The 57,671-nt window shown below is 28.1% G+C and carries 45 protein-coding genes (1 of these 45 running past the window's edge); 21 read left to right on the top strand and 24 right to left on the bottom strand.

Annotation, left to right across the window (positions count from 1 at the left end):
• From XO12_RS06210 to XO12_RS06150, 13 genes are all read right to left on the bottom strand, one after another.
• Positions 1-34 carry the start of a flagellar protein FlaG gene (locus XO12_RS06210; protein WP_052913155.1) on the bottom strand. 344 nt of this gene lie to the left of the window's left edge, so only the first 34 of its 378 coding nucleotides appear in the window; the start codon lies at positions 32-34; the stop codon falls past the left edge of the window.
• 75 nt (positions 35-109) lie between these two features.
• Positions 110-949 (bottom strand): PHP domain-containing protein, encoded by an 840-nt coding sequence (locus XO12_RS06205; RefSeq protein ID WP_047265424.1) that lies wholly within the window; start codon positions 947-949, stop codon positions 110-112.
• Positions 950-951: 2 nt separating this feature from the next.
• A complete protein-coding gene (locus tag XO12_RS06200) occupies positions 952-4,941 on the bottom strand; it encodes a diguanylate cyclase (RefSeq protein ID WP_047265423.1) in 3,990 nt (1,329 codons plus the stop codon).
• A gap of 201 nt (positions 4,942-5,142) precedes the next feature.
• Positions 5,143-7,311 (bottom strand): sodium-translocating pyrophosphatase, encoded by a 2,169-nt coding sequence (locus XO12_RS06195; RefSeq protein ID WP_047265422.1) that lies wholly within the window; start codon positions 7,309-7,311, stop codon positions 5,143-5,145.
• A gap of 60 nt (positions 7,312-7,371) precedes the next feature.
• Entirely contained in the window at positions 7,372-8,463 is a 1,092-nt protein-coding gene (locus XO12_RS06190) for an HD family hydrolase (protein ID WP_047265421.1), read from the bottom strand.
• A 4-nt stretch (positions 8,464-8,467) separates the two neighbouring features.
• Positions 8,468-9,430 carry a DNA polymerase III subunit delta gene (locus XO12_RS06185; RefSeq protein WP_047265420.1) on the bottom strand — a complete coding sequence of 321 codons (963 nt, stop codon included), beginning with the start codon at positions 9,428-9,430 and terminating at the stop codon, positions 8,468-8,470.
• Complete coding sequence (locus XO12_RS06180) at positions 9,405-11,105, bottom strand: penicillin-binding transpeptidase domain-containing protein (protein ID WP_175419912.1); 1,701 nt, start codon at positions 11,103-11,105, stop codon at positions 9,405-9,407. The genes XO12_RS06185 and XO12_RS06180 overlap by 26 nt, the downstream gene beginning before the upstream one ends.
• A gap of 4 nt (positions 11,106-11,109) precedes the next feature.
• Positions 11,110-11,385 (bottom strand): hypothetical protein, encoded by a 276-nt coding sequence (locus XO12_RS06175; protein WP_047265418.1) that lies wholly within the window; start codon positions 11,383-11,385, stop codon positions 11,110-11,112.
• 14 nt (positions 11,386-11,399) lie between these two features.
• Entirely contained in the window at positions 11,400-12,287 is an 888-nt protein-coding gene (gene rsmH, locus XO12_RS06170) for a 16S rRNA (cytosine(1402)-N(4))-methyltransferase RsmH (protein WP_175419911.1), read from the bottom strand.
• A gap of 127 nt (positions 12,288-12,414) precedes the next feature.
• Complete coding sequence (locus XO12_RS06165) at positions 12,415-14,259, bottom strand: ABC transporter ATP-binding protein (RefSeq protein WP_047265416.1); 1,845 nt, start codon at positions 14,257-14,259, stop codon at positions 12,415-12,417.
• Complete coding sequence (locus XO12_RS06160) at positions 14,256-16,433, bottom strand: ABC transporter ATP-binding protein (RefSeq protein WP_175419910.1); 2,178 nt, start codon at positions 16,431-16,433, stop codon at positions 14,256-14,258. The genes XO12_RS06165 and XO12_RS06160 overlap by 4 nt, the downstream gene beginning before the upstream one ends.
• A gap of 4 nt (positions 16,434-16,437) precedes the next feature.
• Positions 16,438-16,863 carry a MarR family winged helix-turn-helix transcriptional regulator gene (locus XO12_RS06155; protein WP_047265414.1) on the bottom strand — a complete coding sequence of 142 codons (426 nt, stop codon included), beginning with the start codon at positions 16,861-16,863 and terminating at the stop codon, positions 16,438-16,440.
• A gap of 96 nt (positions 16,864-16,959) precedes the next feature.
• Entirely contained in the window at positions 16,960-17,598 is a 639-nt protein-coding gene (locus XO12_RS06150) for a lactate utilization protein (RefSeq protein WP_156166122.1), read from the bottom strand.
• Positions 17,599-17,823: 225 nt separating this feature from the next.
• Here XO12_RS06150 and alr point away from each other — a divergent pair, with 225 nt between their 5' ends.
• Genes alr through XO12_RS06130 form a run of 4 tightly spaced genes read left to right on the top strand, consistent with a single transcriptional unit; the run spans position 17,824 to position 23,098 of the window.
• Positions 17,824-18,930 (top strand): alanine racemase, encoded by a 1,107-nt coding sequence (gene alr, locus XO12_RS06145; protein WP_047265412.1) that lies wholly within the window; start codon positions 17,824-17,826, stop codon positions 18,928-18,930.
• Between the two features lies 1 nt (position 18,931).
• The gene (locus tag XO12_RS06140; protein WP_052913153.1) at positions 18,932-19,969 is read left to right on the top strand and encodes a 3'-5' exoribonuclease YhaM family protein; all 1,038 of its coding nucleotides are present in this window, start codon (positions 18,932-18,934) and stop codon (positions 19,967-19,969) included.
• A complete protein-coding gene (gene topA / locus XO12_RS06135) occupies positions 19,969-22,212 on the top strand; it encodes a type I DNA topoisomerase (protein WP_175419909.1) in 2,244 nt (747 codons plus the stop codon). Before XO12_RS06140 ends, topA begins: the two co-directional genes overlap by 1 nt.
• The gene (locus XO12_RS06130; RefSeq protein ID WP_047265410.1) at positions 22,202-23,098 is read left to right on the top strand and encodes a D-alanine--D-alanine ligase; all 897 of its coding nucleotides are present in this window, start codon (positions 22,202-22,204) and stop codon (positions 23,096-23,098) included. The genes topA and XO12_RS06130 overlap by 11 nt, the downstream gene beginning before the upstream one ends.
• Before the next feature lie 10 nt (positions 23,099-23,108).
• On the opposite strand, the gene XO12_RS06125 is transcribed toward XO12_RS06130, so the two are convergent.
• Positions 23,109-24,578: a GGDEF domain-containing protein gene (locus XO12_RS06125; RefSeq protein WP_175419908.1), complete on the bottom strand. Its 1,470-nt coding sequence runs from the start codon at positions 24,576-24,578 to the stop codon at positions 23,109-23,111.
• Positions 24,579-24,673: 95 nt separating this feature from the next.
• Between XO12_RS06125 and XO12_RS06120 the strand changes: the two genes are divergently transcribed.
• Genes XO12_RS06120 through prfB form a run of 3 tightly spaced genes read left to right on the top strand, consistent with a single transcriptional unit; the run spans position 24,674 to position 29,596 of the window.
• Positions 24,674-26,026 carry a hypothetical protein gene (locus XO12_RS06120; RefSeq protein ID WP_047265409.1) on the top strand — a complete coding sequence of 451 codons (1,353 nt, stop codon included), beginning with the start codon at positions 24,674-24,676 and terminating at the stop codon, positions 26,024-26,026.
• A gap of 8 nt (positions 26,027-26,034) precedes the next feature.
• Positions 26,035-28,485 carry a preprotein translocase subunit SecA gene (secA, locus tag XO12_RS06115; protein WP_047265408.1) on the top strand — a complete coding sequence of 817 codons (2,451 nt, stop codon included), beginning with the start codon at positions 26,035-26,037 and terminating at the stop codon, positions 28,483-28,485.
• Positions 28,486-28,489: 4 nt separating this feature from the next.
• Positions 28,490-29,596 carry a peptide chain release factor 2 gene (gene prfB, locus XO12_RS06110; RefSeq protein ID WP_175419907.1) on the top strand — a complete coding sequence of 369 codons (1,107 nt, stop codon included), beginning with the start codon at positions 28,490-28,492 and terminating at the stop codon, positions 29,594-29,596.
• A gap of 51 nt (positions 29,597-29,647) precedes the next feature.
• On the opposite strand, the gene XO12_RS06105 is transcribed toward prfB, so the two are convergent.
• The 5 genes from XO12_RS06105 to XO12_RS06085 are packed head-to-tail and all read right to left on the bottom strand — an operon-like array spanning position 29,648 to position 33,078.
• Positions 29,648-29,953, bottom strand: a complete 306-nt coding sequence (locus XO12_RS06105; protein ID WP_175419906.1) for a nucleotidyltransferase domain-containing protein — start codon at positions 29,951-29,953, stop codon at positions 29,648-29,650.
• Positions 29,953-30,369, bottom strand: coding sequence for a nucleotidyltransferase substrate binding protein (locus XO12_RS06100; protein WP_175419922.1), 417 nt, complete (start codon positions 30,367-30,369; stop codon positions 29,953-29,955). Before XO12_RS06100 ends, XO12_RS06105 begins: the two co-directional genes overlap by 1 nt.
• A gap of 17 nt (positions 30,370-30,386) precedes the next feature.
• A complete protein-coding gene (locus XO12_RS06095) occupies positions 30,387-31,730 on the bottom strand; it encodes a hypothetical protein (protein WP_175419905.1) in 1,344 nt (447 codons plus the stop codon).
• On the bottom strand, positions 31,727-32,734 hold the full coding sequence (locus tag XO12_RS06090) for a bifunctional 5,10-methylenetetrahydrofolate dehydrogenase/5,10-methenyltetrahydrofolate cyclohydrolase (RefSeq protein ID WP_175419904.1): 1,008 nt from the start codon (positions 32,732-32,734) through the stop codon (positions 31,727-31,729). Before XO12_RS06090 ends, XO12_RS06095 begins: the two co-directional genes overlap by 4 nt.
• Positions 32,735-32,766: 32 nt before the next feature.
• The gene (locus tag XO12_RS06085; protein WP_047265810.1) at positions 32,767-33,078 is read right to left on the bottom strand and encodes a DUF1292 domain-containing protein; all 312 of its coding nucleotides are present in this window, start codon (positions 33,076-33,078) and stop codon (positions 32,767-32,769) included.
• A gap of 139 nt (positions 33,079-33,217) precedes the next feature.
• Here XO12_RS06085 and smc point away from each other — a divergent pair, with 139 nt between their 5' ends.
• The 10 genes from smc to XO12_RS06035 all read left to right on the top strand — a co-directional run bounded on the left by smc (position 33,218) and on the right by XO12_RS06035 (position 47,282).
• Positions 33,218-36,763: a chromosome segregation protein SMC gene (gene smc, locus XO12_RS06080; protein WP_175419903.1), complete on the top strand. Its 3,546-nt coding sequence runs from the start codon at positions 33,218-33,220 to the stop codon at positions 36,761-36,763.
• Positions 36,764-37,069: 306 nt separating this feature from the next.
• The gene (locus XO12_RS06075; protein WP_175419902.1) at positions 37,070-37,936 is read left to right on the top strand and encodes a xanthine dehydrogenase family protein subunit M; all 867 of its coding nucleotides are present in this window, start codon (positions 37,070-37,072) and stop codon (positions 37,934-37,936) included.
• Entirely contained in the window at positions 37,936-38,406 is a 471-nt protein-coding gene (locus tag XO12_RS06070; protein ID WP_175419901.1) for a (2Fe-2S)-binding protein, read from the top strand. The genes XO12_RS06075 and XO12_RS06070 overlap by 1 nt, the downstream gene beginning before the upstream one ends.
• Positions 38,406-40,748, top strand: coding sequence for a xanthine dehydrogenase family protein molybdopterin-binding subunit (locus tag XO12_RS06065; protein ID WP_175419900.1), 2,343 nt, complete (start codon positions 38,406-38,408; stop codon positions 40,746-40,748). Before XO12_RS06070 ends, XO12_RS06065 begins: the two co-directional genes overlap by 1 nt.
• Positions 40,749-40,793: 45 nt before the next feature.
• Positions 40,794-42,095, top strand: a complete 1,302-nt coding sequence (locus XO12_RS06060; protein WP_175419899.1) for a uracil-xanthine permease family protein — start codon at positions 40,794-40,796, stop codon at positions 42,093-42,095.
• Positions 42,096-42,103: 8 nt separating this feature from the next.
• Entirely contained in the window at positions 42,104-42,775 is a 672-nt protein-coding gene (locus XO12_RS06055) for a DUF2877 domain-containing protein (protein WP_175419898.1), read from the top strand.
• 2 nt (positions 42,776-42,777) lie between these two features.
• A complete protein-coding gene (gene fdrA, locus XO12_RS06050) occupies positions 42,778-44,319 on the top strand; it encodes an acyl-CoA synthetase FdrA (protein ID WP_175419897.1) in 1,542 nt (513 codons plus the stop codon).
• Positions 44,316-45,719 carry a DUF1116 domain-containing protein gene (locus tag XO12_RS06045; protein WP_175419896.1) on the top strand — a complete coding sequence of 468 codons (1,404 nt, stop codon included), beginning with the start codon at positions 44,316-44,318 and terminating at the stop codon, positions 45,717-45,719. Before fdrA ends, XO12_RS06045 begins: the two co-directional genes overlap by 4 nt.
• Positions 45,720-45,731: 12 nt before the next feature.
• Positions 45,732-46,523, top strand: coding sequence for a cyclase family protein (locus tag XO12_RS06040; RefSeq protein ID WP_175419895.1), 792 nt, complete (start codon positions 45,732-45,734; stop codon positions 46,521-46,523).
• Between the two features lie 36 nt (positions 46,524-46,559).
• Complete coding sequence (locus tag XO12_RS06035; protein ID WP_175419894.1) at positions 46,560-47,282, top strand: N-acetyltransferase; 723 nt, start codon at positions 46,560-46,562, stop codon at positions 47,280-47,282.
• 107 nt (positions 47,283-47,389) lie between these two features.
• Here the strand turns inward: XO12_RS06035 and XO12_RS06030 are convergent, their stop codons facing one another.
• Positions 47,390-48,109 carry a hypothetical protein gene (locus XO12_RS06030; protein WP_175419893.1) on the bottom strand — a complete coding sequence of 240 codons (720 nt, stop codon included), beginning with the start codon at positions 48,107-48,109 and terminating at the stop codon, positions 47,390-47,392.
• Between the two features lie 62 nt (positions 48,110-48,171).
• Between XO12_RS06030 and XO12_RS06025 the strand changes: the two genes are divergently transcribed.
• Both XO12_RS06025 and XO12_RS06020 read left to right on the top strand, forming a co-directional pair.
• Positions 48,172-49,059 carry an RluA family pseudouridine synthase gene (locus XO12_RS06025; protein ID WP_175419892.1) on the top strand — a complete coding sequence of 296 codons (888 nt, stop codon included), beginning with the start codon at positions 48,172-48,174 and terminating at the stop codon, positions 49,057-49,059.
• A gap of 22 nt (positions 49,060-49,081) precedes the next feature.
• Positions 49,082-50,365, top strand: coding sequence for a DUF5693 family protein (locus XO12_RS06020; protein ID WP_175419891.1), 1,284 nt, complete (start codon positions 49,082-49,084; stop codon positions 50,363-50,365).
• An 88-nt stretch (positions 50,366-50,453) separates the two neighbouring features.
• On the opposite strand, the gene XO12_RS06015 is transcribed toward XO12_RS06020, so the two are convergent.
• On the bottom strand, positions 50,454-51,902 hold the full coding sequence (locus XO12_RS06015; RefSeq protein WP_175419890.1) for an aminoacyl-histidine dipeptidase: 1,449 nt from the start codon (positions 51,900-51,902) through the stop codon (positions 50,454-50,456).
• A gap of 294 nt (positions 51,903-52,196) precedes the next feature.
• On the opposite strand from XO12_RS06015, the gene XO12_RS06010 reads away from it, so the two are divergent.
• The gene (locus XO12_RS06010; protein ID WP_175419889.1) at positions 52,197-52,961 is read left to right on the top strand and encodes an exodeoxyribonuclease III; all 765 of its coding nucleotides are present in this window, start codon (positions 52,197-52,199) and stop codon (positions 52,959-52,961) included.
• 35 nt (positions 52,962-52,996) lie between these two features.
• Here the strand turns inward: XO12_RS06010 and XO12_RS06005 are convergent, their stop codons facing one another.
• Positions 52,997-54,868 carry a ferredoxin gene (locus tag XO12_RS06005; protein WP_175419888.1) on the bottom strand — a complete coding sequence of 624 codons (1,872 nt, stop codon included), beginning with the start codon at positions 54,866-54,868 and terminating at the stop codon, positions 52,997-52,999.
• Between the two features lie 286 nt (positions 54,869-55,154).
• Complete coding sequence (locus XO12_RS06000; protein WP_175419887.1) at positions 55,155-56,528, bottom strand: glycoside hydrolase family 13 protein; 1,374 nt, start codon at positions 56,526-56,528, stop codon at positions 55,155-55,157.
• A gap of 117 nt (positions 56,529-56,645) precedes the next feature.
• On the opposite strand from XO12_RS06000, the gene XO12_RS05995 reads away from it, so the two are divergent.
• On the top strand, positions 56,646-57,080 hold the full coding sequence (locus XO12_RS05995; RefSeq protein ID WP_175419886.1) for a GNAT family N-acetyltransferase: 435 nt from the start codon (positions 56,646-56,648) through the stop codon (positions 57,078-57,080).
• Here XO12_RS05995 and istB read toward each other — a convergent pair.
• On the bottom strand, positions 57,070-57,671 hold a 602-nt coding region (gene istB, locus XO12_RS05990), incomplete at its 5' end, for an IS21-like element helper ATPase IstB (RefSeq protein ID WP_217683655.1). The genes XO12_RS05995 and istB overlap by 11 nt on opposite strands.

Genomic DNA, 57,671 nt, shown 5'->3' with positions numbered 1-57,671 from the left:
AAAAATCACTGTTTATTCTATTCATTTCTCCCATAATTACACCCCCATAGGAATCCTTTCCTGATTATAAATTTCCTAATTATATTATCGGATATAATGAAAGAAAAGTTTAGCTTTTTTTATAATAATTTGTAACAAAATAATTAATAGTATCCTGTATAACAAAATTTTCAATATAAAGCCCTAATGAAACAAAGGGTTTATTTGAGCCATGAAAATCACTTCCTGCCGTAACTAATAAACCATTTTTTCTGGCCAATTCAATTAAAAAGTTTGTATAATGAGGATCACTTGAGTAATGAAAACATTCAATTCCGTCGAGTCCATAATCTTTTAATTCAATGATTAGAGATTCTAATTGAATGTTTGATAATCTTAATTTTTTTGGATGTGCAAGCACAGCAAAACCACCAGCTTTTTTAATGGCTTTAATGGTCTTTTTGGGTGAAAATTTAAATCTTTCAATATAACATTTCTTTCCTCTGGTTAAATATGTTTCTATAATTTGACTCACAGAGGTTCCATATCCCTTTTTTAAAAGAATTCTAGCAATATGAGGTCTCCCAATTGTATATAGCGATACACCTTCAAGATCTTCGATATCAATTCTAAAACCTTCTTTTTTTAATAATTCTATCATTAATCTGTTTCTTTCAATTCTTTTATTATAAATTGTTTTAAGTATTGAGTTTAAATAATCGTCATTTATATCTATATTATATCCGAGTATATCCATTAATGTTGGGAATTCAGCATTTATTTCAACGCCAGGTATATATTTTAAATTAGTTTTTTTTGCAAAATAAATAGCTTCTTTTTGTCCTTCAATTGTATCATGATCTGTAATGGAAAATATTTTTATTCCAAGATTACTTGCTTTTTTTATAAGCTGTTTTGGAGATAGTGTTCCATCTGAAAATGTGCTATGACAATGTAAATCAATTAGCATAATTAGACTCCTCTCATAACCTCTACTCTATTTTTGCCGCTATTTTTTGCTTTATATAAAGCGTCATCAGCATTTTTTATTATATTTTTTAATTTAGGTTCTTTAATAGTAGTGGTAATTGATGAAACCCCTATACTACATGTGATGTTTAGTTTGGTTTTTTCTAATAAATCAGTATTTATATCTTTTATAAGTCTTTTTGCAATCAATTCAGCATCATTAATATTGGTATTTGGTAAAATAATTAAAAATTCTTCTCCACCGTATCGGCAAACCATATCAAATTCTCTTAAATTTTTCTTTAAAGAATTTACCAATTCGGTTAATACCTCATCACCTTTTTGATGTCCATATTTGTCATTGATTTTTTTAAAATCATCTATATCAATTAAAATAACCGAAAAATCAAATTTATATCTCTCATATAGTCCATATAATTCTTTTAATTTATTTTCCATATATCTTCTTGTATATGCAGAAGTTAAAGGATCAACGATGCTGTGTTCGTAATGAGTAATCTTATCTAGAATTGAATATAGAACATCTTCAATGATGATTATATTATCCAGTATATCAGCAGCTTCTTTCTGAGAAAGTTCAATATTTGTATTTGATAGATAAATATGATATTTGTAATCTTTATAATCTGAAATATATGATAATCTTAAAGGTTTTGTGTTAAATTGATCTTTTTTTAATTCGTTTTCACTTTTAAAATTAAAGTTATATTCCACTTCATAATCATTGGTTATTATACGTATTAATATTTCATTTATAGGATATTTGTCTCTTAAATATTCTCCTATTTTATCGACCAGATATTTTGGAGAATCCGACTTTAATAAATCTATAATCAAATTGTTTATTTTTTCATATGAATGAATCTTTGAAATTAAATTATTATAATGATACCTTTCTATTTTAGAGTTCAAAGAATAGATTTCTTCATAAGTAAATGTTGGAATTTTAAAATGGTTGATTAAATAGGAATTAATCTCTTCAAATTTGTTTTTCATCATTAAATCATCATAAATTTTTTGAGCTTTTCTTAAATATTTTAATGATTTGAATTTTTCATTTTTTACGTTGTAAAATAATCCTAACCCTTCATATAACATGGCTAGAGACAGTTTTTTATCCTTGAATTCTGTGATTAAGTCTAATACCCATTTTTCAAATTCGCTGTTAAATGAATAACGGGCTAATTTTTTAGCAGTTATACTAACCATTTCTTCTTTTAAATATATTAAAGGATTATTTTTGAAAAATAGCCATGAATTATAAATGAGATTTTCATTTTTTTCGAACATAAGGTTGTATAAATTTTGAAAAAATTCATTTTTAGAAATTATGTCTTTATATTTTTTATTGCTTAACAATGTCTTATTTTTATCAAAAAAGGCTTTTAAAACAAAAATATTATTTTTTATATGTTTTAAGCTTGTTGATAAGAATTTTTTATTTTTTATATAGTTTTCTATTTTTCTCATATTGCTATTCAGGTTTGAATAATCTTTAGCATATAGAAAATAATAATTTTTTATATCATTAGCTAAAATATAACTGTTATAATCTTTATTTATTTTTGAATAATTTTCTGCGCGGTTTATCAATTCAAAAAATTCTTTTATATCTCCTTTATACAATTTATTATTTGCAATATTAATAAGGATTCTATTGTATGTATGATAATCCCCTATTTCCTTGGATATTTCCAGAACCTTTTTATTATAATATTCTGATAAATTTGAATTTAGACCTTCATACAATATAGCTATATTTACATATACTATTTGTGTTAATCGTTTATAATTTGTTTCTAAAGATATTGTCAAAGCTTCATTATAATATTTTAAAGATAATTCAGGCAAATCAGTTTCAGTCTTTATTCCGAGCATATTTAAAATCATACCTTTAATTGTTTTAAATCCTGGTAAATGTGTATATTGTGAAAAAATTTCTTCAAATTTAAGGTAATAATTATAAAAATCTTCTTTTTCAAGAGATGAAAAATTTAAATTTAAATAAAAATATATGAAAAGAGATTTTTTGTAATCAGATGTTTTTTTATCGTTTATCCATTGAAGAAGAAGTTCGCTTAATTTTTTTTCATCAGAGAATTTTAAAAATAAATAGGCAATATAATTATAAATTTTACTTTTGCTGATTTTTTCAATATATTGTTTCATGTCTTCGCTATATTCATTAAAAAAATATTTTTTAGAAAGATATATAGCAATTGCAGAAAAAGGAATATTTTCTGTCATGTTTTTTATTTCATTAAATCCATAATCTATAAAACTTAAATTTTGCCATTTAAATAAAGATTTTTTCATTTCTTTTATAATTAAAGCAATAGCACTTTTTACTTTATTTGCGTTTTTTAAATGAAATATCTTTTTTTTGAGCAATGTGTTTTTTTTAGATAAGTATATATGTATTTTTTCTTTTTCATTTTGTTCTAAAGTTTCATGAAATAAATTTTGATATATTAAATTAAAAAATCTATATTCATCATTTTCTTTTAATAATATATCTTTTTCAAGAGCATATAATATTGATTTATCAAAAGACATGTGGAAAAAATTTTCCAGATGTTCAATATCTTTTTGATTGAATCTAAATCCTAAAGTTGATAAAATTTTTAAATCTTTTTTTATATTTTTTGGTATTTTGGAAACTTTTTCTATTGCCAGATCTATTATTTCTTTATTTTTAATTTTTTCTGGATAAAATATGTATTCACCATTTTTAAATTCAATTATTTTAAGGGTATATAAATCTTTAACTATCTGAAAAATATTTCCTGGATATCCATCAGAAAGTTTATATATAATATCAATTATTTCCGGATATTTATTTAAAAAATCTGTTGACAGGATTATTTTTAATAATATTCTGGTTTTTTTTCTATCAAAAGGCTTTAATTCGATATATTCAGTATTTTCAAATTTTACTTTTGGTGGAATATGTGATAACAATATAAAAGAAAATGGAAAATCAAAACTTTTATTTATTAATTCTTCGATAAAATTTTTAAATTTAATGTCAATATCCTGGTAGTCATCCACTATTATTATTAATTTGAAGTTTTTTTCTTTCTGCTTAAAGTTTTCTATAAGATTTAAAAAGTAAAAAATATTCATATTTTCAGGTATTTTTAATCCAGGAAATATATCTTTTATATTTCGAGCATTGATAACAGTGTAATTTAATTCCTTAAATTTGAAATTCATAAATTTAATTAAACGAGTTTTTCCAATTCGTTGATTTCCGTAAATAAATATATGTTTTTTTCCCAGAGCTCTCAAAATTTTTCTTCTCTCAAGTTCTCTATCTATAAAATGGGGTATTTTTATTCTTTCAAATTGTTTTTTATGTTTAAAGAAATTCAATAATAATGTATATAAATCATGAACACATTCAAAGGGTTCTTTTTCTATTACATCTAAAAATTTTTCAATTTTTGTATTTTTAACATTCATTAAATTATACAATTTTTTTGCTAAAATTTTTAATACATCTATAACACCATTTTCATCGTTCTTTTCATTGATGATAATCTTTGGACTTTCTTTAGGGATAAAAATAGAAGGTATTAAAGTAATATTATCTGTTTCATCGATATAAATATCCTCAATATAAATATATGGAATGATAAAGTTCATTGAATGTGTCAGTCTATCGACGATATCATAAATTCTGTATAAAACATTATAATAAATTTCCTCACTTATTTTTATTTCAGTAATAGGAACTTCATTCCAATATTCTGTATAAATATAGTATTTTTCATTATTATACTCAATTTTTTCCGGTAAAATCAAGCCGAATTCATTTAAAGATTCTAAAGCTTTTGATACATTTAAATATGAATCATAATTAAATAGAAGCCTTTCCGTGATTCTTACACGGAAAGTTTTGTTATTTATTATTTTCAAATAATCCTTTCCAAATAATGTTTCTCTCAAGAAAACATTAAAATTTTCCAATATAATCGCTCCCAATAGATAGCACACCTGCGGTGTGCTATATGCAAAGAATTTATTTTAACAAAAATCAAAAACTTTTAAATAATTACTTTGTAATTATTTAACCTGCAGGGTTACACGCTGCCGCGGGTATAGGTTTAAATATTTTTTATTATAAAAAATCAAAAACTTTTAAATAATTACTTTGTAATTATTTAACCTTTAGAATAAATGATATATTTTAAATATGGAAACTGTGATTAATGAAGTAACGGCCATTATTTTTATCAAAATATCAAGAGAAGGTCCTACGGTATCTTTTAAAGGATCTCCTACAGTATCTCCTACAATTGAAGCGTTATGAGCATCCGTACCTTTCCCTTCACCTTCTAAATTTCCATTTTCAATATATTTTTTTGCATTATCCCAGGCTCCACCTGAATTTGCAGTGAAAATTGCAAGCATAACACCACTAAAAGTTGTTCCTGCCAATAATCCACCTACAAAATCTGTTCCAAAAATGAATCCAGATATTAAAGGTGTTAAAACTGCAATTAAAGCTGGAACTTTCATTTCTTTTAATGCACCATCACTACTTATTTTAATACATCTATTATAATCTGGTTTATTTTTTCCCTCCATTAATCCTGGAATTTCCCTAAATTGTCTTCGGATTTCTTCAACCATTTTTTCTGCGGCAGTTACCACAGCATCAATTAAATATGCACTGAAAAAATATGGTAAAGCTGCACCGAACAATGCTCCAGCTATTGTTTTTGGACTTAAAAGATTTATATTTAAAAAACTTTTTAAATCAATCTGCATGGAAGGATTTATTTGTGAATAAACAAAGGATGCAAATAATGATAAAGCTGCGAATGCTGCTGAGCCAATGGCAAAACCTTTACCAATTGCAGCAGTTGTATTTCCAACAGAATCAAGCATGTCAGTAATTTTTCTTACTTCAGGATCCAATTTTGCCATTTCACTTATACCACCAGCATTATCTGCAACCGGTCCATACGAATCAACAGAAACCGTTGCAGCAACAAACGAAAGCATTCCCATTGCTGCCATAGCTACACCGTATAAACCGGAAAAATAATCTGCAATTAAGATTCCAAACATTAACATAAAAACAGGATATAAAACACTTTTCATTCCCAACGCCATACCTTTTGATATTACAATAGCAGGTCCGCCTTTGGCAAATTTTGCTAATTCTTTTGTAGGCTTATATTTATCACTCGTATAATACTCAGCTAATAAACCTATTATAATACCGGAAAAAATGCCAACTATTGCAGATAACCATGGAGAATAAACACCAAATCTGAAATTCATTAATTTTAATTCGTCTTGAGGTAAATCTTTTAAATAATAGACGCTTAAAAAAAAGGTTAAAATTATAGTAATTGCCGCAGAGGAAAATAGCGAAATATTAAGTTCCTTATGCGGATTATCAGAACTCTTTTTAAATATTACATATAATATTCCTATCATCGCCCCAATCAATCCTAATATTGTGAAAAAAACAGGATAAGTTGATAATTTATACGTTGTAATATATGAAATTTCTTTAATATCTTTTGATATTAAAAAACTAGCGTACAATACTAAAACAACAGAAGAGATAATTGCTCCAATATAGCTTTCCAGTAAATCAGCTCCTAATCCTGCAATATCTCCCACGTTATCTCCCACATTATCAGCTATTGTTGCGGGATTTCTTGGATCATCTTCTGGTAAATTTAATTCTGTTTTTCCTACTAAATCAGCTCCCATGTCAGCAGCTTTGGTATAAATCCCACCACCGACTCTATCAAACATTGCAATGATGGAACAGCCAAGAGCATATCCTGAAACAGTCATAGCGAATGGGATATAACTTATTCCTAACCAATTTCTTATTACAACTATATTTTCCTTATTTAATTGTCCACGCCAGATACCAAATATTATATAAACCAATATTAACCCCAATAATGCAAATCCAGCAACAGACAATCCCATTACGCTACCACCCTGAAAAGCAACTTTTAGTGTTTTTCCTATATTTTTAGTAGTTCTTGCAGTGTTTGAAACCCTTACATTGGCATATGTAGCCATTTTCATACCGATATATCCAGCACTTCCGCTCATTAATGCACCAAGAATAAAAGCAATGCCAACATTTATGTCTGTTACAATCATAAGAAGAATAGAGATAAACACTACATATATACCAATAGTTTTATATTCATGATTTACAAATGTTTTTGCACCCTCTCTGATAGCCAAAGCGACCTCTTTCATTTTATCTGTACCTTCATCCAGTTTTAAAACCGAATAATAATTAAACATAGCAAAGCCTAAAGCGATTAACGGTATGATGATTATGTAATATAACATAATACCCCCCCTTTTTTGATGAAATGCGTATAATTTATATTAAAAAATTTTATAGGGGCTTTAGTTAAAAAAAGTCAATTTTTCAATTTCATCAATTAATTCATATATAAAATCAAAATTAAATTGCTTTAATTCCTTTTTCATATTAAAAAAGGCTTCCCGAAATAATATTTGCGAATTTCCGGATTTTATTTCAATGGCACATTCAAGCATGGCATTAAAAAGATCAGAAGCTCTAACATATCGTCCATATTCATTATCAAAAGGATTTATCATGTACTTTTTAAATTGTTCAAATATTGCTATAGTATCCTCATCTTTTTTTAACCATTCTTCTATCATCTCTTCTTCTATTGTTGATATAATATTTTCAAGACCTTTTACCTTTTTTTTAGTTGGAGTTATGACATCGCCAGTAAATGCTTCTGGAAAATCGTGCAAAATACTTGCAATAATTATTTCATCTAATAATTTATCATTATTCCTATTATTCAAATAATAAAATATAATTGCGGTAGATACCACCATGAAAGTATGAGATGAAACAGAGCTTTTTACATTTCTGTGGTTTTTATTCCATCTATACATGGTAGTTAATCGTGTTGAGGTTTTCAATACATAATTTAATATACTTTCCAATTCATTTATATGTTCCAAATTTAATCTCAATTTCCTCAAATTCTTTTCAGTTTCCTGCTTTGGACCTTCAAAATATTCTGGAAATATTCTACTGTTAATTTCCATTTCTTTTAATGAAACCATTAAATCAATGAATTGAGTATATTTTTTGAATTTTATGTCATAATCAGATTCGAAAAATTGAACAATTTTGTTTTCTTTCAATTCATCATAACTTTTTTTCAGAACCATTTTCCACATATTTTCATCTTTTTCTAATATCCTTTTTTTGGTATCTAATGAAACATCAGATAGAATAATTTTTGGGAGTTCTTTAAATATTTTTGCTTTAATATTAGAAGAAATAGACAAATTATATCCCTTTTTATTTAAATACTCAAGGGATATTAAGTTTAAAATTAAACTGTGAAAAACATTATCCGCTTCTGTAAATCGCAGCAATGCTGGTCTATTATTCCAGCGATAAATAGTAAATAAATTTGTTAATTCATATATACTTTTACCCAGACTCATATTATCACCCACAAATATAATATATTAAATCCAACAATATTAAATCGCCCTTTTCACCAGTTTTAGCCATACGATCATATTCTTCAAGTTTTATAATAATATTCATAATATCTTTTTTTTTGTAAAAAAGAGTATGATTGGCATAAAATATCTTTTCATTTTTGAATTTTACACCCAAAAATTTTTTCACGCGCATTTTTGAAACGTTTGTTAATTGAGAAACTTTTTGCACTTCTGGCCAATTAAACTTTTTCTTTAGTTCTACATTAATTATAACACGATATAGGTCAAAAAAGTATTTAAACAAATAACCTAATAAAGAAATAATATTAAAATCTGGAGAAGATAAAAAATCTTTCGCCATTTTTAATACTTCTTCTTTTCTTTTGGAAGATAACAAATATGAAAATTCTTCAAAATTAATATTTATATGTGTAGTGCCGATTTCTTTTATATCATTTAATGTTATAACTTCATCAGAATATATGGCAGCTTTCTTTAATTCTTCGAATAAATAATTGTCATCATTGCCATATGTTTCTAAAATGTACGAAATAGCATTTTCCTCAATTTTTTTTCCAAAAAAACTAACAATATCTTTTATATATTTTCGCCATTTTTCATCTTCCCAGGGTTTTGGTAATGAACATTCTATAAATTCCTCAAAATCTGCTTTTATTTTTGTATTATTTAATATAATAAGATTTTCTATACTTTCAGAATATATGTTGTTTATAATATCTAAAATTTCTTTTTGATTTTTTTTATTAAACTTATTAAAATCTTTTATAATAACATTTTTTTTATCTCCAAACAAAGAATTAGATAAAACGTTATTTTTTATTTCATCAATAGGAGAAGGTGAATCAGGAGTAATGCTTATATTTGAAATCTCAATATTATAGAATTTTTTTAATGCCATATCTTTTTTTATCTTAGAATCACCGAATATCAGTATTTTTTTCATTTTTTTCATCTCCTAAGTATAATATTACAAAATCAATGTCTTTTATATTATAAGAAATATCAGGAATTTGTCTTACAACATAATTGCCATTTCCATATAATATCACTTTTTTTTCATTAATACCAAGAGTTTTTAAAATAAACAAAGCTTCTGTTAGTGTCATGTTTTTTAGATTTGGAAGATAATTTTCAACTATTTGGAATTTGTTTGAATATTTAAAATCTTCTAATCTATAAAAAATATTTGTTGCTACAGGGGCAGCAACTTCACCACCGTAATATTCCTTTTTAGGATCATCAATAATAGAAACAATAGTATATTTGGGTTTTGATGCAGGGAAGAATCCAACAAATAGTGAATAATATTTATCTGAATAACCTTTTCCAGATATAGCTTTTTGCGCAGTTCCTGTTTTACCGGCAATCAAAACACCAGGTTTATAAGCTTTTCTGGCAGTACCTTTAAGCATAGTATATCTTAACCAATCTTTCATTAAATTCGCAATTTCAGGAGAAAAAACCTGAAAACTTTTTGATTTATTTTTTTCTAAAAATGTTGGTTTTACATATTTTCCATTATTTGCAAAAATGTTAAATATTGAGACTAATTGTATAGGTGTAACTCCAATACCCTGACCAATTGCAATTTGATAAGGTGTAATTTTATACCAATTATCAGGTTTGGTAAAAACCCCATTAATTTCTTTGCTAAATTCTATACCTGTTTTTTTCCCAAAACCCATTTGATCAAGTTTATTATATAACCATTCATTGGAAAAATTTTCCCTTATGGTTTTCATAACTTTAACAGCTGCAACATTAGATGAATAAGCAATTGCATCCTTTACATCAATACTATTAAAAGAATGTCCTTCGACTTCGCTTATTGTAAAATTAACTCCATCTACAGGTGAAATGGATGGAGATAATGTGAATTTTTGATATGGAGAGATCAATCCTTCTTCAAGGGCAATGGAATAAATTATTGGTTTCATGGTGGATCCTGGTTCAATATATCCCATAAACGCCATATTCCACGGATAATGTGAAACCACTGCTCTGATTTTTCCAGTTTGAGTTTCCATTATTATTACAGTTCCACCTTCGGCATTTTGCTCTGTAATCATTTTTGAAAGTTCTTCATAAGCAATTTTTTGCATTTTCAGATCCAGAGATAATTGAATATTTTGTGTGCTTAACAGCCCTTTTTTATATAGATACGGTTCTATGCCATATTCAGTTTTCCCAATTTCACCAATATTTTTTCTCAAATCATATGAAGAATTGTAATTTCTTTCATAGGTTTTATATATTCTTGAATATTTTAAAATGTTGCCCGGGATATATGTCTTTAGTTCTAATATATCTTCAAATTTTCCAAGTAATATAAAAGATTTGTTAAAGTCATTTTCATTTAAAAAACGTTTCAGTTGAGGTTTTAATTTTTCTAATTTATTTCTTTTTCTTATAGTTTTTAAGTCCAGCCATACCTCATAAATAGTTCTGTCAACAGCAATAATACGACCTTCCTTATCTAGTAAGGTCGCTAATTTTTTGCTACTTTCATTTATTTTGTAATTTTCATTTAAATTATAAGGTTTTAAAAATAAAACATAGGAAATTAAAAAGATATATAGAAATACTATAATGAGTAAAGTTAAACGGCTACGTAGCACAAAATTATTCTTCCTCCATTATGATAAGGGCTTGTTTATAAAATTCTAATTCGGTGTTTACAGTTTGAATTTTCGTATGATAATCCAAAATTCTCGAATTCATGCTGGATACATTATTTTTTAAGGTTTGTATCCTATTACCAAAATTTAATGTGGCAATGATAAACCCTATCATTAATATTACTAAAAATGAAATAACAACAAATGAAACAGAAATGCTTTTTATCTGCTTTACTGTTCGTTGATTAATTGCTGGAAAAAACTTCAGGCGTTTTTCCATAGTTTAGCCCCCTTTCAAATCCGTTCGGCCACCCTAATGCGAGCACTCCTTGCTCTGGGGTTAGACTTTATTTCTTCGTCTGTTGGTAAAATAGGTTTTTTAGTCAAAAGTTTAAGTTTTTCATTGCTTCTAAAAAAATTTTTAACTATTTTATCTTCCAGTGAATGAAAAGAAATGATACAAATTCTTCCTCCAGTATTTAAAAATTCAGGGAATTTTTCAAGAGCAGTTCTAATATTATCGAATTCCCTATTAACTTCTATTCTGATGGCCTGAAAAGTTCTAGTTGCAAAATGCCTTTTTCGACGGTATCTTTCCTTTGGAGGCAACGCTTTTTTTATAACCTCAACAAGTTCAAAAGTAGTGTTAATTGGCCTCGAATTAACTATATATCTTGCTATTCTTCTTGCAAATTTAAACTCCTCGCCATATTCAAAAATAATTTTTGATAATTCTTCTTCGGGATATTCATTTATAACTGTCCATGCGGTAAAATCTGAATCGGGATCCATTCTCATATCGAGTGGTTCATTCTTCATAAATGTGAATCCGCGATTCTCCCCCTTTAATTGAAATGTTGAAACACCTAAATCCATTAAAAAACCATCTACTTTCTTTATGCCGAGTCCATGTAAAACAATATCTATGTCTTTATACGAAGCTTTGAAAAATTCTATTTTATTTGTTATTTCTTTTATTCTGTCTTCAGCTATTTCAAGAACCTCATAATCCACATCCACTGCTATTATTTTTGCCTTCCCATTTGTTTTTTCATAGATAGCTTTAATATGACCGCCTTCACCGGCTGTACAATCTACATATATACCATCGTCCTTTGTTATTAAAAACTTTAATACTTCTTCTACCATTACACTTTTATGATAATCATCATATTTTCTCATAATACACCTCATATCTTTTTTTAAAAAATTATATCATATATGCTCAAAAAAACAAAAGTTTAAATATATTAACTTATATAATTATAAAATTACCATGTCCAAAAAGTAAAACAGCTTATTTTTTCATTTAAAAATTCTCTACAACTTCAAATTGTGAATTATACATATTTGCATAAAATCCATTTTTCTTTAGTAATTCTTCATGTGTTCCCTGTTCAATTATATCCCCTTCATTCATTACAATAATTAGATCTGCTTTTTTTATTGTTGATAATCTGTGTGCAATAACAAAACTTGTTCTATTTTCCATCAATCGTTCCATAGCCTGCTGTACTTTTAATTCTGTTCTTGTATCTACAGAACTTGTAGCTTCATCTAAAATTAATATTTTTGGGTTTGCTAAAAATGCGCGGGCTATCGTAATTAATTGTTTTTCCCCCTGGGATAGATTATTCATTTCCTCATTTATAACCATGTTGTATCCGTCTGGTAATGCATGAACAAAACTATCAACATGAGCCATTTTAGCTGCTTCAATGACTTCTTCATCAGATGCATCAAGTCTACCGTATCTTATGTTTTCCATTATGGTTCCGTTAAAGAGCCATGTATCCTGCAAAACCATTCCAAAGATTTTTCTTAAATCTCTTCTTTTGAAATTTTTTATATTATGATCATCTATTAAAATCTCTCCATCATTAACATCATAAAATCTCATTAATAACTTTACCAATGTAGTTTTTCCTGCACCTGTTGGACCGACAATTGCAACAGTTTGTCCGGGATATATTATTTCAGAGAAATTCTTTATAACTATTTTATTTGGAGTGTATCCAAATTTTACATTTTTAAATTCAACTTTACCCTTAATATTGATCATTGGCGTATCCTTATCTTCAATTTCTTCTTCTTCATCTAAAAATTCAAAAACTCTTTCTGCGGCAGCAGCTGTTTGTTGAAATACATTTGAAATATTTGCAATCTGTGCAATTGGCTGTGTGAATGACCTTACATATTGTATAAATGCTTGGATATCACCAACTTCAATAATTCTCTTTGCTGCAAACCAGCCACCCATAACTGCTACGACAACATATCCAAGATTTCCAACAAAGTTCATAAGCGGCATCATAATGCTTGACAAAAATTGTGATTTCCATTCAGTCTTATATAGTTGATTATTTAAATGGATAAACTTTTCAATACTTTTTTTCTCACCATTAAATGCTTTAACAATAACATGACCGCCATACATCTCTTCAACATGTCCATTCACATGTCCTAAAAACTCCTGCCTTTTTTTAAAATATTTTTGAGAATGTTTGATAATGAACATCATTAAAAAGCCTGAAATTGGTAATATAATAATGGTTACGAGTGTCATTTGCCAGCTAATTGATAGCATCATTACTAAAACTCCAAGAACGGTTGTTAAAGACATTATTATTTGAGATAGACTTTGATTTAATGTATTACTTACAGTATCAACATCATTTGTAATTCTCGAAAGAATTTCTCCATGATTGGTTCCATCAAAATATTTTAATGGCATTTTATGTATTTTATCCATTATTTGTTTTCTTAATTTATATGTAACTTTCATTGAAATTCCGGTCATTAACCATCCCTGTATATAACCAAATAATGCACTAAAAAGATAAATTCCCAATAATATTCCCAATACTTTTCCAATATATGAAAAATCTATTCCCTGGGAATTTCCCATTATCTTTCCAACTATACCTTCGAAAATTTTTGTTGTAACCTTTCCCATGATTTTTGGGCCCACTATTGAAAAAATTGCACTGATCATTGCAAAAAAAATGGATGTTATTAAAGGTATTTTATATGGTGAAAGGTATTTTATTAATCTCTTCATTGTGCCTTTAAAATCTTTGGCTTTTTCAACAGGGCCTCTCATCATAGGACCACCTCTACCTGGTCCAGGTCTTTTTAAAGTATCTTTACTCATGCCAATTCCTCCTCGGATAACTGAGAATATGCTATTTCTCTATATACATCACAGGTTTTCATAAGTTCTTTATGTGTTCCTATACCAACGATTTCACCTTCATCGAGAACTATAATTTGATCTGCATTGATAATGGTTGAAATTCTTTGGGCTACTATTATTACTGTGCTATTTTTGGTATATGATTTTAGTTTTTTTCTAATAGATAAATCTGTTTTGAAATCAAGTGCTGAAAAACTATCATCAAAAATATATATATACGGTTTTTTAGCTAAAGCACGTGCTATTGATAATCGTTGTTTTTGACCACCAGAAAAATTCTTACCTTCTTGAGAAACTTCTTCTTTAAATCGTTTTGGTAGCTTATTAATAAACTCTAGAGACTCTGATACATCTGCAACTTTTTCCATTTCTTCATCTGTCAAATTTTCATTTCCATATTTTATGTTTGATTCAATAGTTCCACTAAATAGCGTTGTATTTTGAGGTACATAGCCTATATATTTTCTTAATTCATTCTGTGTTAATTCTCTTACATCTATTCCATCTATTAAAATCTGCCCTTTATCAACATCATAAAATCTAGGTATTAAATTTACCAATGTGGATTTTCCGGAACCAGTTGAGCCAATAATTGCGGTAGTTCTTCCTGGAAGTGCTTTAAAATTAATATTTTTTAAAGCATAATCTCCACCGGGATATTTAAAATATACATTTTTAAATTCTACGATACCTTTAATATTTTCCGTTAATGTTTTTGGATTTTTTGGATCTGTTATAGTTGGTTTTGTATTCAATACTTCTGCCACACGATTTGCTGAAACCGAAGCTCTTGGCAAAAATATAAAAATCATTGACATCATTAAAAATGAAAATATAACCTGTATTGCATATTGCATAAATGCCATCATATCTCCAACCTGTAAATTAAATTGATTAATCTGGTGAGCTCCAAACCACATTATCAATAACACGACCCCATTCATCACAAAAATCATTGACGGCATTAAAAATGCCATTAATCTTCCAACAAATAATTGTGTTTTTGTCAGATCAATGTTAATTTCATCGAATCTTTCCTTTTCTCTATTATCTGTATTAAATGCCCTGATAACCATCATACCTGTCAGATTTTCCCTCGATACAAGATTTAATTTATCCACCAATTTTTGAATCAATTTAAATTTTGGTACTGCAAGTGTAAAGATGCTTCCTATAATTCCAAGTAATATAATAACTGCTAAAGCTATTGTCCAGGATAAAGAAGGACTTTTGTCTATAGCTTTGAATATTGCTCCTATGCTCAAAATTGGAGCATAAAACATAATTCTTATTAGTATTACCATGACATTTTGTATCTGGGTTATATCATTAGTTGTTCTTGTGATTAAAGAAGCTGTTGAGAATTTATCAAATTCTTCACCTGCAAAGTATTCAACCTTTGTAAATAATTTCTCTCTTAAATCCCGTGCCAATCCTCCTGCAGTCTTTGATGCAAAAAAACCAACGGCTATAGCTGATAATGCCCCTATTAATGTTATTAAAAGCATAATAACTCCTGCTTTAAATATATAATTTTTTTGATATGTATAAAGATCAATTCCGACTTTTTCATACTCATTTTTTATTGCCATGATTAATGACTGCTTTATCATTTCGTCGCCCATTAGTTCGAATTTTTTGTATATGTTATTTGAAAAATCTAATCTTTGCTGTTGTGGAACAAAAATTAATAGTTTAAATATATCCAATTTGCTTTTAGTATTTATTTTTAAACCTTCTGTTTCACCCTTTTCAATAGCATTTACAGCTAAAAAAGCTTTTTTAAATATATTTTCCAGATCCTTTTGTGGATTTTTTACTAAAATGTATACGCTTTCCTTTTTTAAAACAGGATATGTGTATTTACTATCTCCTTTTTTTATATATGTATAACTATCCAATATTTTGTTTTTTTCTTCTGTTGTCATAAATAAAAATAATTTTTTCATTTCACTGCTCCTAATAACTTTCGGAATGGTGTCTTCTACACCACTTTGTTGAATACCTACATTAACTATTTTAGACATATAATCAGGTAAAGCTAAGTTTGTAATCGCCTGAACGTATAGCAATACAATTGCTATTATCAAAAATAGTGCATATGGTTTTAAATATTTCATTATTTTCAACATGATCTCACTCTCCCTGAAAAATCTTTTTTAGTAATTTGAGCCCCTCTATAATTTTATTTATTTCTTTGTCAGAAATCTTACTCAGCTTTTCTTCTACTTTCTTTTGAATGTCAATATGACTTTTTTGGGTTGTTTTTTTAAACTTATCTGTAATTTCAATAAAAACTTTTCTTTTATCTTTTTCATCTCTTTTTCTTGTCACATATCCCTGTTTTTCTAGACGGTCAATTATTCCGGATACCGTGCTGTTTGATAATCCGAGTCTTCTACTCAAATCAGTAATTTTCATATTTCCATTTTTCATTAAAACTCCCATTAACATCCATTGTGAAGACGTTAAACCAATATCTTTAAATTGTTCAGATACGTATTTTTTTAAATCTTCTTTTAATTCTTTGATTAAAACTATAATTTCATATGATTTACTCAAAATATCACCTCATCAAAAATTATTTCGCATACGAATATTTCGTATGCGAAATAATTATAGTCTTAATATATTAAAATGTCTTTTCTATAATATTAATTATAATCCTAAATCTTCTTTTACCAGAATGATTTTAAATCTCCCGGGATGTCTTACTCCACTTTCAACTATAACCCTATGAACACAAATTCTTTGTGGAGACATACAATCATCGCATTTTCCCGTATATGTACATGGGGTATCGAAGTTCAATCTTTTTGAATTCATCGGAGAAATGTATTCTATTCTCTTATTGGCACTGTCTAAATCTGGAACTATTTTATTCATTCCTGCTATAATTATTACATATTTTGGGCCAAAAATCATTGGAGCCACTCTTGTTCCATTCCCATCTAATTGTACAATTTTTCCATCTTCTGTAATCGCATTAGCGCTGCATAAAAAGTAATCTGCTTTAAACATTTCAAAATAGATATTTTCTAATTCATCTTTTGACGCATTATATCTGTCCAGAAAATTGAATTTTCCACTTCTTAGAAATTTAAGAACATTACACTCGTTTAAAGTTAAACTTCCTCCAACAGCAACTTTAGAATTTTCTTTCATTATGGTATTTAATAATGGAACTACATCCTCTTTTTTTTCAACGAGATAAGCATCGTGTTTTTTGCGTTTTAGATTCTCTATAACCTTTTCACCTACTTTTTGATATTTCCAGTTATATAAATCTTTTCTCATAATCAACCTCCTCAAAAATGAAATTAAATATATTCCAGGATAATTATAACACTTGTTAGATATTAAATATGTAGGCATTTTCCTTGTAACTTTTTTTTAATATTTATACATTATTATTATATAGCTTTATATAAATTGTGGGATAATTAAAAAATTAATTTTTTAATCCAAAAGCTCGCAGCAGCGTGTATATTGCTGTAAGTGTATAACACCGGAGGTGCAAACATGTTTGATAGAAAAACTTTTGTGGAAATAAATATTAAAAACTATATTCATAATATAGAGCTGATTAAAGAAAAAGTAAAGACATCTGTTATTCCTGTTTTAAAGGCAGATGCTTATGGACATGGTGCTGTGAAATTATCAAAAGTTGTTTATGATATGGGAATTAAATTAATTGCGGTAGCTTTTTTAGGAGAAGGAATTAAAATAAAAAAAAGCGGTATAGATATAGAAACACTTGTTTTTAATTATGTTTCACCTGAATATATAAAAGAAAATATAGAAGGGTATATTTATACAATAGGTTCTTTGAAGCAATTAAAAGAACTTATAGATTATTTTGGGAAAGAAATAAAAAATATAAAATTTCATATAAATATAAATACAGGAATGAATAGAATGGGGATAAGCGAAGAAGAAATGGAAGATATAATCACATTAATAAAGGAATATAATATAAATATTCATGGAATATATTCACACTTTGCGACAGCGGATAATCTGGACGATTTTGTTAAAGAACAATATGATAAATTTGTAAATATTGTTAGTCATATTGAAAATTCAAATATCGATATCCCTATAAAGCATATTTGTAATTCAGCAGGAGCATTATTTTTCCCAGAATACGCACTGGATTATGTAAGACCTGGAATAGCAACATATGGTCTTCAACCATCAGATATAAAAAAAGAAAAAAAATTAAAGCCTGTTTTGCAATGGAAAAGTGTTGTTGCAAGAGTGGGGATTTTAAAGAAGAATGAAAGTGTAAGTTATGGCAGAACATATTTTTCAAAACAGAATATTCCTATAGCAACTATACCTGTTGGGTATGCCGATGGATATTTTAGACAATTATCGAATAAAGGTTATGTATTGATTCAAGGAAAAAAATGTAATATAATAGGAAGAGTTTGTATGGATCAGTTTGTAGTTGAAACTACACAGATTGAAAAAGTAAAATTGGGTGAAGAGGTTGTATTAATAGGAGAGCAAGAAAAAAGTTTTCTATATGCAGAAGATCTAGCAAGATTAGCTGGAACAATAAATTATGATATAACGTCAAAAATAACTAAAAGGGTTCCACGCATTTATATAGAGGAGGAATAATATGAAAAATGGTGGTATGAATCTTGGAGATTTATTAAGAGAAAAAGGCCAATTATCTGATGATTTAATAAATGATATATATATATCGGATTTAAAACCAAATGAAACTTATGAGATAGAAGGTAAAGTTTTAAGCAAAAGACTACAAACAACTAAAGATGGAAAAGAATTTCTGCTTTTTACAATAACTGATAAAACCGGGAGACTAAGAGCTATTGATTGGTTTAATGCAAGAGAAAATTCGGAAAAAATTAATATAGGTAATATTATAAGAATAAAAGGTAAAATAGTAGTTTTTGAAAATAGGCTTCAGCTAAATCTGGAGAAAAATTATAGTATATATATTTTAAAAGATTCTGAAATAAATTCGGAGAAATTCATAAAAACTTCTACTCAAAATGTGCAACATTTAAAGGATGAATTGATTAATTTTATAAATAATATAAAAAATATTCATATAAAAGAATTATTATCTTATATCTTTATTAAAGATAAGAATTTTGAAAAGGATTTTTCATACGCGCCTGCAGCAGTTAATGTTCATCATGCATATAAGCATGGATTATTAGAACATACTATAGATGTTGCTAAACTCTGTAATTCAATAGCAGAAAATTACAAAAATATTGTAAATAAAGACATACTTATAGCAGGAGCACTATTGCATGATATAGGAAAAACAAGAGAATATAAGATTACCCCAACAGGAATTGAAAAAACAGATGAAGGTGAATTAATAGGACATATAGCAATAGGGATTAATATGGTTTCTGAATATGCAAAGAAAATAAATAAATTTCCAAAGAAAATGCTTGATGAGATTCTTCATATGATAGCATCTCATCATGGAGAATTGGAATGGGGTAGTCCAATTGTTCCAAAAACACTGGAAGCATTTATTTTGCATTTTGCAGATAATTTAAGTTCAAAAATTGAGCAGGTTAGAAGTCATATTGAGGAGTCTAATAATGAACATTGGACTGAATATCATAAAAACCTGGGAAGAAAAATTAAAATTACGAATATGGAGGAAAAATAATGCCAAAAAAGATAAAAAATGTTGTTATAGTTGAATCTCCTGCGAAAGCAAAAACCATAGAAAAATATCTTGGATCCGATTATAAGGTTGTAGCTTCAAAAGGACATATAAGAGATCTTCCACAAAAGAAATTTGGAGTTGATATAGAAAAAGATTTCGAACCAGAATTTGAATTGATGCCAGGTAAGGAAAAGGTTGTAGCAGAGTTGAAAAAAGTAACAAAAGGGAAAAAAGTGTATCTTGCACCGGATATGGATAGAGAAGGTGAAGCTATAGCCTGGCATTTAAGTTATTTATTGGGATTAGATGAAGATGAAGAAAATAGAATAGTTTTTTCTGAGATTACAAAAGATACTATATTGGAAGCAATAAAATCTCCAAAAAAGATAGATGATAAAAAGGTCGGTGCACAATTGGCCAGAAGGATACTTGATAGAATAGTTGGGTATAAAATAAGTCCTATATTATGGAGGATTTTGAAAGATTATAACACAAGTGCTGGAAGGGTTCAATCTGCTGCACTAAAAATTCTGGTTGATAGAGAAAGGGCAATATTTAAATTTAAACCAAAAGAGTTTTATAAAATTTTTTTGAAATATATGGATCAGGATATACCATTAGTGAAGATAAATGGGAAAAAATATAAAAAAGAAAGTATTAATGAGAAGAAAAAATATGAAATATTAAAAGACCTAAAAGAAACAAACTTTTATATAGAAAAGGTTGAAGAAAAAGAAGCAAAAAGAAATCCTCCGCAACCATTTATAACCAGTACGTTACAACAAAGTGCTATATCAAAATTTGGATGGTCTTCGAAAAAAACCATGCAAATAGCTCAGAAGTTATATGAAGGTATAGAAACTGCTGATGGACCACTTGCATTTATTACATACATGCGTACAGATTCAACTAGAATATCGGAAGAAGCACAAAAAAAAGCTTTTAATTATTTAAACGAGAATTATGGCAAAGAATATACGGGGCATTTTAAGGTGAAAAAATCAAAGAAAAAGATTCAAGATGCACATGAAGCGATAAGACCAACAGATGTTTATATAGATCCTGCAAAAGCGAAAAAGTTAATTTCCGGTGATAATTTAAAATTATATACACTAATATGGAATAGGTTTATAGCTTCGCAATCAGCTCAATCGGTATATACAGAAAAGATATATACTATTATGGATGCATCGAAAAAATATACTTTTGAAGTTATAGGAAGGAAAAGAAAATTCGATGGATTTGAAAAATTCTGGTCTTCTTCTACAGGTGAAAAAGAATACGAATTACCTAAAAGCGGAGAATTAAAAAATATAGAATTGAAAACAGAAAAAGATGAAACAAAACCCCCATCAAGGTATACAGAGGCATCTTTAGTGAAAGAAATGGAATCAAAAGGAATAGGAAGACCTTCAACTTATGCTACTATAATAACGACACTGTTAAATAGAAAATATGTAGTAAAGGAAAAAAGTAATTTGATACCCACGCTTGTTGGGTTTATAGTTTCAGATTTGCTTGAAAAAAATTTTCCTGATATTGTTGATGTTAAATTCACAGCACATATGGAAGAAAAATTAGATAAAATTGAAATTGGAGAAACAAACTGGAAAAGTATTTTAAGCGAATTTTATAAGGATTTTGAAAAATTTTTAAATACAACAGAACAGAAAATGAAAGAAAAATCTCTAGATTTTTATTATAAATCCAATATAAAATGTTCTAAGTGTAATGTGGAAATGGAACTTCAATTTGGAAGATATGGTTTATTTTTAAAATGTCCAGAATGTGGTGAAAATAAAGGCCTTCCTAAAGGTGTATTGGGCGTAACTATTGATAATAATGTATATTTATCCGAGGATAATATTCTTCCTGAAAAAGGAAAAGAAGAAAAAACGGGTGATAAATGTCCTGAATGTGGTGGAGACCTGATAATAAAAAGTGGACGTTTTGGTAAATTTATAGCCTGCTCAAATTATCCAGATTGTAAATATACAGCTCCATTGCCCGCCAGGGGCAAATGTCCAAAATGTGGTAGTAAAGTTCATAAATTAAAGAGTAAAAAGGGGAAAATATATTTCAAATGTTCTGAATGTGGTGAAATGTTCTGGGACGAACCTTCAGATTATAGATGTCCTTCATGTAATGGCCCTTTGTTTTATAAGAAAAAAAACAAAGAGGAAATGTTATATTGTCCTGATGAAAAGAAATTTTTTAAAGAGAGTGAGTTGAATGAATTATAATATAGGATTAATATATGGCGGTAATTCAAATGAAAGAGAAATTTCAATATTAAGCGCTAAAAATGTTGAAAAAGCGTTAAAAAATCTGGGATATATGGTATCAAAATATGATTTAAAATATGATTTTGATAAATTTTTAAGAGAATATAAATACATAGATCTTGTATTTAATGTGGTTCATGGTTATGAAGGCGAAGATGGAACATTGCAAAAGATATTAGAGGAATTAAAGGTTAAATTTATAGGTTCCAATTCAAAAGTTTCTGAAAATACATTTGATAAATTATCTTTTATGCGATTTATTGAGAAGGATTTTTCTGTTCCGGCTTATATATCAACGAAGAAATTTATTAAACCGCCTTTTGATTTTCCTTTGATTATAAAACCAAGAAGAAGCGGATCCAGCTTGGGCATACATGTTTGTCACAATTATAAAGAATATAAAAAATTTCTTGAACATGAATTACAGGAATATAAAGAAATGTTGATTCAGGAATTTATAAAAGGAAAAGAAATATCTGTTAGTATAATAGAAAAAAATAAAGAAGTTATAGTATTACCAATACTTGAAATAAAGCCAAAAAAAGAATTTTACGATTATGAGGCTAAATATACAGAAGGTATGACCGAATTTGAAATTCCTGCAAAAATACCATTTGAATTGGAAAAAAAAATAAAAAAAGATTTTCAAAAAATATTCAGGTTAATGAAATTAAAGGATTTTGCAAGGATTGATGCAATAGTGAAAGGTGAAAATTATTATATTCTTGAAGTAAATACTATACCTGGTCTTACAAAATTAAGTGATTTGCCTCAATCAGCATATTCATATGGAATGTCTTTCGAAGAGCTTATAGAGATACTTATAAAAAATAAAATCAAGTAGCTCTTTTGAGCTACTTGATTTTAATTTGACCTTTTGAAGTTCTTTTTACATTATATAATAATTTGTCAGCAATTTTAATGCATTTATAAATTTTTTGACTATTTTTACATACAATTCCTCCACTGGAAAAAGAAGCTCCTGTTTTTTCTCTAAATTCGATATTTATTCTTCTGATAATTCTAAAAAGATTTATTTCATCAATATCATCTAAAATTAATAGAAATTCATCCCCTCCAAATCTGAAAGCTTTGTCTTCGCTTCTTATATTTTTAAAAATTATTTCTGATAATGTTTTAATGATTTCATCACCTTTATCATGTCCATGTGTATCATTTATTTCTTTAAAAAAATCTATATCTATAATTACAATACCAATCTTAGATTTTCCTGATAGAGTTAAAGATTCTATAAATTTGTCCAAACTCCTCCTGTTATAAAATCCGGTTAAAAAATCTTGTTGTGCTTCAAATTTTAAAGTGTCAATAAATAATTTATTTTCCCATAATACAGTAGTTTGTTTGGAAAAATAATCCAAAATATATAATTGTTCATTTGAAATTGGTTTGTGATTAAATCTGTTATCAACCAATATAAAACCAAAATCTTTATTTTCACTCTTTAAAGAACAAATGGCGCATTCTCCTATTATATCTAATTCTTTTACTAATTTTTTTGGAAGCGCCGATGCAGGTATAGTTGTTGCAGTATCATAATCTAAAAATTCTTTAAATAATTTATATTTAAATATAGTATATTTACTTAATTTAAAATTTTTAATTCTTTTTTCCAATGAAGAAAAATATGCTTTTTGTTTAAAATTTTTTATTATATCTTTAAAGCTATAATTGTTTTTCTCCAGTTGTTCCCAAATTAGGTGAGCTTCTTTTTCATCAGCGCTTCCAAGTGCTCTTAAAACCACATAAGTATCGTCTTTTTTTTGAAATAAAATAGCTCTATTAAAATTACCACCAAAATTCATTGTGATAACAGTTAAATATATATAAATTAATTTATTGATATCGGTGTCTTTTTTGGTAGCTTCTTCTAAGAATTCTTTTGAGTTTAACATTATATAAGATAATGCACTGCTTTTTAATAAAATATGTATAATTTCAAGTGATATGAACTGCGAAGCATTTAGGATAATATAGTGAAGGATATCGCTCTCTGTTTTGATTAATAAATCATTATTAAAAATTATATTTTTGTCTTTGTAGCTGAAACAAACCTTTTGATTTTTAGGGCTGTGTGTTATGAATATGTTTCTTAAATTTAGCATTTTAAATTTTCCTGATAAATTGATTATTTTATATATGTTTTCTGGTACAAATGCTGGGTTTTCCGATATATATATATCAATATCTATTAAATCTATAAATTTGCTTAAATTTTCTATTAAAAAGAAAAAACCTATGTCAAATTTTGAATTCATAATATGCTTTTTATATTTTTTTAATTTTTCCATAGTTGTATTATCCATATTATCACCTTAATTGTAAAAATATTTTTAATAAAAAAATATTTTAAAAAACTTTTTCTGATATAATTTATTATATCAGAAAATGAGGTGATTTAATGAAAAAAATATTGTTAATATTTTTCCTGTTGATTCAGATATTAATTTATTCTTATAAGATACTGGATAATTTTGATTTATACATATATTTTAATAATCCTAAAGCATTTTATTATAAATTATTCAACAATATATCATTTTTTAGATATTTATATTCAAAAGAAGGAGCTGGTCAGGAATCACTGTATGATTATTTATCAAAAAATCTGGGTAATGATGAAAAGGGAGATATAAATCAATTGATTTCTTCTAATTTTCTCATAATTTCAAAGAAATCATACAATATTGAAGATTTTTTCTGGATAAATCCTGTTCAGGATATAATAAAATTTCTTAAAAAGTTTAATGGTTATATAATAACTGATTACAATAATCGGGAAAAGTTAATTAATTTGATAAAAAATCTTTTTAGTTATGAGGTAGAATATATTAAACAGACAGGTGAATATTTAATAAAAGAGCTCAATTTAAAAGTCTATTTTATAGGGGGACATACTATATTTTATAATGATTATATATCTTTAGAGAAGATATTTGAGTTGTTGGATGATTTTAATTTAATAAAATCGAACATAAAAGATAATATTTATATATCATTTAAAAATCAGAAGTTTAATTATTTAGTTGAACCATTCCAGAAATTATATATGTCAAAATATTCTGATAATATTTCTGGAAATGTAAAAATAAATTATTATAATAAAGAAATTATTTTTGATGTAGAGAGTTCATTAAAAATAATAAGCGTATCAAGATTTGATAAAAATTATAAAATTTTTGGAGATTCATTAATTTACCTGAATTTAAATGCGATATCGGAGGTTTATAATATTACTTCAAAGATATTTTCGCCTATAGACGAATATTCTCGTAACTCATTAATGTATATTTTAAAATCGATCAAATATGAGGGGAATATATATTTGAGTGAATATTTTTCCAGAAAAGGTGATGGTATTTCTGTAATTATTCCTGGAGAAGTGTTTCTTGACAAAATAGAAGATAAAATGAAAAAATGGGGAATAGAAAGAAAAACTCTTGGGAACTATTTTTATTATTCTATTTATTATAAAAATATTGGTTCTGCTGTATATTTATATGTAAACAAAAATAGTATGATAATATCTTCAATAGCTCCGTCTTTGATGAAATATTTAATAGTTAGTTCAAAAAAGTTTTCAAATTTAAGAATTTTCGATTCAAATGATATTCCGGACAATATTTTGTATATATGGTATTCAAATATAAATGCGTTTTTTGAAGAATTTATAGGAAATTCTGTGCCGGGGGAATTTATAATAATTAATGCATCAGATAATAATAGATTTATAGAAAAAATAATATTAAGGTAGGTGTTTATATGAGTATATTAGCAAAGATTTTCGATAAAAACAAAAGGGTTTTGAATAAATATAAAAAGATTGTAGAAAAAATCAATTTATTGGAAGATACCCTGGAAAAACTAACGGATGAAGAATTAAAAAATAAAACAGATGAATTTAAAGAAAGATTGAAAAATGGAGAAACTGTTGATGATTTATTGGTAGAAGCCTTTGCTGTAGTAAGAGAAACATCTAAAAGAGTTTTAAAAATGAGGCATTTTGATGTTCAATTAATGGGAGGTATTGCATTACACGAAGGTAATATAGCAGAAATGAAAACAGGTGAAGGTAAAACATTGGTTGCGACATTACCGGTATATTTAAATGCGTTGAGTGGAAAAGGTGTACATCTTGCAACACATAATGATTATCTGGCAAAAAGGGATGCACAATGGATGGGACCAGTATATAAATTTTTAGGTTTAAGTGTCGGGTTTATTCAAGCTGGAATGGAAAACGAAGATAGAAAAAAAGCATATCAATGCGATGTTACTTATGGAACAGCAAATGAATTTGGATTTGATTATTTAAGAGATAACCTTGTATATGATTTAAAAGATAAGGTTCAAAGAGGTCATCATTATGTAATAGTTGATGAAGCAGATAGCATATTAATAGATGAAGCAAGAACACCATTGATAATATCCGGGCCATCAGATACTCCATCACATCTTTATACTAAATTTGCATCAATAGCAAGAAAATTAAGAAAAGATGAAGATTTTACGCTGGATGAAAAAAGTAAGGCTGTAATTTTAACTGATGATGGTATAGCAAGATTGGAAAAGATGCTTGGAATAGAAAATTTATATGATCCTAAAAATATACATTTCTTATTTCATACATTAAATGCATTAAAAGCCTTACACTATTTTAAAAGAGATAAAGATTATATTATTCAAAATGGCGAGATTATAATAGTTGATGAATTTACTGGAAGATTGATGCAGGGAAGAAGATATTCTGAAGGATTGCATCAGGCAATTGAAGCCAAAGAAGGAGTTAAAGTCAAAGAAGAATCATTAACATATGCAACGATAACATTTCAAAATTATTTTAGAATGTATGAGAAATTAGCTGGTATGACAGGTACTGCAAAAACTGAAGAAGATGAATTCAAACAAATTTACAATTGTGAGGTTGTTGTAATACCAACAAATAAGCCGGTAATAAGAAAAGATAAAAATGATTTAATATATAAAACACAAAAGGAAAAGTGGAATGCTGTAGTAAAAGAAATAAGGGATAGGCATAAAAAAGGGCAACCAATGCTGGTTGGTACAACTTCTATAGAAACAAGTGAATTGTTGAGTCATATGTTAAAAAAAGAAGGAATTCCTCATAATGTATTAAATGCAAAATATCATGAAAAAGAAGCTGAAATTATTGCTCAAGCAGGACAAAAAGGTATGATAACAATAGCCACAAATATGGCAGGTAGAGGAACTGATATTAAATTAGGTGAAGGTGTTGTAGAATTAGGTGGATTATATGTATTAGGGACTGAAAGACATGAAAGTAGGAGAATTGACAATCAGTTGATAGGTCGTTCTGGAAGGCAGGGAGATCCAGGCGAATCAAGATTTTTCCTTTCTTTTGAGGATGATTTATTAAGATTATTTGGTGGCGATAAATTAAAAAATATAATGAATACTTTAAAAATTGAAGATGGACAACCTATTGAACATTCGTTGCTGAGTAAAATAATAAGAGATGCGCAGAAAAGAGTAGAAGGAATACATTTTTCTATAAGAAAAAGACTTTTTGAACTCGATTCTATTATGGATTATCAAAGATCATCAATATATTCTCATAGGGATTGGATATTAGGACAGGAAGATTATGATGAACATTTAAAGGAAATATTTGAGGATGTTGTCGATAGACTTGTTGAATCTTCCATAAATGAAGAGGAATTTGTGGATAAAGAAGAATTAATGAAAAAATTGCAGATGTTTGGTGTAGTTGAAAAGGTAGAATATGACAGTATTGAAGAATGTAAGGATAAGGTATTTAAAATATTATGGGATAAATATCGTTCAAAAAAGAATGATTTTGGAGATGAGTTCCAGAGAATAGCTAAATTTATAATGCTCAGAATAATTGATGAAAGATGGAGGAAACATCTTGAAGCAACAGAGCATTTAAAAGAGGCCGTTAGTTTAAGAGCCTATGGGCAAAAAGATCCGGCAATGGAATTTAAAAAGGAATCATATATTCTATTTGAAGAATTAATAAGTAATATATATGATGACACTGTTTCTTACTTGTTAAGAATAATAAAAGTGGATACATCAAAAGAAGAGGAGGAAACAAAAAAGAAGATACATCAATTGAATTTTGTTCATAATGATACAAGTGTAATAAATAGAGCAGAAAAAAGAAAAGAGAAAAAGAAAACTCATAAGAGAATTAGAATAAAGAGGTGAAAAAATGCTTGATTATGAAGTTAAGGTAAAAATTGATGAATTACATGAGAAATTTAAAAATCTTCAGAATCTTTTTGATATAAATAAAACAAATTCGAGAATAAATGAGTTGGAAAAAAATATGACAGATCCGGATTTCTGGAATGATCAAAGACGTGCAGAAAAAATATCGAGAGAATTACAACACTTAAAGAATGAAAGAGAAGAATTTGAAAATCTCCAATCTTTATTTGAAGATCTTCAGGTTGCTATAGAATTTAGTGAGGAAGACCCTTCAATGGATGAACAGGCTCTTGAAATACTTAAAGAAATAGAAACAAAGGTAAAAAGTTTTGAACTGGCAATGTTATTATCTGGAAAATATGACTCAAATAATGTATTTTTAACGATTCATCCAGGAGCAGGAGGGACAGAATCACATGATTGGGCAGATATGTTACTTAGAATGTATACAAGATGGGCAGAAAAGAATTCATATAAAATAGAGATAATAGATTATTTGCCTGGTGATGAAGCCGGAATAAAAAGTGTTACAATAAAGATAAATGGATCCTTTGTTTATGGAAAATTAAAATACGAATCAGGAGTTCATAGATTAGTTAGAGTTTCTCCTTTTGATGCTGCAAATAGGAGACACACTTCCTTTGCATCCGTTTCAGTAACTCCAGAATTAGATGAAGATATTGATATAGAAATAAGACCAGATGATTTAAAAATAGATACTTATAGAGCTGGAGGTGCAGGAGGACAACATGTTAATAAAACAGACTCTGCTGTTAGAATAACTCATTTACCTACAGGTATTGTGGTTGCCTGTCAAAATGAGCGATCTCAACATCAGAATAAAGCAACAGCCTTGCAAATTTTAAAAGCCAGACTTTTTGAACTTGAAATGAAAAAGAAAATGGAAGAAAAATTAAAGTTAATGGGTGATATGAAGGATATATCATGGGGAAATCAAATAAGATCTTATGTGTTGTATCCTTATAAAATGGTTAAGGATCATAGAACAAATTACGAAACATCAAACGCTGATGCTGTATTAGATGGTGATTTAGATGGATTTATAGAAGCAGAACTTCTGTATTTTGCAAAATTAAATAAAGAATAATTATAAAATATGGCCGTGGTTCATGGCCATATTTTACTTATGAAAATTTAATCAATCTCTTTTATATAAAATCTTACCAACACTATCTATATGCTCTTTTAGTTCTTTGCTATCTATTTTATTATAAATTATTAAATCTATTCCATATGGAATTTCAAGTTTTTCAATTTCAACCTGAATTGAGATAATATCATTTATGTTTAGATCTTCTCCATATAGTGCTATATCTATATCCGAACCATTTTTAAAAATTTCCTTTGCTCTTGAGCCAAATAAAACAACCTTTTTTATTTTTTTGTTGTTAGAAAATATTTTAATAAGATCTTTCCAGAGCTTTTCTTTTATTCCAAATTTCATTAATCCTCATTCCTTTTTAAACTTTCTAATTTTTGAATTAATTTTTTAAATTCATCATAATAAAGATTAATAATTAAATCAACTATTTCATCTGCTGTACTTTCGTCATAAGTATGGCTCGTCAAATTTCTACTTAATATCATTTTCATCCATATATCTCCATTAATTATAATCCCATTTTTAAAAACTTCTCTTATCGCATCTCTTGAACCATATATATTAAAGTTTCCTTTATTCTCAAAAAAATCTTTCAATATTTTCCAGGCTAATTCATGTGTATATTCAAAACTTTGAATTAATCCTTGCTTTTCCAATATAGAAAGCTCTCTTTCTTTTGAAAGCTTAACTGCATTACTTAATTGATTCAAAACTTTTTTAAAATTTTTAAATCTTTGAATCCATCTAATGTCTTTCATTATTTTCACCTATATACTTAAAATCTATATTCCGCCCCAATATTAAAGTTATAATAAAATTCATCCTTATTTGATGGTTTAAACATTTTCATATCATAATTGTCGCTTTCTGAGGTATCCACAAGTTCTAATTTGTTTTTCGTATATCTCAAATTCATACTATTAAATATTTTTAATCCATAAAAAGGATAATCAACTTTTAAATTAAAATCATATTTATGCTCTAATATTTTATCATCTAAAAATTTTGTTCCCTGACCTCCTTCTGTCCATGTTGTATATTCTCCCCATGGATTTGCCGGTGATTTACTTCCAGAAATAACATATTCAAAACTTCCATTTATATTCATATTTTGAATTTTATTTTCATATGTCGCCATAAACGCTATATTGTTTTCACCATTATAATATCCTATATAATTCTCTTCATTAGGTATTGTTTTCCCATTAATATCAACATCAGGATAATATGTATATCCATAATATTTATTTGTTCCATTTCCAGACGGTTGAAAGGTATATTTGGTAGATCCTGCACTGTATAATCCAAATGCACCATACTTTGTTTTTATTTTACCTCCAAAACTCCATGCGATTTTATCCGGATTTTGGTAAGCCTCTGGATCTAAAATTCTATTTGCATTTATATCATCAACCAAAATTTGACCATAATAATAAAGGTTTTCATTTTTATAGTCTAACATAAACCCTATTATTGAATTTGCGTTATATCCATGATACCATGGTTTTCCAGAAGATATATTTACATATTGAACAAAAAAGTTTGGTATTACATTTAAAAAATATTCTATATCAAATGCTGTATTTACATAAACGGCTGATTCTTCATATGCAAATCTAAAGTTCCCAAATTTTATTCCGTACGTTTTAAAATTTGCTCCTCTATCTTTATAACCCAGTTGAGACTGCCTGTTTAATTCAATATATCTTGTTTCATAAAAAAACGATTCATCTTCATAATTGAAATCTATAATAACAGATGATAATCCTTTAGAGGAAATGTACAATGAATATGGTGAATCTACAATATCATAATGTTGCAATCGTCCAAATCTTAATTTATAATTGTCAAAATCAATAGAAACTCCACCATTTTTCATATAGAAATAATAGCCTTCATAAAAAGCATTTTCTAACCCGCTTAAATTGTATTTGTCATCATTATAAGCATTTAATTCTCCTAAAAAATTAAAACCTTTAAAATCATGTGTAACTTTAAAAGTAAAACCTTGAAATGATTTTATATTATTCATATTATTGTCCATTCGTAACGAAAAATTAAAACCATAAGTTATTAAAGAAATTGCAGTAATTAATATAATAAGAATACTTTTCTTCAACTTAAATCCCCGCCTTTTGAATATTTTTTTTCAAAATTCTTTAACTCTCTTAAATCATTTTCTGGCAATTTTCTGTTCACAAGATAAAAAAGGTTAGAAATTAGTCTGTGCAATGTCATATCATTTATTCTATTTCCTTTTTTTACTAAATTCCATTTTGGAGAAATTTTAAAAACTTTATCGAACACATCAGGATATTCAAAATTTCCTTCGAAAGCTATATCAAAAACAATAGAATTTCCTGGTATATATTTTGTTGGTATTCTAAATTTTTCTGAAGGAACAGCAGAAATAATTATATCAGAAATAGAAACAAATTTCATAATATCCTCATAATCTGTATATTTTTGACAAACTCTAACACTTGCGTTTTCATTTAACATCATCAAAGCAAGAGACCTTCCAACAGCAAGAGAATCATTAATAACTACAATTTTTTTACCTTCTAATTTGAACGGATTTTCAAATAAATTATCTGGGTATATTCCGTTAATTTTAAAATAATTTTCATAAACCAAATAATTTCTTTTTAATACATATAATATTCCTTTCGCAGTAGGAGGTATAACCAATTTTCTTAAATTCTCATTGTCACTATAAAATTCATGTTGAACCAGATACCCCATATATTCGTGATTTAATCCCTCAACATCTTTTTCGATGGACACTAAATTCATAAAATAGGTATCTTTTATATTAAATGGAGTGGGATACATGACAATAATACCGTGAGTATTATTGTCATTATTATAATACATAATTTTTTTCTCCAATTCTAATTTGCTCGAAACATTATCAAGAACAAAATTTATATTGTATTTTTTACAGATATTCTTAATTCCTTTTGCGTAAGAAATACTTCCAGCATCATCAGAAGTCAATATGCAGGTTAACTGAGGTATAATATTATTTTTTTTGTATAATTCGATATTTTTTTTAAAAATTGGCTCATCAAAAGTACGAATTAAATATGCGATATCGAATAATTTATTTTTGAAATCCATCACCCCCAAAACTTTTTTGAAAATTTTAATAATTACTCATCATCAAGCATAATAAAGTCTTCATTTTCATCAATATCAACGCTGTCCATGATTTTTTTCCATTCTTCTTCAACCTTTTCCAGTTCATCATCATCTTCAACAGCATCTAAAAACAACTCGCCATTATTTTCATTAACCTTAAAAGCTACAGTATCTCCCAGGATAATGTCTTCACTATCTTCTTCTCTAAAAGCTTCATAGCAGATCCAGTATTTTTTGCCTTCAATATTTAATTCTTCCACAAACATAAAATTATATTCATTGCCATCTTCTCCTGTAATTGTGAAAAATTCCAATCTATCCATATATATCCCTCCAAAGTTTAATATTTTCTATTATTTATAGATATACTTTCTGAACATTCTATTATTATTTTAAAATAAAAATATGAAATTCCAGTGTCTAAAATATGATATAATATAAAAGAATAAGGGGGTTTTAGTTTTGAATTTATTAGAAATGCGCATTAAGGGTTTTAAAAGTTTTGCAAAAAATACAATATTAAATCTAAATGCAAATATTGTTAGCGTAGTTGGACCAAATGGTTCAGGAAAATCCAACATAGTTGATGCTTTAAGATGGCTTCTTGGAGAACATTCTTCTAAACAGATAAGGATTTCGGAAAAATACGATGTTATATTTGGAGGATCAGAAAAATATCCACCATCAAAAAAAGCAGAGGTTTTTATAAAAATAAAAGATATAAAGGGAAAAATCAGAACAATAGGTAAAATACTAACAATAGACGGGAAAACTCAATATAAAATAGATAATAGAAATGCCAGATTAAAAGATATTTTTGATGTTATTGGTGGATCAGGTGTGGGAAAATCTTTTTATTCGATTATATCTCAAGATCAGGTTAGAGAATTAGTTTCAGCTTCTTCAGATCAATTAAGAACTATAATAGAGGATGCAGCTGGAATAAAAATATATCTGGATAAGAAAGAAATTGCATTGAAAATGTTAAATCAAACAAAAGAAAATTTAGAAAGACTAAATGATGTTTTATATGAAGTTGAAAAAAGAGTTAGATCGTTGTCCAACAGAGCTTCAAGAGCAAAAAAGCATGTAGAATATAATAATGAATTAAAGGTTATAGGAACAAAATACTATGGAGCGAAAAGTCTATCTATAGACAAAAAAATGAAAGATATAGAAGATAAAATAAAAAATAACAGGTTGAAAATAAAAGAGTATCTTTCTGAAAGCTTTGAAGTGGAGAGATTATATAAAGAGTTGAGAAAAGAAATTGAGGAAAAGGAAGAGCAATTATCAATATATGGAGAAAAGATCGAAAATTTCAGACAGAGATTAAAATCATATGAAGAAATGAAATTACATCTTGAGAAAGAGATTAATGATTTAAATTCTAAAATTGTTGAAAAGGATTGGGAAAGAAAAAGATTTGAAGAAGATTTGCAAAAAAACAAAAAAAGATATGGAGAAATAAATGATTTGCTTGGGAAATATGAAAGTGAGATTGAAACGTATATAAAAGAGATTAAAACAATAGAAGAAGAAAAAAGAAAAATAGAGAGTTCTATTTCAGAAGAAATGAATAAATTGACAGAGTTAAAAGAAAATATAAAAAAGACAAATAATGAATTAAAAAATCTTGAAAGTAAAAAAAATAAATTAATTAATGAACTGGCTGATAAAGAAGAGAGATTAAATTTCTTAAATGTAGAAAAAGATAATCTTGAAAAAACTATAGAAAAGCTCGAAAAAAATTTAAAAAGGATTGAAACAGAATTAAAAACAATAACAAAAAAAGAGGAAAAATTAAATGCAGAAATATATGAAAAAAATACAGTAGTGGAAGAATTACATACTAAATTAACTAATATATATAATTATTTGAAAAAGCTAAAACATGATAAAGATATAACAGAGAGAAAAATACAAAATCTGTCATTTCAAATTACAGAATATGAAGGATTTTCTTTTGCTATAAAAAAATTATTTGAAGCATTTCATAAAGAGGAAAATTTAATAGATGTTGTTTTAAATTTGATAGAAGTTCCTGAAGAACTTGAAACAGCAGTGATGATGGTTGCAGGGTATAGATTGCAAAATGTAGTTGTAAAAAATTCAAGATATGTATCAACATATATAAATTATTTAAAAGCGGAACAAGCTGGGAGGATCACATTTATTCCTCTTGACTTAATCAATCCAAGGATAAAAAAATATAAAGAATTAAGCAATGAGCCAGGATTTTATGGATATATTATAGATTTAATAAATTATAAAAAAGATTATGAAAAAGCAATACAATATATATTTGGTAATGCCGTTGTAGTCGATGCGCTAAATACCGCTTTAAACATTAAAAACAATTATAAAAATATTTCTTTGACTATAGCCACTATTGATGGAGAAATAATAAATACATCAGGAGCGATAACAGGTGGTAAATCAAAAGGAAATAATTCAACGTTATTATTGTCAAGAAAAAGAGAATTACAGGATTTAAAAGAAAATTTAAAAGAAATTGAAGAGGAGATAAAGGTAAAAGAAGAAGAATTAAAAAAAGTAGAATACGAATATAAAAAGAATTCCTTAGAATTAAAAAAACTGGAGGATAAACTGAATGAAATAAAATATAATAGATTAAATGGAGCGAATTCATATAAAGAATTTAAAAACAATTACGAATCTGCCAGAAAAAGATATAATGAGATTATAAGTAGGATAGATTCTTATGAAATACGAAAAGAAGAAATAAAAGAAGAATTAGTTGATATTGATAATATGATTTTAGAAAACACAGAAAAAATAAATTATTTAGAAAAAAAAATATCTGAAATAGAGAAAACAAATCACACAACGCATGAGGAACTGCGGTTAAAAATAGCAAAATTAGATGAATTGAATCTATACAAAAACTCAATAGAAACAAAAATATTCGAATATTCCTCTGAAAAAACAAAAATAAAAAATGAGATAAATACAATAAATAATACAATAGAAGAGATAAATAATCTATTAAACGAATTAAAAACGCAGATAAACAGGAAAAAAAGCGATTTAGTGGAGTATGAAAAAGAAATAAAATCCATGAATAACGAAATAGAAAATGCATTTAAAATGTTGAAAATGAGTAGAGAAGGAAAAACTGAAAAATTTAGCGAACTTGAAAAATATGAGCACAAAAAAAATGAATTAAAAGATAAGATTGATGAATTAAAAAATATATCCCATGATCTGGATTTGGAAATACAAAATTTAAAACATGAAAAAGACTTTTTAATAGAAAAGGCTAAAAATGTTGGTATAGAATTGTCTGATTTTATATATGAAGAATTATCTGAAATGGAAATATTAGCTCTTGAAAGAAGAATAGAAGACATAAAAAAAGCATTGAAACATATAGGTAGTGTTGATTTGGGAGTTTTAGATGAATACGAAATGGTAAAAAGTGAATTAGACGATAGACGAAAACAAAAAGAAGATATCTTACAATCAATAAAATCTCTAAAAGAAGGTATAGAAAAGATAGATAATGAAGCTGAAGAAAAATATTTAAATACATTCAATCTTGTTAATGAAAAATTTGGGCAATTTATAAAAGAATTGTTTGTTGGCGGAGATGGAGTGTTAAAAATGGTTGGAGAAGGTAAAGCATTTGAAAAAGGAGTTGAAATATCTGTAAAGAAACCCGGTAGAAATTTTCAAAAATTACAATTATTCTCTGGGGGAGAGAAAGCTTTAATAACTTCTGCATTTTTATTTGCTCTAATGAATGTTAATCCGAGTCCTTTTTATTTATTGGATGAAATAGATGCGCCTCTTGATGATATAAATGCAGGGAAACTTGCAAAGCTGATAAAAAATCATGCTCAAAAAACGCAATTTATAATAATAACGCACAATAAATTGATGATGGAAATAGGTGAGATTTTTCATGGAATAACAATGAGACATGGTGTTTCTCAAGTTGTTCCTGTTGATTTTAAATTTATAGAAGAGTTAGAAGTCACATAAAAAATTAATATAAAATTTATTTATCAGCCCTTGATTTAAATAAATCAAGGGCTTTTTATTTTGTGTGATATATATAAAATAAAGATTATTTCAGTATTTTAGAAATGAGTAATAGAAAATTTTTTAATATGTTATTACAACTGATTAACTCGCATTATAAGTAGATATGTAAAATTATTTAAGTATATCTTTCTGATATATTACTTGTAATATTTCGATAATGAGTATATAATACTAAATATAAATACATTAAAAACAAAAAACTGCAAAAGTTTTTTATTTTATTTTTCTAAAGGGGGGAAAGAAATGATAACGTTTAGTTATGACTATGTGAAACCCAAAACACTAGACGAAGCCCTGGAAATACTAAATAAAGAAGATGTTTATCCTATCCTGGGTGGAACTGACTTAATTGTGAAAATGAGAGCAGGAAGAATTAAACCAAAATTAGTAGTTGATTTAAAGGGAATTGATGAACTATTTCATGTAGATTTTTCAAAAGATGCGGGATTAACTTTTGGTGCTGGATTAAAGCTTAATGTATTAATTGAAGAATTCAGTTATATTAAAGAGTATTATCCAACATTGTATCAGGGAATCAGGGTTGTCGGTGGATATCAAACCCGTAATAGAGGAACTGTAGTTGGAAATATTTGTAATGCTTCGCCAGCTTCAGATACAGCCCCAGCTTTACTTACATATGATGCCGAATTGACATTAGTTTCATTAAACGGAGAAAGAAAAGTTAAGATAAAAGATTTCTTTACCGGGCCTGGAAAGACAGTGTTAGAAAAGGGTGAAATAGTTAAATCTATACATATACCATATGAAGGTGAAAGTATAGGAAGATATTATAAAGTTGGAAGAATAAAAGCAGTTGATTTATCAACAATAGGTGTGGCATTAACGATAATTGACCCGGAGGGAAAGAGAGATATAAGAATTGCATTGGCTTCTGTTGCACCAACACCATTGAGAGTATTTAAAGCTGAAGAGTTTATAAAAGATAAAGAATTAACAATGAAAAATGTGGAGGAATTTGCTCAGATTGTTCAGGATAGTGTGAATCCTATTACAGACGCAAGAGGTACTGCAGAATATAGAAAAAGAATGGCTAAAATATTACCTATTAAATTATTGAGAGAATTGAATATGATAAAGGAGGGATTATAATGAAAATCACTTTTACTGTAAATAATGAAAATGTTGAAGTGGAAGTAAAACCAAATGAAACCCTCCTCGATATTTTAAGAGAAAAATTATATTTAACAGGGGCAAAAGAAGGCTGTGGAAATGGAGAATGTGGAGCATGTACTGTTATATATAATGGAAGACCTGTGAATTCATGTTTGGTTTTAGCTCCTGAAGCTGATGGTGCTGTTATCGAAACAGTTGAAGGATTGGCAAAGGATAATAAACTACATCCAATTCAGGAAGCATTTTTGGAAGCAAATGCATTTCAATGCGGTTATTGTACTCCAGGCTTTATAATGTCAACAAAAGCTATGCTTGAAAAACATTCAAATCCAACTAAAGAAATTATTGTGGAAAGATTGGCAGGAAATTTATGTAGATGTACAGGATATACGGTTATTTTAGATGCTGTTAAATTAGCTGCCCAGAAAATGGGAGGTGTAGAATAATGAAATATGAATATAAACCACCAATTAAATTTGAGCATGTTGGAAAACCTATGAACAGGGTTGACGGATTCGAAAAAGTTACCGGAAATGCAAAATATGTAACTGATATGTTTTTCCCAAATATGCTTTATGCTGCAGTTAAAAGAAGCCCTATACCACATGGAATTATTAAAAAAATTGATACTTCAAAAGCTGAAGCATTGCAAGGCGTAAGAGCTATTGTTACTGGAAAAGATGTTCCATATAGACAGGGAATATATCTTGTTGATAGACCGATAATCACATCAGATAGAGTTAGATATGTTGGTGAACCTGTTGCTGCTGTTGCCGCAGACTCATTGGAAATTGCAAAAAGATCTGTAGAGCTAATAGAAGTAGAATATGAGGAATTACCAACTGTTCAGGATCCAAGAGAATCAATGAAGGGTGAGGTTTTAATTCATCCAGACCTTGCAAAGTATGAAAGATTACCGATTTATAATATTGAACCTGAAAAAAATGTATTCCATCATCATAAAACAAGAAAAGGAGACGTTGAAAAAGGATTTAAAGAAGCTGATGTTATTGTTGAAGGAGAATATAGTCTTCCACAAATGTATCATGCGCCGCTTGAACCACATGCAGCAATTTCTTTCTGGGATTATAACGGAAAACTTACAGTCTGGTCAAGTGCACAATCACCATTTACTTTAAGAAACTTAATAGCTGTTGCATTTAAAGTTCCGAGGCATAAGGTTAGAGTTGTTGCTCCATATGTAGGTGGGGGTTTTGGAGGAAAAGCTGGAATAAATATGGAAGGTATAGTAATCGCTTTATCTGAAAAGTTAAAGGGAAGACATATAAAATTAGTATATACAAGAGAAGAAGATATTTCAGCTGTAGTTAGACAAGCTATGTATGCTCGTGTAAAAACAGGAGTTACTAAAGAAGGAAAAATCGTTGCAATGGAAGCAACGTTGATTTTCGATGGCGGAGCATATGCAGAATATGGAACTAATGTTGTTAGAGCTGCTGGGTATACTTTGCCTGGTGGATACTATGTGCCAAATCTAAAAACTGATTCATATGGTGTATATACTAACCATTTCCTTGGTGGAGCTTTTAGGGGATTTGGACATGGTGAATTACATTGGGCAACAGAAAGAAATTTAGATGAAGTTGCTCAAAAGTTAGGAATGGATCCACTTGAATTAAGATTAAAGAACGTTCTAAAACCAGGGTTAACCAATTCTATGGGTCAAACTATACATCATGATACAGGTGATATGGAAGCATGTTTGAGAAAAGCGGCAGAATTAATTGAATACGATAAAAAATCAGAAAAGCCTGAAAATCCAAGAAAAGTTAGAGGAAAAGGTATTGCAGGATTGGTAAAAGCACCAGCTATGCCAACAAATGCAGGATCAGCTGTAATAATAAAATTCCATGAAGATGCAACTGTAACATTACAGGCAAGTATTCAGGAAATAGGTCAAGGATTTAATACTGCAGTTACTCAGATGGCTGCTGATGCATTACATATTTCTCCTGATAAAATACATTTTGTTATGCCTGTAGATACAGATGTAAATCCATATGAATGGCAGACTGTTGCATCGCGTGCTCTGTGGACTGTAGGTAATGCATTGTATAGAGCTGCGGAAGATGCATTGAATCAGATAAAAAATATAGCTTCTCAGGTATTAGGTGTAGCTCCACATAATCTTGAAGTTGAAGACGATAGAGTTTATGTTAAATATAGGCCTGAAAAATACATATTATTAAAAGATATAGTAATGGGTTATACATATCCAGATGGACACTCAATAGGTGGTCCTGTAATAGGTAGAGGTAGTTTTACTCCAGAAATGTTGACAAATCTTGATTTAGAAACTGGACAGGGAAATGCTGCTGCCGAGTGGACATTTGGAGCAGAAGCAGCAGAAGTAGAAATAGATTTAGATACAGGAGAATTAAAAATGATACAATTAGTAGGAGTTTTTGATGCTGGTACAATTATCAATCCGATTACTGCAGGTGGTCAGGTAGTTGGCGGAATGATTCAGGGTATGGGACCTGCATTATTTGAAGGGGTTAAATACAATGATAAAGGATATCCTTTAACTATATCATTTACCGATTATAAAATACCTACTATAGCAGATATACCAGAGGAAATAAAATATGACTTTGTTCAAACATTTGAGGAATCCTCTCCGTTTGGGGCAAAAGGAGTTGGAGAGCATCCTATGATTTCAGTGCCACCAGCAATTGCTGCTGCAATTTATGATGCGCTTGGAGTAAATATACATGAATTACCATTAACAGCAGATAAAATTCTTAAGGCATTAGAAAATAAATAATAAATAAAGAATGTCTATCCAAATCATTTTTAGGAGGGGAGAAACATGAGCGAAAGCGAATATTTGAATGTCGTTCCTCAAGAAGACAGAAGTGCAGGTATGGGTACAGGGGGATTATTGTTGTTAGGGTTACAACATGCCTTCACTATGTTCGGTGCAACTGTATTGGTTCCTTATTTGACAGGGATTCCTGTTAACGTAGCGTTATTTACTGCCGGTCTTGGGACATTATTATTCCATTGGATTACAAAGTGGAAAGTTCCAGTGTTTTTAGGTTCAAGTTTTGCATATATTGCACCAATAGTTACGGTTACAATGTATTATATGGGACAAGCTGGATTGGAATATAAAAGTATTCAGGATGCAGTAAATGCAGGGGTAGATTTAAGACCTTATCTTGCATATGCAACAGGAGGGATTTTCTTAGCAGGTTTGGTTAAATTTGGTTTTGGTATTCTCATTAAATTTATTGGTATTAGAAGATTTGAAAAATTATTCCCACCAGTAATATCAGGAACTATGATTATATTAATAGGTTTAATTTTAAGTCCTGTAGCAATAAATATGGCAAGTGGTAACTGGTGGATAGCAATGGTATCTCTCGGTACAGCGGTTATAGTTAGATTATATACAAGAGGATTTAGCCGTTTAATTCCTGTTATATGGGGAGTTATCGTAGGATATATCGTAGCAGCAATTACGGGTAATGTAAGCTTTGCAGAAGTTGGGACTGTAAGCTGGGCAGGATTCCCAGAAATTTACTGGCCTAAATTTTCATGGTATGCAGCAGCTGCAATAGTTCCAGTTGCAATTGCACCTTCAGTAGAGCATTTTGGTGATATTTTTGCAATATCAGCTGTTGTTGGTAAAAAATTCTACGAAGATCCAGGAATGCATAGAACATTAATGGGTGATGGATTGGCAACATCTTTAGGCGGATTTTTTGGTGGCCCTGCAAATACCACATATAGTGAAAATACAGGTGTTTTAGCTTTTACAAAAGCTTTTAATCCATGGATAATGAGAATTGCTGCATTCTTTGCAATATTGTTGTCATTAATACCAAAAGTTGGAGCTCTTGTTAGATCAATACCTGTACCTGTTATGGGTGGAATTGAAATATTATTATTCGGTATGATTGCAAGTATTGGAGCAAAAACATTGATAAACAATCAGGTTAAAGTCGAAGGAAAAAATTTAGTAATAATGTCTTTAATGTTAGTAACGGGTTTAGGTGGAGCAGTATTTAAAGCAGGAAACTTTGCATTACAGGGACTTGGACTTGCTGCAGTTGTAGGTATTTTAGTAAATGGCTTACTTTCATTAACAGGAGCATCAGATGAATAAGGTGAAAAATGTTAGAAATTTCAAGTTTGGTATTTAATAAAAAAGGTGTAGCTAAGGAATTTTTCAAGACAAAACATACCAAATACTTTATTTTTGGTGATAATGATCTTTTCACTTTGAGTACTTATCCTTATCGGGTTGGGGCGTTGGGAATGACAGCCCCCTCCCATTTCTTAAACTTTTCTAGATTAAAAATTGAAAATAATATTCTGGTTTTTGATGATAAATTTAAGGTTGAGAATTTTTCTATTTACAATCCAGAGCTTAAAAAAATAAATTTTTACGAGTCATATAGAAAAATAAAAACATATATGAAGAATAAATTAGACAATAGAATATTTAGAAAAATTATTTCAAATCTGGAAAGTAAAAATTTTACAAACATCATTGGGTTTGGCCCTGGATTGACGCCATTATTTGATGATATCCTTTCAGGAATTTTATTATTAAATTCTTATTATAATGGAAATGTAGATGTTAATTTTATTTTAGATGTAGCAAGAAGAAAGACAAATGATATTTCTTATTTTCAATTGAGATATGCTGCTGAGGGTTATGTACCAAAGCCTGTGAAACTATATTTAGAGGATTATATTAAAGATATACTATTAAACATGGGGGATACTTCTGGAATAGGTTGGATGTTGGGTATTTCATTTTTCTTTGAGATGGAGGGATAAATGTGATTTATAAATTGATTAAGCCAAATTCTTATTATGATTCTGTTACATTGATGCTTATAACAGAAGATATAAAGAAAAAAGATAACGTTGAAGAAGCTCTTGTTGGAATGGGTACAGAAACAAATAAAGAGTTTTTAAAAGAATTGGAAATGCTCGATTCAGAGTTGGAAAATACCACTCCAAATGATTTATTGATTGTGATCAAAGGTGAAAATATAAACATGGAAGAAATTGAAACAGAGGTTGAAAAACTGCTTAAAGTAGAAACTCAGGAAGATGAAGGCGAAAAGTTTTACCCATCGCTTGAGAGTGCGGTAAAAAGATTAGATGGAGCAAATATGGCAGTTATTTCAATAGCTGGAGAATATGCTGGTCTGGAAACAAAAAAGGCTCTGGATATGGGTTTAAATGTAATGTTGTTCAGTGATAATGTTCCAATAGAAACAGAAATAGACCTGAAGAAATATGCACTTGAAAAAGGATTGCTGGTAATGGGTCCAGATTGTGGAACAGCAATAATAAATGGAGTCCCCATGGCATTTTCAAATGTGGTAAAACGAGGAAAGATTGGTATTGTGGCAGCATCTGGAACTGGAGCACAGGAAGTTTCATCCATAATATCAAATCTTGGTTGTGGGATATCTCAATTAATCGGTACAGGTGGAAGAGATGTAAAAAAAGATGTTGGTGGATTGATGTTTTTAGAAGGTATTAAAAGATTAATTGAAGATGATGAAACTGAAATAATTGTTCTTGTATCAAAACCACCTTATCCAGAAGTTGTCTCAAAAGCAGTTGAATTATTGAAAAAAACAACCAAAAAACATGTAGTTCATTTTGTCAATGGTGTTGTAGAAGATTCTGAAATAACAGTAGGTCATACGCTTGAAGATGCGGCAATAAAAGCAGCTTTATTATGTCAGGGAAAGGAAATAGATAAAGACGAATATACATATTTTGACTTTTTAGAATCATTTGATTTTGATATAAAGGTTAAAGAGGAAGTGTCTAAAATAAAAGAAGGTAAATATATAAGAGGATTATACTCTGGTGGAACTCTTGCTGATGAAACAATGGTATTATTAAGCAAAGAAATAGGCGGTATATATTCACCTAAACCATTAAATCCTGAATATTTACTGGAGAATATTAATGAAAGTAAAGAGCATACAGTTGTGGACATGGGAGAAGATGAGTTTACAGTAGGAAGACCACATCCTATGATTGACTTTACAATGAGAAAATCAAGATTGATAAAAGAATATATTGATAAAGATACAGCTATTATTATGGTTGATGTTGTATTGGGTTGGGGATCACATATGGATCCAGCAGGTGAGATTGCAGAGGCTGTAAAAACTGCAAGGGAAACTTCAGATAAATATAGATGTGTAATTGCAAATATCTGTGGTACATATGAAGATCCACAAAAGTATTATGAACAAAAAAAGAAACTGGAAGATGCTGGGGTTATAGTCTTCCCAAGCAATGCAAGTGCAGTAAAATTTGCAGTTAATGTTTGGAAGGAGTTGGGAAGATGAGTTTATTTAAAGAAGAATTAAAAATAGTAAATATAGGATTAAAATCATTCTATGAAGATTTGAAAAAACAGGGAGCAAATGTTGTTCATGTTGATTGGAAACCACCTCTTGGTGGAGCGAAAGCAGTTGAAATATTAAGTGAATTTTCAAAGTTAAACATTAATATTGAAAAAGCAAATGCAGAAGCAGTAGAAAGAATTATGAATTCTCAGCCTACATTAGTTGGAATGGGTATAGCAAGAGACGTTGTTCCAGGTATGAAAGATAATTTGATTTTACATGCCGGCCCTCCAATTACATGGGATCGAATGTGTGGCCCTTTAAAGGGAGCTATTATTGGTGGATTGATTTATGAAGGAAAAGCTAAAGATGAAAAAGAAGCTATTGAGTTGATTGAATCTGGTGAAATAGAATTTGATCCATGGCATCATCATGATGGTGTTGGGCCTATGGCTGGAGTTGCGACAGCTTCTATGCCTGTATTTATCGTAGAAAATAAAACATATGGCACAAAAGCTTATTGTACTATGAATGAAGGATTGGGAAAAGTATTAAGATATGGAGCCAATGGCCCCGATGTAATTGAAAAATTAAAATGGATGGAAGAAGTATTATATCCTGTTTTAAAAGAAGCAATTGAGATAAAAGGTGAAATTAATCTAAAGAATTTAATCGCGCAGGCTGTTCAAATGGGAGATGAATGTCATAACAGGAATAGAGCAGCAACCTCATTATTTATAAGAGAAATAGCTCCTGCAATATTAGATACTCATTTTTCGGATAAAGAGAAAAAAGCAGTTATAGAATTTATCAATGCTAATGATCATTTCTTCTTAAATCTTTCAATGCCAGCAGCAAAATCAGCAACACTGGCGGCAGAAGGAATAAAGGGTAGTACTGTAGTTACAGTAATGGCAAGAAATGGAACGGATTTTGGTATTAGAGTAGCAGGATTACCGGGTAAATGGTTTGTCGGTACTGCTCAGGAAGTTGAAGGTTTATACTTCCCTGGATTTACAAAGGAAGATGCAAATCCTGATATTGGAGATAGTACAATTACAGAAACTGGTGGATTTGGCGGCTTTGCAATGGCTGGAGCCCCTGCAATAGTAAAATTTGTTGGTGGGACGGTTCAGGAAGCTATTGATACAACCTTAAAAATGTATGAAATAACAGATGCAGAAAATAATACATATAAAATACCATTCTTAAACTTCAGGGGAACTCCTACAGGATTAGATATAAAGAAAGTTGTTGAGAAAGGTATATTACCAAGAATAAATACTGGTATAGCTCATAAAGATCCAGGCATAGGTCAGGTTGGAGCAGGATTGACCTATCCGCCTATGAACATATTTATAGATGCATTAGAAGCATTTGTAAAAGAATACTCAGACTAAGGGGGGATTATTGTGGCAGGTATTAAAGTGTATGATTTAACTCAAAAGATAGGCATTACAACACCACCATGGCCAGGTTACGAGCCAATGAAATTATGGTATTTCAAAAGGATGATGCTTCAAAAAGTTAATGGTCAAATAGTACAAACAAGTATGCATAATGGAACTCATCTTGATGGACAAAGACATTTTATGACAGGTGGAAGAGATATAGCTTCATTGCCATTAGACGGTTATTTATTCCACGAAGGTGTAATATTAGATATTTCCAAAGAGGTTGGAGATTTTGATATTTATACACCTGAAACATTATTAAAAGTAGCAAAAGAAAATAATCTTGAAATCAAAAAAGGAGATATTATAATTATTAACACAGGATATCACAAATATGCATGGGATCAACCGGAAGCAAATGAAAATAAATATTATTATTTCCATCCAGGACCTGATCAAAGATTTGCAGATTGGTTAAAAGAAATGGAAATTAAATGGGTTGGCGTAGACTGTGGTTCTGCTGACCATCCAATGAATACTATATTAAGAGAATACAGACCTGAATTTGCTGCTATGGCAGATAAGCATTTTAGAGAAAAATATGGAAAACCTCTTGATGAATATTTTGATGATAAAACTTATCAATTAATGCATATTGATTTATTCCCACATTTGATTTTACATGCAGAAAATTTAGGTGGAGAAATCGATAAAGTATTAAATAGAAGAATGTACATTGGTATATTCCCATGGAGATTAGTTGATGGGGAATCAAGTATCGCTCGTGTAGCTGCATTTGAAATAGAATAATATAAAACGAATAAAAAAGTAATGGAGGGGAAGATTATGTGGAAAGAAATACCGGAAAAAGTATCACAGGAAAAAATAACATTTGACGTTAGGGAATTAGAACCATTATTATCAGGTCCATCATTAAAATTAGAACCATACAAACCAGAAATGGCTAAATTAAAAGACGGTAGTTATTTATATATCAGACCATTAGAAAAAGAAGAAGTTCCTAAATTATTGCCATTCATAAAGAAATTATTGGATGTTGATCATGATTTTTATGATATTGTTGGTGTAAGAGTTTATGGAGAATTATTAGGTTGGTATAGAAATAGATTAAAAGATCCATACTTTATGATTGGAACAATTAATGGGAAATTAGCAGGCTTTGCAAATGCTAGAGTTATGAATAATGGTATTCATATTAGTCTTCACTCAATGGCTTTTGTTAGAGGATTAAGAGTTGGAGCTATTATGTATTATGCCAAAGCAAAATATGCATTTGAAAAATTAGGTGCAAAAGAATGGTGGGCAACATATGAAAGTTATAATGGATTTAAGAGATGGGGACTTGGAATGGCACAACCATCATATCCATGGCCAGATGTACAACATGAACTTGGCGGAGCTAAAGTATATTATGTAACAAAGGAATATTGGGATCTTTCAATAAAAGAATACTTACAACAATTGGTAAAAACAGAATTAGTAGAACCTACACCAGAAGTTGTTGAAGCAAATAAAGAATTGATAATTCCAGACAGTCCCGTCGTTTAAATAAAATGGCAGGCCATTGGCCTGCCTATTTTTTATATTTATGAAATAAATTGCTCTAATTGCGTATTATAGGGCTTAATTTCATTATGGGATTAAGTCTTTTTAATTTATAACAATAATCTTTTTAATATTTCCCTATATTCTTCATTAATATATATCTTTCCTTTTTCTCCAAATAATATTCTTTCTTTTTTAGAAGGTGAATTACGTGATATGGCACTTGTAAAGGCAGAAACAGAACGTGTATCTTTTAACTGTAAATCTTTCATTATTTCTTCTTTAGAACTTTTCCCTTTTTTTACCATATATCTCAAAAATTCTCTTGTAGAGTCGGTTAGTGAATTTACCAAACCCTTTAACTCCTCTTCAGACCATTTTTCGTCTGTTATTTTAGATGTTCCTATTAACTCTTTAAAAACCCTGATTCTTTTAGCAATATCATTTGATAATATTCCAAAAAGATATTCTGTTGGTAAATTTCCATAATCCAATAATTCAATTAACTCTATTAAAAGAGGTTCAGTTTTTAATATACCTTTATTTAATTCCAGTATATCAAAATTTATTTTTTCATTACCATAAATCAAAATTTTCTTTTCAAAATCAACTGAGATACGTAAACGGTTAAATAATGATATAATAAATAAGGAAAGGAATTTATTATCAATTTCTTTGGGAAATGTTTCGGATTTTAAGAAATCCAGTATTTCATAAAAATCACTTTTTGAATTCAATTTGTCAAAAATTTCTACTTTTAACTTTTCTTCTTCGTTCATTATATTATTTCCAAGAAAAGAATATAATGTTTTGAGTATTTCTTTGTACAAATTTATCACCTCGTTATAAATGTATGTTATTATATATATTATATCAAAAAAGGAGCGATTTTATGCAAAAAAAAGTAACTGTAAACGATAAAAATTATTATAAAAGATTGGATAAGTTTTTAAGAAATAATTTTAGTAATTTGAAATTAGGATTTATATATAAACTCATTAGAAAAGGTTTTGTATATGTAAATAGTAAAAGGGTAAAAAAGCAGGATTATGAGTTGAATATAGGAGATATCATTGAGATAAAGTACAAAGGGCCACTTGAAGAAAGAAAAAAAGAAGAGAAAATATTACCAAGGCCACTTGATTTTGAAATTATTTTTGAAGATAAAAATATTATTGCAATTAATAAACCAGCAGGTGTTTCTGTTCATCCGGGGAAAAATGAAGAAAAGGTTACTATTATAGAGGGGGTATTATATTATTCAAAAGGTGAATTCGAACCACATCTTGTTCATAGATTGGACAAACATACTTCCGGGGTTTTAGTGATTGCTAAAAATAAACGGGTTGCAAGGGAATTAACAGATATTATAAAAGGTAGAGATATAACAAAAAAGTATTATGCACTGGTTTTAGGGAAATTAAAGGGGAAAAATAATAAATTAGAAAGTGTATTTGAAGATAAAAAAGCCTTGTTGTTTTATGATGTTGTTGATAATTACAAAATAGAAAATACAGATTTATCCTTTGTGGATGTTGAAATAAAAACAGGAAGGAAACATCAAATAAGAAAACAATTTGCAGAAATAAAAAGTCCTGTTGCAGGAGATAATAAATATGGTAATTTTGAAATAAATAAAAAGTTGAAAAGATTAATTGGATTGAAACGATATTTTTTACATTCATACTTTCTTGAATTTATATATAAAAATAAGCGTTATACATTAATTTCTAATTTAATACCTGATTTAAAAAAGGTTTTAGATAGATTAGATTTTTAAATATATTGAGGAAGTGATTTTTTTGAAAAAACATAAAAGATTATTTTATATTTTGATTATAGTATATGCAGTGTTCTTATTTGTTTATATAACTTTTAATGATATAAAATTTTTAAAAAATGGTTATCATATTATTGATAATAAAAAACTTGAAAAACATTCTATTATTGTAGAAAATAAAAAAATTGATTATTATAAATATCAAAACTTTGTAATTATAAGTGAAAATTCGACTAATTTAAGTTTGAATGATTTTAAAGAATTTATAATGAATTTTGATAATATAATAATTGCCGAATTTTCCGATTTTGGTTTTTTATTTGATAAATACAAGATTTATCTAAATAATTCAGAATTGCGAAAAATCAGATATGCACATTATATAAAGCCAAAAGAGATGGATAAATACAATATTAGTCAAATCACCCAGCGTTTCTGGCGTGCATTTAATGAAAGAAGAATAAATGTATTTTATATACCATCGCATAAAAAAAGGAATGAAATAATAAAATCTATAAACAATAAGCTGAAAAATATAAATAAAAATATTCCTCCTTTATTTAATACCAATAGATGGCTCAATTATCTTACAATGTCAATAATTTCTATATACTTATTGTTTTTAAGCCCAATATTATCTATAAGTTATATAGTTGCATATATATTTTTTACTTCGTGGTCCTATGTTTTTTTAGCTATAGTGTTTTCATTTATTATATGGATAAAGTGGAAAAATAAATATTTTAGTATTAAAAATGTATTCAATTTATTATTATTAACTATAATATTTGGAATATTGATATATGGAACAGGATATACCTACTTACTTGTTTACAAAATTTCTGTAATAAGAGGGGTAAAATTATTGCTCATAACTCTACCAATAACTTTATTCATAGTTCAATTACAAAATTTTAAATTGAATAAAAAAGATATAATTTTTTCATCAATAGTATTGATATCAATATTTTTTTATTATATATTGAGAAGTGGAAATTTTGGATTTGCAACAATGTTTGAAAGAAATTTAAGAGATATGCTTGAGAAACTATTAATTGCCAGACCACGATTTAAAGAATTATTTTCATATATCTTTATTTTTTCAAATCCACCTACCAGATTTTTTAAAATATTCTGGAATATTGGGCAATCAATATTATTTATATCTGTCTTAGATACTTTTTTACATTTTCAAACACCATTATATTTAGGAGTTTTAAGAACTTTAAATGCATTTGTAATATCTTTATTCTTATATAAAATGTTAAAGAAAATTCTATTTAAAAGAAAAAATAGTAATAATTAATAAAGCTTTATATGAAAAACGTTATTAAGTTAAACTATTTAAGAATAAATAAAAACAGGCCTTTTTGGCCTGTTTTTATTTATTCTTATTAATAATTTTTCATTTCTTTTAATATTTCAATTAAAAATTCCCAGACTCTTTTTACTGAAGATATGCTCATTTTTTCCTGTGGTGTGTGAACATCATAGAGATTAGGTCCAAAAGAAATCATATCAACATCTTTCAATTTTCCTGATAAAATACCACATTCTAATCCTGCGTGAATAGCTGCTATTTCTGGTTCTTTACCATACATATCTTTATATACTTTTTTCATCAATTCTCTTATTTTTGAATCTGGTTTATATTCCCATGCGGGATATGGAGCATTTGTTGTTATAGTTGCTCCAGTTAAATTTGCGATAATCTCTGATTTATTATGGATTAGATCTCTTAATGTTTCTACAGAACTTCTTGTTGCTGAAGTGAATTCTATTTTATTATTATATGTTTTTACGATACCAAGATTACTGGAACTCTCTACCAGACCTTCGATAGCTTTGCTCATTGTTTGAACTCCATCATGAACTAACATCAAAATATATATTGCTTTTTCAAAAGATTTTTTTGTTAATACACTTTTTGGATTTTCCATTTTCTCAATTGAAACTGTTACACCTGGATCTGAATCGCTTAATTCATTTTTAAAGATTTTGTTCCAATATTCAATAATTTCTTTAGCTTTCTCCATATTATCAATAATCAAATCTGCTGTTGCTTCTCTTGGAATAGCATTACTTTTATCTCCACCATTTATTGAAGCGCATTCAACTTTTATTTTTTTATTTAAATCATACAACACCCTTCCTAATAATTTGTTAGCATTACCTCTTTGTTTTATAATTTCCATACCTGAATGGCCACCCTGTAATCCTGAAATTACTAATCTTAAACCATGTTTGTTCTTTGGTTCTATAAATTCAACGGGTAATGTTATAATATCTCTTAAACCGCCAGCACAACTTACATAAAATATTCCTTCTTCTTCTGAATCAATATTTAATAACACTTTTCCTTTTAATAATGAAGGATCCAATTCATTTGCTCCAGTCATTCCTGTTTCTTCTTCTGTCGTGAATAATGCTTCTATTTCTGGATGTTCAATATCTTTTGAATCTAATATGGCTAAAGCATAAGCTACTGCAATACCATTATCTGCACCTAATGTTGTATTAGTTGCTTTTATATAATCTCCGTCTATCTGTAATTTTATAGGATCCTTTGAAAAATCATGTTTTGAATCAGATGTTTTTTCACAAACCATATCAATATGCCCCTGAAGAATAACCCCTGGAGCATTTTCATAACCTTTAGTTGCTGGTTTTCTTATAATTACATTTAATGCTTTGTCTTGAATGTATTCTAAATTTTTTTCTTTAGCAAAATTTACAAGATAATCGCTAATAGCTCTTTCATTTCCTGAACATCTTGGTATTTTACTTATTTCTTCAAAATAATAAAACACCTTTTCAGGCTTTAGCCCTTTTAATATTCTCATTTAATTTCCTCCTTAACTTAGTTTGTTTTGCGAATATTATTTAATAATATTATATCATATATATCAAAAATTTTATTAAAATTCTATACCGATATTTATCCATATAAAAGCTAAACCCCATTCTGGGTATGTAATTGTTAAAGTATCATTTTTTTCTGATGCATTTCTATTTTTATATAAAAATAGAAAAATATCAATAACAGGGTATTCAATAAATATGTTTTTAAAAGTATTTCTTAATCTGAAAAATTATATCATATTTATGGTATAATTTCATTAAGGAGCGTGATATTAATGAAAATCATATCTTGGAATGTAAATGGTATAAGAGCAGCTATAAAGAAAGGTTTTATAGATTTTCTTGATTCTGAAGATCCTGATATTTTATGTGTTCAAGAAACAAAAGCAAGGGAAGAACAATTAACAAAAAAATTTTTAAATTATGGTTCATGGAAAAAGTATTTTGTTTCAGCGGAAAAAAAAGGGTATAGTGGTGTTGCTACTTTTACAAAAATAGAGCCAAAAAATATTTTAAAAGGTTTTGGGATTGAAAAATTTGATTCTGAAGGAAGAACATTAATTACTGAATATGAAAACTTTTCGCTTTTTAATATATATTTTCCTAACGGTAAAGCAAGACATGAAAGATTGGAATATAAAATGGATTTTTACTATTATTTATTGGAATTTTTAGAAGATTATAAAAAGAAACAACCTAATATTATTATTTGTGGTGATGTAAATACTGCACATAAAGAAATAGATCTTGCAAGGCCAAAGGAAAATGAAAATGTATCTGGATTTTTACCCATAGAGAGAGAATGGATTGATAAACTTTTAAATAGTGGTTTTATAGATACATTTAGAATGTTTAATCAAGAGCCAAATAATTATACATGGTGGGATTATAAAACTAGAGCAAGAGAAAGGAATGTTGGATGGAGAATAGATTATTTCTTTATAAGTACTCCTTTGGAAAATAAAATTAAAGATGCTTTTATTCTTTCAGATGTAATGGGATCAGACCACTGCCCTATTGGAATTAAAATTGATATTTGATTTAAAACAAAAGCCCTCCATTCGGAAGGCTTTTATTATATTTTAAATATTTCCATTAATTTCTCATCTAAAGTAGCGCTAATAATATTGTTTTTTATTAATATGTCATAAAATTTATACACTTTATCTTCAAGTTCTTTTCCAAATATATATTTAAATGTTACTCTTTCAATAAATTTCTCCACGTTTTTTATTGGTGCCCTCATCATATCAAATGAAAGTTTTGCTGCTTCTTTCTTATTGCTATTAACCCATTCTATTGCAGCTTTTAATTCTTCTAAGACAATCTTTACAATTTCTGGATATTCTCTAACTAATTCTCCTTTAAATACAACCCCTGCATTTGGTAATAATCCAAATCCTTCGTTTATTTCATTCCATATTTTTCCATATGATAGTTCTGAATAAGTTATATTGCTTTCTTCTAATGCTTTTATCACAAATCCTGCTTCTGGTTCTCTTAATAAGACTGTATCTACTTTACCAGATAGAAAATCCATCATTATTTGTTTAGGTCTACCAAATGGATTTCCATAAGTAAATTCAAAATCTTTTATATTGAGACCCTTTGCCTCTATTAAATATCTGGTTATTTTAGCTGGTGGTGCATCTTCAAAAAGTGGTATATGTATTTTTCTTCCTTTTAAATCCTCAAGAGATTTTGCTATATAACCTCTTGTTAATATCGTAAAGTTATCCCAAACAAAAACAACAGGCATTTTCACATCCATATCTTTCAATTTTGAAGCAGTTATTAATGCTGAAAAGCTTATATCTGCTTTTTTATTTATTATCCATCCAAGATGCTTTTCTGTTTCTTCCCATATTTTTAACTCTTTTATATTTACAACTTGTTTTAATTTTTTTGATTGTAATAATCTCATGATTATAGGATATCCTACAGGAGTTGCAGATTGTATTGTTACTGTTGGTTTATCAGAATAGTTATAATTATTAATATCATTTTCAATTCTGCGTGTGAAATATACTTGTACTTCATATGGATTAATTTCTTTAACTTCAGCATCAAATCCCATTCCATCTAGCATATTTATTAAAGGGGTTGGAACAAAAGTTTGAACTAATATAAAACCTTCACCTGGATCTAATGAATAAGCTTTTTTTATAATTATATCAAATGGATCCTGTTGCATCTTTCTTACATCAAGAATTTCATAATCTTTATTGTTTTTCAATTTTGAAGGTTTATTATAGACAGAAATTCTTGTTTTATATGGATTAATTTTATTTAGATTATATAGGAATTTATGAGATTCTATTACTTTTATTATTGGTTCAGGGTCTATTTCTCCCTCAAAAACTAATGATTTTCCAGGTTTTAAATTTTCTATTTGGTTAACGATTAAAGTTAAAGTTTCAACCTCATATTTTTGAATTTTCATAATCGTTTCAGGTTCTTCCCATGCGATTTCGGTGCTGTTGTATTCTGGTTTTGTGTCTTTTATACATTCGGGAAATAATGTATATAATTCTTTTTCTAATCCTAATTCTTTATTTATAACATGTAATATCTCGCATAAAGAAACACCTGCCATTTTAGCAGCATTTTTGAATGTAGCATATTTTGCAATGGTATTCCACATTATAGGATTTTGCATTGTCTTAAATTTTGGTGATATTTTTAATAAAACCTTTTTTAAATGAGGATATTTTTCTAATGTTTCCCTGATTTTTGAATCTCCAGTAATTGGATCACTTTTTTTTGAAAAGATAGCTTTAGTTGGACAAATATCCATTGCTCTCTGACTATTGCTTAATTCTGTTTTATTTTCAGGTTGTTTAAAAACTATAGCTTTTCCATTTTCTATTTTAAAATTCTCTGGAGCAGTTCTCACACATGCCTTGCAAGCTATACATTTTTCTTTTTCAACATTAAATTTCTCCATATAAATTCCACTCCTTTATATCAATATATCAAATTAATTCGGATAATTTTTATCTAATTATATTATATACTATTTGTATATATTTTTCTGTAACTTAGATTGCGATTTTATCTTTTGCCCTTTTAAAGAATTTATTTCAGAGATTAAAAGAAACACAAAGAAGAAATTCATTGCATGAAAAATTATTTGTACAAAATTTAAGTATTATAAATTACAAACAAAAAGCGTCTACGAAATTGTAGACGCTTTTTGTTTTGAGTTTTTATTAACCGAAAAATTTTGAAAATTATAATCTTTTATAAGCAGAATATGTCCTGTATTCTTTTAATTCCATATAGTATATGCCATAAGAATTGGGGGGTATTTTTCCTTTTACACTGCCCATAGCAATGTATAATCTATTACTGCTAAAATGATCTTTCATGTGCATGGCATCCAGTAGCAAGGATTCGTTAAAATATAAATGTATATCTTTTTCTTTATCCGTTGGATTAATTATTATCAATTTGGCGTCTTTTATATTTTTATATTTTCTATAATAAGCAAGTATATCATTATCATTGGAAATAACTTCATAATAATTTCCCTTTTTTAAAGCGTCAGAATTTTTAAATAACTTTATAAGTTTTTTATAAAATTTTAGAACTTCATTTTGATTATCAACCTTTTCCCATTCCATAACTCCACGGCAAAATGGATCGTTATCTCCAGTCATTCCAATTTCTTCGCCGTAATATATTAAAGGGCTACCAGGTAATGTAAATTGCATAATTACAGCCATTTTCCAATTGTTTCCAAATATATTTTTAATTCTTGCTGAATCATGAGAAGAGAGCATATTCCATGATTTCAGGATTTTCAATCCACTATCCATTATAACTTTATTTAAAATTTCAGATGTGGTTTTTCCGCTTAAATTTCCTGTTAAATAGTTTATAATAATATCTGTATAGTAATAATTCATAATACCATCCATTATTTCTATCCAATCTTTAGGATATGCCCATACTTCGCCAATAATCTCGTGATTACCAGATAATTTTATATATTTTACTATATCTTTTAAAATATTAAATCCAAGATCATAAGCACAATCAAGGCGCCAATGATCAACTCCTAATTTCATCCATTTTTTCATCACAGAATTCTCATCCTGCCATAATATTTTTTGTAACTGAGGATTTTCAAGATTTAATTCTACCAGTGATGAATGATCGCGCCAGAAAGTATAATATCCATTTTCTTTTCTAAAATAATCCTTTTCCTTTTTTCCCTCTAGAGCTTTTTTAAACCAGATACTTTTGTCGCTCATATGATTTAAAGCAATGTCAAGATATAACTCTATATTTTCTTTATGAAGAGAATTTATTAAATTTTTAAGATCATTTTCATCACCCAAAACTGGGTCTATTTTAAAATAATCTATTGCATCATATCTGTGGTTACTATTAGCTGCAAAAATAGGTGTAAGATATATAAAATCGATTCCCAGATCTTTAAAATAATCTATTTTTTTCTCAATGCCTTTTAAGTCGCCACCATACAATCTTTTTCCTGCTTTTTCATCATTTATAATAGGAGTTTTCCATGGTGTGTTTCCTCTGTTATAATAAGAGTAAAACCTATCAGGAAATATTTGATAACCAATTTTAGCTTCCATAATTCACCTCAATCTATTTTTATTTCGATGAAAATCAAAAATATTTTATCATAAATAAGAATTTTTTTCAATAATCAAAAATAAATAAAAACAATAACGAATTTTAGGGGGGGTTATATGAATATTAGAAAGGCTAAAGAAAATGATAAAAAGGATTTAGTTGAAGTAACAAGGTATTCCTGGGATGATGATTATATACCAGAAGTTTTCGATGACTGGGTAAAAGAAAAAAATGGGAATTTTTATGTGATTGAGGAAAAAAATAAAGTAATCGGGTGTGGAAGGATGAAAGAAATAAAGCCGGGTATCTTCTGGCTTGAAGGGTTACGTGTTCATAAAAATTTTAGAAACAAAGGTTATGCTAGAAAATTGACAGAATTTTTTCTTAAATTAGCAGGTGAAAAAGGGTATAAAAAAGTAATGTTTTCAACTTATTTTGAAAATGTCGAAAGCAGACATATAATGGAAAATTATGGATTTGTTGTAAAAACAACTACAAGAATGTTAAAAAAAGGGAAAATAAAAATGTACAAAAAAGGGATTAAGAATTAGAAACAGAATTAGCAAAAAAATCCATTTTTTCTTTTAGTCGATATGAATCACCTTTAATTGAAATAACATGAGAATGATGTAATAATCTGTCTAATATAGCTTGAGCCAAAACTGGAGAACCAAATATTTCACCCCAACTTGAAAATGGCATATTTGTTGTAATTATTGTACTGTGTTTTTCATATCTTTTTGATATTAATTGAAAAAATAAGTTTGAAGCATCTGTATCAATTGGCAAATATCCTATTTCGTCTATTATTAATACTTTGTATTTCGAAAAATGCTTTAATCTTGTTTCTAATCTATTTTCTTTAAGAGCTTTTTTTAATTGAGACATTAAATCTTGGAAATGGATAAAATATGTTGAATATCTATGTTTTGCACATTCTATTCCAATGGAGACGGCAAGATGTGTCTTGCCAACTCCAGGGGTTCCTACAAATAGTATATTTTCATTATTTTCCACAAATCTTAAGCTTTTTAAATCTAATATTTCCTGTTTATTTATTCCTGGTTGAAAATCGAAATCAAAATCTTCTATTCCTTTCAGAAATGGGAAATTAGCTACTTTTACACATGCATTCATTGCTC

It is taken from the genome of Marinitoga sp. 1154 (assembly GCF_013363285.1).
Lineage (GTDB): Bacteria > Thermotogota > Thermotogae > Petrotogales > Petrotogaceae > Marinitoga.
The sequence above is the reverse complement of the archived record's forward strand: the minus strand, read 5'-3'. Positions and strand labels throughout refer to the sequence as shown.

Excerpts from the sequence above, each read along its gene's own strand:
- XO12_RS06125 (WP_175419908.1), bottom strand. The coding sequence starts at position 24,578 with ATGGATAATACAACTATGGAAAAATTAAAAAAATATAAAAAGCATATT.
- XO12_RS06190 (WP_047265421.1), bottom strand. The coding sequence starts at position 8,463 with ATGAGTCTGGGTAAAAGTATATATGAATTAACAAATTTATTTACTATT.
- XO12_RS06085 (WP_047265810.1), bottom strand. The coding sequence starts at position 33,078 with ATGGATAGATTGGAATTTTTCACAATTACAGGAGAAGATGGCAATGAA.
- XO12_RS06075 (WP_175419902.1), top strand. The coding sequence starts at position 37,070 with ATGATAACGTTTAGTTATGACTATGTGAAACCCAAAACACTAGACGAA.
- XO12_RS06035 (WP_175419894.1), top strand. The coding sequence starts at position 46,560 with ATGTGGAAAGAAATACCGGAAAAAGTATCACAGGAAAAAATAACATTT.
- XO12_RS06000 (WP_175419887.1), bottom strand. The coding sequence starts at position 56,528 with ATGGAAGCTAAAATTGGTTATCAAATATTTCCTGATAGGTTTTACTCT.
- XO12_RS06205 (WP_047265424.1), bottom strand. The coding sequence starts at position 949 with ATGCTAATTGATTTACATTGTCATAGCACATTTTCAGATGGAACACTA.
- XO12_RS06160 (WP_175419910.1), bottom strand. The coding sequence starts at position 16,433 with ATGTTGAAAATAATGAAATATTTAAAACCATATGCACTATTTTTGATA.
- XO12_RS06100 (WP_175419922.1), bottom strand. The coding sequence starts at position 30,369 with ATGAAAGACATTAGATGGATTCAAAGATTTAAAAATTTTAAAAAAGTT.
- XO12_RS06105 (WP_175419906.1), bottom strand. The coding sequence starts at position 29,953 with ATGAAATTTGGAATAAAAGAAAAGCTCTGGAAAGATCTTATTAAAATA.
- topA (WP_175419909.1), top strand. The coding sequence starts at position 19,969 with ATGCCAAAAAAGATAAAAAATGTTGTTATAGTTGAATCTCCTGCGAAA.
- XO12_RS06060 (WP_175419899.1), top strand. The coding sequence starts at position 40,794 with ATGAGCGAAAGCGAATATTTGAATGTCGTTCCTCAAGAAGACAGAAGT.
- XO12_RS06025 (WP_175419892.1), top strand. The coding sequence starts at position 48,172 with ATGCAAAAAAAAGTAACTGTAAACGATAAAAATTATTATAAAAGATTG.
- rsmH (WP_175419911.1), bottom strand. The coding sequence starts at position 12,287 with ATGAGAAAATATGATGATTATCATAAAAGTGTAATGGTAGAAGAAGTA.
- prfB (WP_175419907.1), top strand. The coding sequence starts at position 28,490 with ATGCTTGATTATGAAGTTAAGGTAAAAATTGATGAATTACATGAGAAA.
- alr (WP_047265412.1), top strand. The coding sequence starts at position 17,824 with ATGTTTGATAGAAAAACTTTTGTGGAAATAAATATTAAAAACTATATT.
- XO12_RS06070 (WP_175419901.1), top strand. The coding sequence starts at position 37,936 with ATGAAAATCACTTTTACTGTAAATAATGAAAATGTTGAAGTGGAAGTA.
- XO12_RS06045 (WP_175419896.1), top strand. The coding sequence starts at position 44,316 with ATGAGTTTATTTAAAGAAGAATTAAAAATAGTAAATATAGGATTAAAA.
- XO12_RS06130 (WP_047265410.1), top strand. The coding sequence starts at position 22,202 with ATGAATTATAATATAGGATTAATATATGGCGGTAATTCAAATGAAAGA.
- XO12_RS06055 (WP_175419898.1), top strand. The coding sequence starts at position 42,104 with ATGTTAGAAATTTCAAGTTTGGTATTTAATAAAAAAGGTGTAGCTAAG.
- secA (WP_047265408.1), top strand. The coding sequence starts at position 26,035 with ATGAGTATATTAGCAAAGATTTTCGATAAAAACAAAAGGGTTTTGAAT.
- XO12_RS06175 (WP_047265418.1), bottom strand. The coding sequence starts at position 11,385 with ATGGAAAAACGCCTGAAGTTTTTTCCAGCAATTAATCAACGAACAGTA.
- XO12_RS06090 (WP_175419904.1), bottom strand. The coding sequence starts at position 32,734 with ATGGATTTCAAAAATAAATTATTCGATATCGCATATTTAATTCGTACT.
- XO12_RS06005 (WP_175419888.1), bottom strand. The coding sequence starts at position 54,868 with ATGGAGAAATTTAATGTTGAAAAAGAAAAATGTATAGCTTGCAAGGCA.
- XO12_RS06120 (WP_047265409.1), top strand. The coding sequence starts at position 24,674 with ATGAAAAAAATATTGTTAATATTTTTCCTGTTGATTCAGATATTAATT.
- XO12_RS06150 (WP_156166122.1), bottom strand. The coding sequence starts at position 17,598 with ATGAGAAAAGATTTATATAACTGGAAATATCAAAAAGTAGGTGAAAAG.
- XO12_RS06065 (WP_175419900.1), top strand. The coding sequence starts at position 38,406 with ATGAAATATGAATATAAACCACCAATTAAATTTGAGCATGTTGGAAAA.
- XO12_RS06195 (WP_047265422.1), bottom strand. The coding sequence starts at position 7,311 with ATGTTATATTACATAATCATCATACCGTTAATCGCTTTAGGCTTTGCT.
- XO12_RS06185 (WP_047265420.1), bottom strand. The coding sequence starts at position 9,430 with ATGAAAAAAATACTGATATTCGGTGATTCTAAGATAAAAAAAGATATG.
- XO12_RS06140 (WP_052913153.1), top strand. The coding sequence starts at position 18,932 with ATGAAAAATGGTGGTATGAATCTTGGAGATTTATTAAGAGAAAAAGGC.
- XO12_RS06015 (WP_175419890.1), bottom strand. The coding sequence starts at position 51,902 with ATGAGAATATTAAAAGGGCTAAAGCCTGAAAAGGTGTTTTATTATTTT.
- XO12_RS05995 (WP_175419886.1), top strand. The coding sequence starts at position 56,646 with ATGAATATTAGAAAGGCTAAAGAAAATGATAAAAAGGATTTAGTTGAA.
- XO12_RS06010 (WP_175419889.1), top strand. The coding sequence starts at position 52,197 with ATGAAAATCATATCTTGGAATGTAAATGGTATAAGAGCAGCTATAAAG.
- XO12_RS06165 (WP_047265416.1), bottom strand. The coding sequence starts at position 14,259 with ATGAGTAAAGATACTTTAAAAAGACCTGGACCAGGTAGAGGTGGTCCT.